The sequence below is a fragment of the Neorhizobium descurainiae genome, assembly GCF_051400715.1.
In the GTDB taxonomy this organism is placed as follows: domain Bacteria; phylum Pseudomonadota; class Alphaproteobacteria; order Rhizobiales; family Rhizobiaceae; genus Neorhizobium.
The window spans coordinates 226,455-283,065 of the sequence record NZ_JBLFFK010000007.1 but is presented as its reverse complement, the minus strand read 5'-3'; the positions used below and the strand labels follow the sequence as shown (position 1 = coordinate 283,065).

At 61.3% G+C, this 56,611-nt stretch carries 54 protein-coding genes and 1 pseudogene (2 of these 55 only partly in view); 24 read left to right on the top strand and 31 right to left on the bottom strand.

The features are described from left to right. From ACMGE0_RS15320 to ACMGE0_RS15270, 11 genes are all read right to left on the bottom strand, one after another. Window positions 1-696, bottom strand: the 5' portion of a protein-coding gene (locus ACMGE0_RS15320; RefSeq protein ID WP_436816721.1) for an ABC transporter permease. It extends 66 nt beyond the left edge of the window; 696 of the gene's 762 nt are visible here — the first part of the coding sequence; the start codon lies at window positions 694-696; the stop codon falls past the left edge of the window. After that, window positions 693-1,490 carry an ABC transporter permease gene (locus tag ACMGE0_RS15315; RefSeq protein WP_436816720.1) on the bottom strand — a complete coding sequence of 266 codons (798 nt, stop codon included), beginning with the start codon at window positions 1,488-1,490 and terminating at the stop codon, window positions 693-695. Before ACMGE0_RS15315 ends, ACMGE0_RS15320 begins: the two co-directional genes overlap by 4 nt. Continuing rightward, a complete protein-coding gene (locus ACMGE0_RS15310; protein ID WP_436816719.1) occupies window positions 1,487-2,512 on the bottom strand; it encodes an ABC transporter substrate-binding protein in 1,026 nt (341 codons plus the stop codon). Before ACMGE0_RS15310 ends, ACMGE0_RS15315 begins: the two co-directional genes overlap by 4 nt. A gap of 44 nt (window positions 2,513-2,556) precedes the next feature. Continuing rightward, window positions 2,557-3,336 (bottom strand): class II aldolase/adducin family protein, encoded by a 780-nt coding sequence (locus ACMGE0_RS15305; RefSeq protein WP_436816718.1) that lies wholly within the window; start codon window positions 3,334-3,336, stop codon window positions 2,557-2,559. A 17-nt stretch (window positions 3,337-3,353) separates the two neighbouring features. Next, entirely contained in the window at window positions 3,354-4,283 is a 930-nt protein-coding gene (locus ACMGE0_RS15300; RefSeq protein ID WP_436816717.1) for an ABC transporter ATP-binding protein, read from the bottom strand. 410 nt (window positions 4,284-4,693) lie between these two features. Next, the gene (locus ACMGE0_RS15295; RefSeq protein WP_436816716.1) at window positions 4,694-5,632 is read right to left on the bottom strand and encodes a nucleoside hydrolase; all 939 of its coding nucleotides are present in this window, start codon (window positions 5,630-5,632) and stop codon (window positions 4,694-4,696) included. Beyond that, window positions 5,632-6,561 (bottom strand): cupin domain-containing protein, encoded by a 930-nt coding sequence (locus ACMGE0_RS15290; RefSeq protein ID WP_436816715.1) that lies wholly within the window; start codon window positions 6,559-6,561, stop codon window positions 5,632-5,634. Before ACMGE0_RS15290 ends, ACMGE0_RS15295 begins: the two co-directional genes overlap by 1 nt. Then, entirely contained in the window at window positions 6,561-7,814 is a 1,254-nt protein-coding gene (locus ACMGE0_RS15285) for a hydantoinase/carbamoylase family amidase (protein ID WP_436816714.1), read from the bottom strand. The genes ACMGE0_RS15290 and ACMGE0_RS15285 overlap by 1 nt, the downstream gene beginning before the upstream one ends. A gap of 5 nt (window positions 7,815-7,819) precedes the next feature. Next, window positions 7,820-8,698: an alpha/beta fold hydrolase gene (locus ACMGE0_RS15280; protein ID WP_436816713.1), complete on the bottom strand. Its 879-nt coding sequence runs from the start codon at window positions 8,696-8,698 to the stop codon at window positions 7,820-7,822. 43 nt (window positions 8,699-8,741) lie between these two features. Then, window positions 8,742-9,872 (bottom strand): pyridoxal phosphate-dependent aminotransferase, encoded by a 1,131-nt coding sequence (locus ACMGE0_RS15275; RefSeq protein WP_436816712.1) that lies wholly within the window; start codon window positions 9,870-9,872, stop codon window positions 8,742-8,744. Window positions 9,873-9,878: 6 nt separating this feature from the next. Further along, window positions 9,879-10,661, bottom strand: a complete 783-nt coding sequence (locus ACMGE0_RS15270) for an SDR family oxidoreductase (protein ID WP_436816711.1) — start codon at window positions 10,659-10,661, stop codon at window positions 9,879-9,881. Between the two features lie 301 nt (window positions 10,662-10,962). Between ACMGE0_RS15270 and ACMGE0_RS15265 the strand changes: the two genes are divergently transcribed. The 6 genes from ACMGE0_RS15265 (at window position 10,963) to ACMGE0_RS15240 (ending at window position 16,839) form a co-directional block, all read left to right on the top strand. After that, window positions 10,963-12,045, top strand: a complete 1,083-nt coding sequence (locus ACMGE0_RS15265; protein ID WP_436816710.1) for an ABC transporter ATP-binding protein — start codon at window positions 10,963-10,965, stop codon at window positions 12,043-12,045. 57 nt (window positions 12,046-12,102) lie between these two features. Beyond that, the gene (locus ACMGE0_RS15260; protein WP_436816709.1) at window positions 12,103-13,404 is read left to right on the top strand and encodes an extracellular solute-binding protein; all 1,302 of its coding nucleotides are present in this window, start codon (window positions 12,103-12,105) and stop codon (window positions 13,402-13,404) included. Window positions 13,405-13,421: 17 nt separating this feature from the next. Beyond that, window positions 13,422-14,366: a carbohydrate ABC transporter permease gene (locus ACMGE0_RS15255; protein WP_436816708.1), complete on the top strand. Its 945-nt coding sequence runs from the start codon at window positions 13,422-13,424 to the stop codon at window positions 14,364-14,366. Between the two features lies 1 nt (window position 14,367). After that, window positions 14,368-15,213, top strand: coding sequence for a carbohydrate ABC transporter permease (locus tag ACMGE0_RS15250; RefSeq protein WP_436816707.1), 846 nt, complete (start codon window positions 14,368-14,370; stop codon window positions 15,211-15,213). Between the two features lie 2 nt (window positions 15,214-15,215). Further along, the gene (locus ACMGE0_RS15245; RefSeq protein ID WP_436816706.1) at window positions 15,216-16,037 is read left to right on the top strand and encodes an alpha/beta fold hydrolase; all 822 of its coding nucleotides are present in this window, start codon (window positions 15,216-15,218) and stop codon (window positions 16,035-16,037) included. Window positions 16,038-16,125: 88 nt separating this feature from the next. Beyond that, the gene (locus ACMGE0_RS15240; RefSeq protein WP_436816705.1) at window positions 16,126-16,839 is read left to right on the top strand and encodes a GntR family transcriptional regulator; all 714 of its coding nucleotides are present in this window, start codon (window positions 16,126-16,128) and stop codon (window positions 16,837-16,839) included. Between the two features lie 211 nt (window positions 16,840-17,050). Here ACMGE0_RS15240 and ACMGE0_RS15235 read toward each other — a convergent pair whose 3' ends face one another. Beyond that, the gene (locus ACMGE0_RS15235) at window positions 17,051-18,454 is read right to left on the bottom strand and encodes an amidase (RefSeq protein ID WP_436816704.1); all 1,404 of its coding nucleotides are present in this window, start codon (window positions 18,452-18,454) and stop codon (window positions 17,051-17,053) included. A 239-nt stretch (window positions 18,455-18,693) separates the two neighbouring features. Here ACMGE0_RS15235 and ACMGE0_RS15230 point away from each other — a divergent pair, with 239 nt between their 5' ends. The 3 genes from ACMGE0_RS15230 to ACMGE0_RS15220 all read left to right on the top strand — a co-directional run bounded on the left by ACMGE0_RS15230 (window position 18,694) and on the right by ACMGE0_RS15220 (window position 21,324). Continuing rightward, complete coding sequence (locus tag ACMGE0_RS15230; protein WP_436816703.1) at window positions 18,694-19,701, top strand: ABC transporter substrate-binding protein; 1,008 nt, start codon at window positions 18,694-18,696, stop codon at window positions 19,699-19,701. A 133-nt stretch (window positions 19,702-19,834) separates the two neighbouring features. After that, window positions 19,835-20,584 carry an ABC transporter permease gene (locus ACMGE0_RS15225; RefSeq protein ID WP_436816702.1) on the top strand — a complete coding sequence of 250 codons (750 nt, stop codon included), beginning with the start codon at window positions 19,835-19,837 and terminating at the stop codon, window positions 20,582-20,584. Continuing rightward, window positions 20,566-21,324, top strand: a complete 759-nt coding sequence (locus ACMGE0_RS15220; RefSeq protein WP_436816701.1) for an ABC transporter permease — start codon at window positions 20,566-20,568, stop codon at window positions 21,322-21,324. Before ACMGE0_RS15225 ends, ACMGE0_RS15220 begins: the two co-directional genes overlap by 19 nt. A gap of 160 nt (window positions 21,325-21,484) precedes the next feature. Here ACMGE0_RS15220 and ACMGE0_RS15215 read toward each other — a convergent pair whose 3' ends face one another. From ACMGE0_RS15215 to ACMGE0_RS15185, 7 genes are read right to left on the bottom strand one after another with little or no spacing between them, the layout of a single operon-like run. Beyond that, the gene (locus tag ACMGE0_RS15215) at window positions 21,485-22,570 is read right to left on the bottom strand and encodes an Ldh family oxidoreductase (protein ID WP_436816700.1); all 1,086 of its coding nucleotides are present in this window, start codon (window positions 22,568-22,570) and stop codon (window positions 21,485-21,487) included. 9 nt (window positions 22,571-22,579) lie between these two features. Then, window positions 22,580-23,644, bottom strand: a complete 1,065-nt coding sequence (locus ACMGE0_RS15210) for an AGE family epimerase/isomerase (protein WP_436816699.1) — start codon at window positions 23,642-23,644, stop codon at window positions 22,580-22,582. Between the two features lie 34 nt (window positions 23,645-23,678). Next, window positions 23,679-24,869, bottom strand: a complete 1,191-nt coding sequence (locus ACMGE0_RS15205; protein WP_436816698.1) for an enolase C-terminal domain-like protein — start codon at window positions 24,867-24,869, stop codon at window positions 23,679-23,681. Beyond that, window positions 24,866-25,630, bottom strand: a complete 765-nt coding sequence (locus ACMGE0_RS15200; protein ID WP_436816697.1) for an RraA family protein — start codon at window positions 25,628-25,630, stop codon at window positions 24,866-24,868. The genes ACMGE0_RS15205 and ACMGE0_RS15200 overlap by 4 nt, the downstream gene beginning before the upstream one ends. Beyond that, on the bottom strand, window positions 25,627-26,658 hold the full coding sequence (locus ACMGE0_RS15195) for an ABC transporter ATP-binding protein (RefSeq protein WP_436816696.1): 1,032 nt from the start codon (window positions 26,656-26,658) through the stop codon (window positions 25,627-25,629). Before ACMGE0_RS15195 ends, ACMGE0_RS15200 begins: the two co-directional genes overlap by 4 nt. Beyond that, window positions 26,645-27,658 (bottom strand): ABC transporter ATP-binding protein, encoded by a 1,014-nt coding sequence (locus ACMGE0_RS15190; RefSeq protein ID WP_436816740.1) that lies wholly within the window; start codon window positions 27,656-27,658, stop codon window positions 26,645-26,647. The genes ACMGE0_RS15195 and ACMGE0_RS15190 overlap by 14 nt, the downstream gene beginning before the upstream one ends. Before the next feature lie 4 nt (window positions 27,659-27,662). Then, complete coding sequence (locus ACMGE0_RS15185; RefSeq protein WP_436816695.1) at window positions 27,663-29,207, bottom strand: ABC transporter substrate-binding protein; 1,545 nt, start codon at window positions 29,205-29,207, stop codon at window positions 27,663-27,665. 113 nt (window positions 29,208-29,320) lie between these two features. Between ACMGE0_RS15185 and ACMGE0_RS15180 the strand changes: the two genes are divergently transcribed. The 4 genes from ACMGE0_RS15180 to ACMGE0_RS15165 are packed head-to-tail and all read left to right on the top strand — an operon-like array spanning window position 29,321 to window position 33,140. Next, window positions 29,321-30,061 carry a FadR/GntR family transcriptional regulator gene (locus ACMGE0_RS15180; protein WP_436816694.1) on the top strand — a complete coding sequence of 247 codons (741 nt, stop codon included), beginning with the start codon at window positions 29,321-29,323 and terminating at the stop codon, window positions 30,059-30,061. A 10-nt stretch (window positions 30,062-30,071) separates the two neighbouring features. Then, a complete protein-coding gene (locus tag ACMGE0_RS15175; protein WP_436816693.1) occupies window positions 30,072-31,013 on the top strand; it encodes an ABC transporter permease in 942 nt (313 codons plus the stop codon). A 3-nt stretch (window positions 31,014-31,016) separates the two neighbouring features. After that, entirely contained in the window at window positions 31,017-31,907 is an 891-nt protein-coding gene (locus tag ACMGE0_RS15170; RefSeq protein WP_436816692.1) for an ABC transporter permease, read from the top strand. Between the two features lie 3 nt (window positions 31,908-31,910). Next, on the top strand, window positions 31,911-33,140 hold the full coding sequence (locus ACMGE0_RS15165; RefSeq protein ID WP_436816691.1) for a mandelate racemase/muconate lactonizing enzyme family protein: 1,230 nt from the start codon (window positions 31,911-31,913) through the stop codon (window positions 33,138-33,140). A 423-nt stretch (window positions 33,141-33,563) separates the two neighbouring features. Here ACMGE0_RS15165 and ACMGE0_RS15160 read toward each other — a convergent pair whose 3' ends face one another. The 6 genes from ACMGE0_RS15160 to groES all read right to left on the bottom strand — a co-directional run bounded on the left by ACMGE0_RS15160 (window position 33,564) and on the right by groES (window position 39,750). Continuing rightward, window positions 33,564-35,774, bottom strand: a complete 2,211-nt coding sequence (locus tag ACMGE0_RS15160; protein ID WP_436816690.1) for an amylo-alpha-1,6-glucosidase — start codon at window positions 35,772-35,774, stop codon at window positions 33,564-33,566. Window positions 35,775-35,789: 15 nt separating this feature from the next. Next, window positions 35,790-36,884 carry a glycosyltransferase family 4 protein gene (locus ACMGE0_RS15155; protein WP_436816689.1) on the bottom strand — a complete coding sequence of 365 codons (1,095 nt, stop codon included), beginning with the start codon at window positions 36,882-36,884 and terminating at the stop codon, window positions 35,790-35,792. 88 nt (window positions 36,885-36,972) lie between these two features. Then, window positions 36,973-37,395, bottom strand: a complete 423-nt coding sequence (locus ACMGE0_RS15150) for a hypothetical protein (RefSeq protein ID WP_436816688.1) — start codon at window positions 37,393-37,395, stop codon at window positions 36,973-36,975. Window positions 37,396-37,454: 59 nt separating this feature from the next. Beyond that, window positions 37,455-37,688: a hypothetical protein gene (locus ACMGE0_RS15145; protein ID WP_436816687.1), complete on the bottom strand. Its 234-nt coding sequence runs from the start codon at window positions 37,686-37,688 to the stop codon at window positions 37,455-37,457. A 63-nt stretch (window positions 37,689-37,751) separates the two neighbouring features. Continuing rightward, a complete protein-coding gene (groL, locus tag ACMGE0_RS15140) occupies window positions 37,752-39,380 on the bottom strand; it encodes a chaperonin GroEL (protein ID WP_436816686.1) in 1,629 nt (542 codons plus the stop codon). A 55-nt stretch (window positions 39,381-39,435) separates the two neighbouring features. Further along, window positions 39,436-39,750 carry a co-chaperone GroES gene (gene groES, locus ACMGE0_RS15135; RefSeq protein WP_436816685.1) on the bottom strand — a complete coding sequence of 105 codons (315 nt, stop codon included), beginning with the start codon at window positions 39,748-39,750 and terminating at the stop codon, window positions 39,436-39,438. A 277-nt stretch (window positions 39,751-40,027) separates the two neighbouring features. On the opposite strand from groES, the pseudogene ACMGE0_RS15130 reads away from it, so the two are divergent. Then, window positions 40,028-40,288: pseudogene (locus ACMGE0_RS15130) on the top strand (usg protein). A 94-nt stretch (window positions 40,289-40,382) separates the two neighbouring features. After that, entirely contained in the window at window positions 40,383-40,673 is a 291-nt protein-coding gene (locus ACMGE0_RS15125; protein ID WP_436816684.1) for a hypothetical protein, read from the top strand. A gap of 243 nt (window positions 40,674-40,916) precedes the next feature. Here the strand turns inward: ACMGE0_RS15125 and ACMGE0_RS15120 are convergent, their stop codons facing one another. Both ACMGE0_RS15120 and ACMGE0_RS15115 read right to left on the bottom strand, forming a co-directional pair. After that, window positions 40,917-42,449, bottom strand: a complete 1,533-nt coding sequence (locus ACMGE0_RS15120) for a tannase/feruloyl esterase family alpha/beta hydrolase (RefSeq protein ID WP_436816683.1) — start codon at window positions 42,447-42,449, stop codon at window positions 40,917-40,919. A gap of 404 nt (window positions 42,450-42,853) precedes the next feature. Further along, window positions 42,854-43,618: an IclR family transcriptional regulator gene (locus tag ACMGE0_RS15115; protein ID WP_436816682.1), complete on the bottom strand. Its 765-nt coding sequence runs from the start codon at window positions 43,616-43,618 to the stop codon at window positions 42,854-42,856. Window positions 43,619-43,805: 187 nt separating this feature from the next. Between ACMGE0_RS15115 and ACMGE0_RS15110 the strand changes: the two genes are divergently transcribed. From ACMGE0_RS15110 to ACMGE0_RS15075, 8 genes are all read left to right on the top strand, one after another. Beyond that, a complete protein-coding gene (locus ACMGE0_RS15110) occupies window positions 43,806-44,891 on the top strand; it encodes an amidohydrolase family protein (RefSeq protein WP_436816681.1) in 1,086 nt (361 codons plus the stop codon). A gap of 15 nt (window positions 44,892-44,906) precedes the next feature. Next, the gene (locus ACMGE0_RS15105; RefSeq protein ID WP_436816680.1) at window positions 44,907-46,010 is read left to right on the top strand and encodes an amidohydrolase family protein; all 1,104 of its coding nucleotides are present in this window, start codon (window positions 44,907-44,909) and stop codon (window positions 46,008-46,010) included. After that, on the top strand, window positions 45,997-46,425 hold the full coding sequence (locus tag ACMGE0_RS15100) for a Rieske (2Fe-2S) protein (RefSeq protein WP_436816679.1): 429 nt from the start codon (window positions 45,997-45,999) through the stop codon (window positions 46,423-46,425). The genes ACMGE0_RS15105 and ACMGE0_RS15100 overlap by 14 nt, the downstream gene beginning before the upstream one ends. Before the next feature lie 84 nt (window positions 46,426-46,509). Next, complete coding sequence (locus ACMGE0_RS15095; RefSeq protein ID WP_436816678.1) at window positions 46,510-47,511, top strand: TRAP transporter substrate-binding protein; 1,002 nt, start codon at window positions 46,510-46,512, stop codon at window positions 47,509-47,511. Between the two features lie 66 nt (window positions 47,512-47,577). Then, window positions 47,578-48,096: a TRAP transporter small permease gene (locus ACMGE0_RS15090; protein ID WP_436816677.1), complete on the top strand. Its 519-nt coding sequence runs from the start codon at window positions 47,578-47,580 to the stop codon at window positions 48,094-48,096. Then, entirely contained in the window at window positions 48,089-49,405 is a 1,317-nt protein-coding gene (locus ACMGE0_RS15085) for a TRAP transporter large permease (protein WP_436816676.1), read from the top strand. The genes ACMGE0_RS15090 and ACMGE0_RS15085 overlap by 8 nt, the downstream gene beginning before the upstream one ends. Before the next feature lie 98 nt (window positions 49,406-49,503). Further along, entirely contained in the window at window positions 49,504-49,827 is a 324-nt protein-coding gene (locus ACMGE0_RS15080; protein ID WP_436816675.1) for a 2Fe-2S iron-sulfur cluster-binding protein, read from the top strand. A 535-nt stretch (window positions 49,828-50,362) separates the two neighbouring features. After that, window positions 50,363-50,632, top strand: coding sequence for a DUF982 domain-containing protein (locus ACMGE0_RS15075; RefSeq protein WP_436816674.1), 270 nt, complete (start codon window positions 50,363-50,365; stop codon window positions 50,630-50,632). A gap of 182 nt (window positions 50,633-50,814) precedes the next feature. Here ACMGE0_RS15075 and ACMGE0_RS15070 read toward each other — a convergent pair whose 3' ends face one another. After that, a complete protein-coding gene (locus ACMGE0_RS15070; protein ID WP_436816673.1) occupies window positions 50,815-52,161 on the bottom strand; it encodes an ATP-binding protein in 1,347 nt (448 codons plus the stop codon). A gap of 276 nt (window positions 52,162-52,437) precedes the next feature. Here ACMGE0_RS15070 and ACMGE0_RS15065 point away from each other — a divergent pair, with 276 nt between their 5' ends. After that, window positions 52,438-53,286, top strand: coding sequence for a MipA/OmpV family protein (locus ACMGE0_RS15065; protein WP_436816672.1), 849 nt, complete (start codon window positions 52,438-52,440; stop codon window positions 53,284-53,286). Window positions 53,287-53,342: 56 nt separating this feature from the next. Here ACMGE0_RS15065 and ACMGE0_RS15060 read toward each other — a convergent pair whose 3' ends face one another. From ACMGE0_RS15060 to ACMGE0_RS15050, 3 genes are all read right to left on the bottom strand, one after another. Further along, window positions 53,343-54,065, bottom strand: a complete 723-nt coding sequence (locus tag ACMGE0_RS15060) for a response regulator transcription factor (protein ID WP_436816671.1) — start codon at window positions 54,063-54,065, stop codon at window positions 53,343-53,345. A gap of 127 nt (window positions 54,066-54,192) precedes the next feature. Then, window positions 54,193-54,810 carry a methyltransferase family protein gene (locus tag ACMGE0_RS15055; protein WP_436816670.1) on the bottom strand — a complete coding sequence of 206 codons (618 nt, stop codon included), beginning with the start codon at window positions 54,808-54,810 and terminating at the stop codon, window positions 54,193-54,195. 171 nt (window positions 54,811-54,981) lie between these two features. After that, a protein-coding gene (locus ACMGE0_RS15050; protein ID WP_436816669.1) for an efflux RND transporter permease subunit crosses the window boundary here: on the bottom strand, window positions 54,982-56,611 show its 3' portion. Its footprint extends 1,451 nt past the window's final position; the window shows 1,630 of its 3,081 coding nt (coding positions 1,452-3,081); its start codon lies beyond the right edge, outside the window; it ends in the stop codon at window positions 54,982-54,984.

The window sequence follows — 56,611 nt, the reverse complement described above, 5'->3', positions numbered from 1 at the left end:
CGAGGCGACGATGATGGCGGCCCAGACTTTCACGAAGTCGATCTGCAGCACGGCCTGGTAGATCACCCAGCCAAGCCCGCCATAGGCACCCAGCATCTCGGTCACGATGGCGACGATCACGCTGCGAACCGTGGAAACGCGCATTCCGGCGATGATGAGCGGCAGCGCGGTGGGCAGGCGCAAACGCCAGAGCACGGCGAGCCGTCCGGCACCGAAGGAGCGGATCAGGTCGACGGACTTGCGATCGACGCGATCGAGCCCGGCAATCGTGCTGAGGAAGATGGTGAAGCTGACGGCGATCGCCACCATCACGATCTTCGAGGCCATGCCAATGCCGAACCACAACAGCACCAGTGGAGAATAGGCGACAACCGGAACGGAATTGACGGCGGTTGCCAGCGGCAGCACGACGCTGCGCGCGCTCGGGATCATCGTTACCAGAATGGCAGCGGCCATGCCGACGAGACAGCCGATCACATAGCCTGCGAAGGACTCCGCCGCCGTAAACCGCGCCGCCTCCACGAGACTGGCGGCGTCTTTCGCCATGCCGGCCAGGATGCTGGTGACGGAGGGCAGGACGTAGGCGGGAAGATTGAGGCCGCGCGCGGAAATTTCCCATACGGCCGCGACCAGAAGGGCGCCGGCAATGCCGCGCCCGATCTGGCGCGCGCTGTCGGATTGGATGAGCGTGGTCATTGCTCGCCTCCCCAGAACACGATCTTGCGCTCGGCAAAGGAGACCAGGCTGTAGAGCCCCATGCCGAGGCAGGCGGAAACCACGATTGTCGCCCAGATGCCGACAACGTTCTCGTTGTACATCGCTTGCAACAGAAGCACGCCGAGGCCTGTCGTGTCGCCGAACCATTCGCCGACGATTGCGCCGACGAGGGCTAGCGACGAGGCGAGTTTCAGCGCCACGAAAAGCTGCGGCAGCGCCGCCGGCAGGTAGAGCCGGCGCAGGATCTGCCTGTCATGGGCGCCGAAGCTGCGCATCAATTGCACTTGGCGGGGATCGACGGAAGAGAAGCCGAGCAATGTGTTTACGGTGACTGGCAGGAAGCTGATGTAGAAGGAGATGACGGCCTTGGCGAATAGGGTATTGCCGAACCAGAGGACGACGACGGCGCCAAAGGCAATCACGGGAATGGTCTGCGAGACGACGAAAAGCGGGAAAAACAGCTCCCTGAGCGCGACCCAGCGATGGAAGATCACGGCCATCAGCACACCGAACAGGCTGCCCGCGACAAAGCCAACCGCCGTTTCGAGGAATGTGCGCCAGAGGCCCGCGAGATAAGCGCCGGGCGTCGCCAGAATACCCGATGCGATCGCGCTGGGGCGCGGCAGATAATAGGGACGGATTTCGAACGCTATCACGAGCACCTCGACGCCCAGCAGGCCGAGCGCCAGCCAGAGAACCGGCTTGAGGGCCGCATAGATCCTGCCCGTCGGTATGACGGGCAGGTTTGCGGCATACGCGCTGCCGCCGCTCATAGGCGCCTTTCCCCGGCGGGGATCTTGTCGATGAAGCTGGGATTGAAGGCCGCATCGAGGTCGACGGGCTTGGAGATGACGCCATACTGGGCGAGCAGGTCGTTGGCGGAGCCGACGGCATCCTTGTCGATGGTGAACAGGCCATCGGTGGACGCCTTGCCGGCCGTCATCAGCGTCTTGATCTCGGACAGCATGAATTCCTGCTGAGCACGATCGAGGGTCGGAGCGATTTTCATGATGATGTCGATCGCTTCCTTCTCGTGGGCGAACGCATCCTTCCAGCCTTTCACGCTGGCGCGCAGAAACTTCTCCACCAGTTCCGGTTTCTCGGCTGCTGTCTGTTCGGAGACGATCAGCGTGTCGCGGGGAAAAGAGACGCCGCTGTCTTCGGGCACGAACAGGTTGAGATTGTCCTTACCGGCGCGCTGGTTGATGACGTAGAGCTCGTTATAGCGGGTGGCGGTGACGACATCGACCTGCCTGTCGACGAACGGTGTGACGGACACCTGCTGCGGCTGGATGTCGGTTTCCTTCGGATCGATGCCGACCTTCGACAGCATGGCGGAAAGCACGTGGTTGGCGCCGGTGAACCAAGTGGTGACCTTCTTGCCCTTGAAGTCGGCGACGGCCTGCACCGGACCATCCTTGTGCGAGACGAAGACGAAGGGTGTGACCTGATGCGCGACACCGATGCAGACGATCGGCATGCCCTTGTCGCGTGCGGCGAAAACGCTGTCGGTCCCGCCGGAGAGACCGAAAGTGTCGGCGCCGGTGGCCACGAGATTTTCCGTAAGGAGGTTCGGCCCGCCCGGATTGATGGTGAGGTTGATGCCCTCCTCCTTGTAGTAGCCCTTTTCGAGCGCGACGTAAAAGCCTGCGAACTGGGCCTGGGTCAGCCACTTGAGGCGCAGGCTGGCATCGACCACGTCCTGAGCGGTTGCAGGAGCTGCGGTCATGGTGAGCCCCTGAAGACCGAGGACGGCCGCTGCAAAGGCAGCGAGTATGTTGCGTCTGTTAAGCATGGAACCTCTCTGTTGGTCTTGATTGTTGTCGACCTCCACCCAACTCATTGCCGGTAGTCGGATCCTTCCCGGTCGAGCTGACGCAGGAAGGCCGGCCACTCCCGTTCACCGGCGATGAGAATGTCGCCCTTGCTCTCCCAGAACTGCCGCGCCGCCTTTTCGCAGACGTCGTCCGGCGGGATCACAAGCTTTGCGCCCGATGCCACTGCCGCCTGGAGATCCAGCTGGATGCGCGCCGCACGTTCGAAGTAGTAGAGCAGCATGAACGCCTCGCCCGGGGTGCGGCCTACGGTCAGTATGCCGTGGTTGCGCATCAGCATGACCCGGTTGCCGCCGAGGTGGCGGATGAGCCGCTCCTGCTCGGCGAGGTCGATCGCCACGCCTTCGTAGGCGTGGAAAGCCTGGCGTCTGTAGAAACGCATGGCGAACTGGCTGAGCGGCAGCAGGCCTTCCTCCTGGCAGGAGACGGCGACGCTGGCATCGGAATGGGTGTGAAGCACGCAGACCGCGTCATGGCTCGACTTGTGGATCGCACCATGGATGACGAACGCCGCCTTGTTCACCGTATAGGGGGTGTCGTCGAGCTTGTTGCCCTGGGTATCGATGCGCACCAGGCTGGTCGCGGTGATTTCCTCAAACAGAAAACCGTAAGGGTTCAGCAAGAACTGGTCTTCATGGCCGGGCACCCGCATGGAAATATGGTTGTAGATCAGGTCGTCCATGCCGAGGCGCGCAACCATGCGATAACAGGCGGCAAGATCCACGCGCGCCTTCCATTCCGCTTCGGGGATATGGGTGGGACGGCCCGAATAATGGTCAGTCATAGTCAATTCCTCGTGTATCAGTGTCCGGCGATCTGGAAGGATTTCATGCTTTCCTCCTCGATCGCCTCGAGAAGAGTTTTCTTGAGCGCAATGAATTCGGTGGAGGTCACGATGTCGGCCCTGCGCGGGCGCGGCAGGTCTACGGTCTGCTCAAGCTTCACGCGGCCGGGGCGCGCGGTCATCACCAGAACCCGGTCGCCGAGGAAGATCGCCTCGTCGACATCGTGCGTTATGAACAGGACCGTACGCTTGTGCTTCTGCCAGACGTCGAGCAGCCAGCGCTGCATCATCGTTCGCGTCAGCGCATCCAAGGCCCCGAACGGCTCGTCCAGCAGCATCAGGTCGCGTTTGAACAGGAAGGTGCGCATGAGCGCCACGCGCTGGCGCATGCCGCCCGATAGCTGGTTCGGATATTGAGCCTCGAAACCGGTCAAACCAAACTCGGGCAACATTTCCATCGCCTGCCTGCGCGCCTGGGCCCGCGGCATGCCCTCGATCTCGAGCGCGAGAATGGCGTTGTCGATCACGTTGCGCCAAGGCAGAAGAAGATCGCGCTGCGGCATGAACGAGACCTTGCCGAGCAGGTCGGACGCTGCCGAGCCTACCCCCTTGAGCCTGAGGATATTGCCGGGATCCGGCTCCTCCAGCCCGGCCAGGATGTTGAAGAGCGTGCTCTTGCCACAGCCGGACGGCCCAACGACCGTCACCAGTTCGCCGGGACGGATGGACACTTCGAGATCCTGCAGGGCTTTTACCGCGCCGAAGGTCTTGGAAACGTTGCGCAGTTCGATGAGCGGCTTGCCGGCATCGACAGGCTCGGTTGCCTCCAGCTTTGCCGGAATCTGCCCCACGGCCCTCCCCTTCGACGACTTCAGCAGGTCGATCAACCCCATCGCGCCGGCAGCGGGGCCGCGAAAATATTCCTCCGTCATCGCCCTTCCTGTCATGCTCGCCACTCCTGTACGTATGCAGTTCTTCGCTACAAGAATACAAGCAAGCTCCATGCCAAGTTCCAATCGGTCGCAGGATCGATGTAGAATTGTCGATTGTTGCGCGTGCAGGTCTAGTTTGAGCGAAAATCCCTCACCGCGCACATCATTATGTGCGAAAGCTATTCGTATATTCAATTTATGTATACAGAAAATTGATTTTCGAGTTCATAAACTCACATTTATTGTGCAGTGGGTGTCTGATTTTTGACCAGCACGGAGAAATGCCCAACGGGTCGGCATGAGGTGCCTAGCAAGGTTCGCAAGGTGGCTTTCATTACGCGGAAATCCAGCGGCCCTCGACGATAAAGGCCGGACACGAAACCCGTACCGGCCCTGTTGCATGAATCTCTCCCGCCGTTTGCCGGCTATGACAGCGCCTGCTTCATCATTCGGAAAAAGCCGTCGTTCGACGCCTGCTCGATGACACGCGCATTGACCTTGTATTCCGGCCAGCGATTGCCGAGCACCGGCGGGTGGATTGCCGAAAAACCTCGGGTGATCTCACCCGCCGTCTCGATCCGCACGACGGCCGCGCGCGCCGACTCGATGAGGGCGGGATCGAGCGCCATCGCACAGGTCAGCGAATCCGGATGCGTGCTCATCGGTCGCCCGTAGCGTGCCTCCGCCGTCTGGCGCGGCACTGCCGAGACCTTGCGATAGAATTCCGAAAGCGGCGTGTTCATAGCGAAGAGCTCTTCGAGTTGATCCGCCTCGAACACGCTCGACCGTAGGGTCAGCGTCCAGGTAGACAGCGTGATATCGAAGCCTGCCTCGAACACGATCTTCGCCGCTTCCGGATCGACGAAAAAGTTGTATTCGGCGCAAGGCGTGATATTGCCGACGGAGTTGTCGGTGCCGCCCATGATCCACAAATGCCGCACCGCCTTGGCGATCCGCGGCTCCTTCATCACGGCGAGTGCGATGTTGGTGAGGGGCGCCTGGGCCAGGATGTCGATCTCGCCGGGCTCTGCCATCACCTTCTCGATGATCGCGTCGACGGCATGCCTGGTTTCCGGCCGCTGGCGGGCGATCGGCAGGTTGGCGCCGCTCATTCCGTCATTGCCGTGCATGGTCGAGGCCTCCCACGGCTTCACCATGGGCCGACGCGCGCCGCAATAGACCGGCACCTTGCCGGAAAAGCCGGCGGCCTCGATCGTCGCCAGCGCATTCTCGACCTGCTGGTCGAAAGGCACGTTGCCGACGCAGATCGTGACCGCCTCCAGCGTCGAGCCCGGCGTCTTCATAGCCAGCAGCAGGGCGTAGGTATCGTCCCCTGCCGTATCGGTGTCGATGATCAGCCGCATCAGTAAAACTCGAAGCCCATGGTGCGTGCGTGATAGTAGAAACCGCCGTCCTGAACGATCAGGAACTCGGCGCGGCCGTTGCCGTCGTTGTGGTGGCTATGCTTGGCCGCCGGTGGCGTGACCAGTGTCGCCCAGGGCGACCAATCGCATTTCTGCTCGGCGACCATGGAATAGGCCGGATCGCCGGCAACGACCAGCGTGATTGCCGCCGAATTGTGCTTGTGCGGCGGCTGTTCGCTCTTGGGCTTCAGCGTGTTGAGCGACAGCGTCATGGTCGGCGTGATGTTGCGGGCAGCTTCCGTCTTTACTGCCGAGAAGATCAGCGCGTGGCCGGACGTGTTGGCATTGGCGTTGGAGCCGTAGACGACGTCGAGCTGGTGGGCGATCTCGCCTGCGGGGTAGTGTACGAATTCGACTGCGGCGTCCTTGCCCGTGACCGGAACGGAAGTGTCGAACTTCAGCTGCGGATCGTTGCCGACCGCCCAGAAGACGCTATCCTCGTCAGCCGTGATCGCGGAAGTCACGCCACCCGGCAGCAGGAAGACGTCGCCCGTGCCGAGCACTGCCGTTTCGTCCCCGACGACGATGCCGGCCTTGCCCTTGATGACATACCAGATCGAGGCCGTATTGATGAGCGTGGTGTCGAGCGTCTCGTCCGCCTTCACCACGGCATATCGCGCCAGCATCAGCGGCGTCGTCGCCGGAAAGGCGCACTGCATCTTGCCGGACTGGTCGCAGTTGATGAAACCGGTCTTCTGCATCGCCATGGCCTTGGCCGGCTCGTCCGTGAAGATATGGCCCGGCACCGGAGGAAGCTTGATGTTGAAGGCGTTGCCCGAGTTGAAGTAGCGGCTGCGCGCTTCGGCTTCGTTTACGGGATTGCGTGGCAGTTGGACCGGCATTTCGGCCATGTCATTGGCTGTGCTCATCATGCATCTCCTTGATTGAACGAAACACCCGCTTCCTGGAGAAGCAGGTCGAGAAGGACGGTGGCGCCGGCGGCAACGTGTGCCGCCTCCGCCCATTCGTCCGGATGGTGGCTGACGCCGCCCCGGCAGGGAATGAAGATCATGGCGCTGCGCGTCAGGGGCGCCATCTGCCGTGCATCGTGGCCGGCAGCGGACAGAAGATCGAGGTGAGCGAAGCCATGCCGCTCGGCCGATGCCCGGATCTGGCCTTTGAGGCCCTCGTCGAAACCGTTCGACGGTGCATCGACCAGGCGGCGGATGGAGACCGCGCAGGAGCCGGCTTCCGTGGACGCGATCTCCTCGATGCGCATGCCGAAAGCGTTCAGCAGGTCATTGTCGGGATGGCGAAGATCAATGCGGAAGGCGACCTTCGCCGGCACGACCGAAGGAGCGTTCGGCTGAACCTCGACCCGGCCGATCGTGAACTTCACGAGGTCGTCGCCGGCCATCGCCGCATGCATTTTCGAGGCCATCGCCGCAAATGCCTTCACGGCATCCTGCCGGCGGTCCATCGGTTCAGTGCCGGCATGCGCCTCGCGTCCCAAGATCGTGATCTCGTAGGTCTTTTTGCCCTGGATGCCGGTGACCACGCCAATGACGGCACCCGTCGTTTCGAGCAGATCGGCCTGTTCGATATGCGGTTCGACATAGGCATGCATGGGAAAACCGAGCGGCCTGCGTTTCACTTCGGGAAAGGCGTCATGCACAGTCTTCAGTGCCTCGCCGACGCTGATGCCGCCGGCATCGCGCACGGCCATCACTTCGTCTACAGTACGGAGGCCGGCAAAGAGTTCCGAACCCATCATGCCGGGCGCGAAACGGCTTCCCTCCTCGTTCATCCAGGCCGCGACCACGATCGGGCGTTCAGGCGTCAGCCCCGCCTCGGCGATCGCCGTCACCGCCTCCAGCGCCGCAAGCGTTCCCCAGGCCCCGTCAAAAAGACCGCCCGTCGGCTGACTGTCGATGTGACTGCCGGCGACGACGGGCGCAAGGCGGGGAGAACGACCTTCAAGTGTTAGAAAGAGATTACCGGCGGCATCGGTCGAAGGGGCGAGTCCTCCCTCGCGCCCCCAGGCGATGATACGGCGCCAAGCCAGGATTTCCTCCGCCGACAGCGCCTGCCGGTTGACACCGCCGTCCGGCAGCGCACCATCCTCGCCAAGCGCCATCAGGCGCGCCCAGAGCCGGTCGGCGGAAATCGCGGGCCTTGCCATGCTCCTTACTCCGTCCGCATGACCTGACCGGGATCGGCACGCGGATCGCGAACCTTCCATGCCCCCTGCTCCACTTGCGCAATGAAATCCGAGATGAGGGCGTTGAATAGCGCCGGTTCCTCCAGGTTCAACGTGTGTCCGGTTTTGGGCAGGATGGCGAGGCCGGAGGCAGGGATCATCTTCTTGAGATAAATCGACGGCTGCAGGCAATGATCGTCCTCGTCGCCGGTCATCACCAGCGTCGGCACCATCATCCGCTTCAGCTCATCTTCGAGGTCCCAGAAGGACGGCCGGCGGCACTGCACTCCGCGCATGGTGTTTGCGGCACCGATCGCCGAATGCCGCGACAGGCGCTCCGCGAAGGCCGCCCAGCCGCGCGGATCCTTGTTCTGAAACTGCACCCGGCTCGCTCCGAGCGAATAAATCCTGGAAAAGGCAACCGGGTCCTTCTCGAAATTCTCCGCCACCTTGAGCGAGGTGTTGCGGAAATAATCGGCAGTCGCCCGTTCCGTTCCATAGCCGGCACCGGCAACCGTCAGCGACAACGCGCGCTCGGGGAAGCGCAAGCCAAAATGCAGCGTCGCAAAGCCCCCCATGGAAAGGCCGACGACATGCGCCTTCTCGATGCCGAGGGCATCCAGCACCGCCACCGCATCCTCGGTCGCGATTGCCTGAGAATATTTCTCGACGTCTGTCGGAATGTCGGAGGGCGCATAGCCTCGTGCCGCATAGGTGATGCAACGATGGCGACGGGCAAAGAAGCCCATCTGCGGCTCCCAGGCGTCGTAGTTCCCACCGAATTCGTGGATGAACAGGATCGGCGTGCCGCCCTCCCCTGCCGTCTCGTAGTAGAGCTTTGTCCCATCGTTGGCGGTCGCGAACATGTGAGAGCCTCTTTGCGTGGTCTGGTCGATGCATTGTCCGGCCCTAGAAGAGGGCCGGTACGTCGTTGAGTGTGCGCGCTGTCTCGATGTAGCGCGGCAGGCCTTCGCAGAAGCGCTCGGCCCAGGCGCTTGGCACCGACGTCGAAACCTTGATGAACCGGTCGCCGAAGGCGGCGGTGTGATAGCGGCCCTGGCGGATCATCACGCCCTCGCGGCGCGCAGCCTCGACGATCGCTTCCGGCGAGACGCCGGTGCCAGCCGTCTCCAGCACGAGGAAGTTGCCGTGCGATACGGGAACCGGGACCGAGAGACCGGCGGCTTCCGCCGCCGCCACGATCATCGCCTTGTTGGCGCGGTCGAGGCGGCGGACTTCCTGCATCCATTCCGGCTTGACCGAAAGACCGGCCATGGCCGCTCGCTGCGCGACGACCGAGGCGCCCAGGACCGAGGTCGAAGCGGCGGAGAACTCGTCGACCAGCTTCGGCTCGGCAACAAGGGCACCGATGCGCATGCCGGCGAGCCCCAGCCATTTGGAGAAGCTGAGCGACACTACCGTACCTTCAGGCGCCACCTGCAGGACGGGCGTGTGGCCATCGGCAAAGTCGCGATAGGTGCAGTCGTGGATCATCAGCGCGCCGACCGATCGGGCGATCTCGGCGAAGGCGGCGATCTCCTCACGTTCGTAACGGATGCCGAGCGGATTGTTCGGGTCAACAATGTAGATGATCGCGCAGCGCTCATCGACCGCGGCACGCAGCGCCTCCGGCGTCAGCTTGAAGCTCGTCGCCGGATCGTAGATCGGGATCTGGACGACTTCGGCACCGGCCTGTTCGGCAAACAGGCAGGGCCATTTCCAGGTCGGATCGGTGGTTACCAGCGTCGTGCCGGGCTTGGCGCGCGCCTTGCAGATCATGGCAAGCGCATTGACGCCGCCCTCGGTCACCAGGGCTTCGGCCGAGCCGGCTCCGAGATCGGCAACGATGGCGCTGCGCAGCGCCTCGAAGCCCATCGGCGGAGCATAGGCATTGAACTCGCCTGCCTCGACCGAGCGGATCATGGCATCCGTGACCGCCGGATGGGCGGGCACGTGATTGGTGTTCTGCCCCATCCACGCCAGGTCCGGCGTGGAGAACAGGTCGTCGAAATAGCGGTTGCGGGTGCGCGCGTCGGCCATGGCGGATCAGATCACCGAACCGCGCGCGGCGATCCCGCCGTCGATGGTAACGATCGTGCCGCTGATATAGCCGGCCTTGGGTGAAGCGAGAAAGGCGCAGAGATCTGCGACCTCTTCGGCCGTCGCCGGGCGCTTGCCCGGATATTTGTCGTAGAGTTCTTCCCAGCGGGCCTCATCGCCCAGCATGTCGATGGCCTTGCGCTTCATGATCTTCAGCATACGCGCGGTATCGACCGGCCCCGGGTTGACGCCGATGACGCGTATGCCCTCGTCCATGCTGCGGCCGCCGAGCGCCTTGGTGAAGCTCATCAGTGCGGCATTGCCCGTGGAGCCTGCAAAATAGGCGGCGTCCCAGTTCTCGCCGGAATTGCCGATAACGTTGATGATGACGCCGCCCTTGCCCTTGCGGCGCTTCCAGAACTGGCGGGAAAGGGTGATGTAGCCGAAGACCTTGAGATCGAAGCCGCGGCGGATCGCCTCGTCGGTCACGTCCTCGATCGAACCGGCGGGAATGTCGCCTGCATTGTTCATGAGGATATCGTAGTCGCCGCATGCCTTATCGAGGGCGATCATGGCTTCGGTCGTGCCGAGATCCGCCTCGTGTACGGTCACGTTGACCGGATACTGCGACAGCTCCTTCTTCAACTCTTCCATCGCGGCGCCATTACGGGCAGCGATGTGAAGATGACATCCTTCCGCCGCCAGCACCTTGGCAATCGCATGGCCGATGCCCTGCGAGGCTCCGGTGATCAGCGCCGTTTTTCCGGCAAGATTGAGTTCCAATTGCATCTCCTAGATGAATACATATTTCTCCTTTCTGCATACTATGATTTAGAACGCTGTCCATGATTTTTTCGATTTTGCCACAGAAATTTATTCCAGACTGGAGGTAAAATTCCCCATCGTACGCAAACTGATTATCTTTTTTGCAAAAACTGGAGGCAGTGTGCCTTAAATTTCAACAAAATCGCAAAATTTAACTGAAATCAATTTTTGTATACGTCATGCTATTGCACGAATACGAAAATGCCATCAATGTTCGCCCAACCCAAAAGGGCCGCACGACAAAAGGATGGCCGGAAGACTCACCATGACAGACGTGTCCCTCAAGAGAGTGGGAAAAGCCTACGAAAACGCCTCGGCCAACACGATCGAGGATCTCAACCTGGATATCCGCAGCGGCGAGTTCGTCGTTCTCGTCGGGCCGTCCGGCTGCGGCAAATCGACCACGCTCAGGATGATCGCGGGTCTCGAGGAGCTTTCGGAAGGACAGATCTGGATCGCCGATCGCCGGGTCGACGAACTGGAGCCGCGCGAGCGCGACATCGCCATGGTCTTCCAGAACTATGCCCTCTATCCCCACATGACGGTGGCGCAGAACATGAGCTTCGGGCTGAGACTCGCCGGCATGGACAAGGCGGAAATCCGTCGGCGTGTCGAGGAGGCAGCTCAGGTGCTGGACATCGCCTCCCTTCTGGAGCGGCGCCCGAAGCAGCTCTCCGGCGGGCAACGCCAGCGCGTGGCCATGGGCCGCGCCATGGTCCGCGATCCCGCCGTCTTTCTGTTCGACGAGCCGCTGTCTAATCTCGATGCCAAGCTGCGTGGCCAGATGCGGGCTGAAATCCGCCGGCTTCACAGGCGGCTGAAGGCGACAACTATCTATGTCACCCACGACCAGGTGGAAGCGATGACGCTCGCCGACCGGGTCGTCGTGCTGAACAAGGGCCGCATCGAGCAGCAGGGTACCCCGCAGGAACTTTATGAACGCCCGGCCACCCGCTTCGTCGCAGGTTTCATCGGCAGCCCGACGATGAATTTCCTGCCCGCGAAAGTCGTGACCGAGAGCACCCGGCCGGCACTCAGGATCGGCGAGGCAACCATTCCGGTTCCGGCACACAAGGCAGAGACGGTGCTGCAGCGGGTCGGACAGGACATCGAAATCGGGTTGCGGCCCGAGCACTTCCTGGCCGACGGGCCCGCCGACCTTAGCGCGACCATAGACATGGCCGAACTGCTGGGCCCCACGACGCTGGTCCACTTCACGCTGGCCGGCGTGACCTGTTCCGCCATGCTGCCGCCGGATCTCGCAGCCCCTGAAGGCGAGGTTCAGTCGCTGCGCATTGCATTTGATCGAATGTCGATTTTCGACCCGAAGACCGGCCACGCACTTTGACGCGGCCGCCCGATGCCCCATGCCGATAACAATCATCAAGAACAAGGAGAACAGCTGATGAATACCCGCAATCTCTTCTTCGCGAGCCTCCTGGGCGCGACTGCCCTCTGGGGCACCGGCGCCTACGCGCAGGACACCACCTGCACCGGCGAAACGGTGACGCTGCGCATCCTGCGCACGCCCGGCAACTACCCCTATCCAGCACCGATGGAAGCCTGGCAGAAACAAAATCCCTGCGTCAAGTTCGAGATCAACGAAGTTCCCTTCGCCCAGCTCGCCGACACCATTTCCGTCCAGGCGGCCAGCTCCAATCCGCCCGACATCATCGTCTATGACGGTCCGAACACGCAGTCCTATGCCGCGACCGGCATTCTGCTGCCGATCACCAAATACCTTCCGAAAGGCTGGGACGAAGACATCCTGCCCGCCACCAAGGCGGAGCATAGCTACGAAGGCGAGGTTTATTCGCCGGGTATAGAGCAGACCACTGTCGCCATGTACTACAACAAGACGCTGGTGGACGCCGCCGGCATCAAGCCGCCACAGACGCTCGACGAGGCATGGACCTGGCCGCAGGCGCTCGAAGCCTTCAAGGCTTGCCAGCAGGGTCCTGCCGGTTCGCCGACAGTCTGGGGTCTCGGCCCGACCCGCTTCGGCAACGGCCAGCCCGGTCTCGTCTACCAGGACCTGATCTACCAGCGCTCGGCGGGCGATCCAAAAGCCGATCCATCAAGTTCCGCTTACAAGACTTTCTGGGCGCTCTCGCCTGACGGCAAATCGGTCGAAGGCTATCTGAACACGCCGGAGGCTGTGGAGGCCCTGACCTTCTACCGTTCACTGTTCAATTCCGAAGGGGTAGCGCCCAAGGTCGGCATCCCGAATGCCTTCTTCGATGGCAAGGCCTGCTTCTACATCGACACGCCTGCCGCCGGAAACGCGCTCCTGAAGGATCCGAAGATCGAGTGGGGCATCACGCCGATCCCGTACTTCAAGACGCCCATCGTCCACACCGGCTCGACGACGATCGGTGCGACCGCGCGCTCCAGGCATCCGGAGATCGCCGCGAAGTTTGTCGTCGACATGTCCTGGGGCGAGTACGCTTACATGAATGTCAGCCAGCGCGGCAACCTGCCGACGCTGAAAAGCCTTTTCCCGCGCTTTGCTGTCTACAACAGCTATCCCATGAAGGTCTTCGTCGACCAGTTGCAGGAATGGGGCCAGCCGCGCCCGCCGGGCCCGAAGTTCGCCCAATACGACAAGCTCGTCACCGATGCTTTGCGCGCCGTCGCCTTTGGTGGTGACCCGGCCGAGCTGATGGCTGACGCGGAGAAGAAAGTTCAGCGGGTCCTCGACCGCTAACAGCGATGGACGCAAGAATGTCGGTCACGAATACCCTCTCCCAGGCTTCGGCCAAGACGAAATCGAAGACGCGGAAGCCCGCCACCCGCCGGCAGAAGCGAGACTGGATGTTCGCGGCCGGCTTCCTTGCACCGTTCATGATCCTGCTGCTGGTCTTCCAGTACGTGCCTCTGCTGCTGATGGCCCGCAACAGCGTCTATGACTACAGCCTGCTCAACCCGGCGGCGGCCAAATTCGTCGGGTTGCGCAACTTCACGGACATGATCGAATACGAGGATGCCGCCGTCAGCTTCGGCGTCACCTTCCTCTTTGCGCTCGGGGTGGTGCTGTTCGTCATCCCGGTCGCCTTCTCGCTGGCTCTGTTCCTCAACTCGAAACTGCCGGCCCGCGGGCTCGTCCGTACGATGATCATGCTTCCGGTCGTGACCTCCTCGGTGGTCGTCGCGACGATGTGGTCCTTCCTGCTCGATCCCTCGAACGGTCTCATCAACGGCGTCCTGAACGTCGCCGGCATCGGCAATCAGCCGTTTCTCACCTCCACCAGCCAGGCCCTTCCCGCGCTTATTGCGATGACGCTATGGCAACAGGTCGGTTTTGGCGCCATCCTCTTCCTTGCAGGCCTCCAGGGCCTGCCGGCGGAGTTGACAGAAGCTGCCCGCATCGACGGCGCCACCCGCCGCCAGGTCCTTTGGAATATCACCGTCCCGCTTCTGTCGCGCACGACGCTCTTCGTCGTCGTGATCATGACCGTGTTCTCGCTGCAGGCCTTCGCGCCGGCTTTCCTGATGACGCAAGGCGGACCGCAGGAAAGCACCAACCTGATCGTCTACCATATCTACAATACCGCCTTCATCATGCAGCAGGCCGGTTATGCCTCCGCCCTTTCCGTCGTCCTGCTGCTCGTCGTGCTGGGCATTTCCATGGCCCAGATGGCGCTGTTGCGCTCTCGCTGGAACTATTGACATGAAGAAGCATCACATGCGGCGCGCATTCTTCGTCACCCTCGTCATTGCCCTGATCCTGTGCTGCTTCCTCGCGCCCTATGCCTGGATCGTGGCCTCGTCCTTCAAGAACCAGCTCACCCTGTTCAACGACGTGACGCCGCTGTCGTGGAAAGCCTTCTTGCCTGTCGGAGGCACGATCGAGAACTACCAATCGTTGTTTGAGCGAACCAATGTCCTGACGGCACTCGCCAACACAGCCATAGTCGCAGGCGGACAGGTGGCGCTCACCCTCCTCCTCTGTTCCATGGCCGCCTATTCGCTGACGCGCGTCAGCTTTCCCGGCGCAAAAATCGTCTTCGTCCTGATTCTGGTCACGTTCCTGCTGCCGATCGAAGCATTGATGGTGCCGCTCTATCAGGTCGTTTCCGGTCTCGGCCTTTCCAACACCCTCCTGGGTGTCATGATTCCCTGGGTTGCCAGCCCCTTCGGTCTTTTCCTGTTGAAGCAGGCCTTCGAGGAACTGCCGGTGGAGCTGGAGGATGCCGCGCGCATCGATGGCGCCGGGCATGTGCGTATCTTCTTCTCGATCGTGCTGCCGAACGTGAAGGTGCCGATGCTGACCCTCGGCCTCATCACCTTCCTCTTCTCCTGGAACAGCTTCCTCTGGCCGCTGGTGATCGTGCAGGATCCGGCCAATCAGGTGATCCAGGTGGCGATCGCCCAGCAGGGTTCGCCGACGCAGCTTCCGAATTGGGGCGAGACCTTCGCCGGCGCGACCGTCGCGACACTGCCGCTCATCCTGCTTTTCCTGCTGCTGCAGAAGTATTTCACGCAGGGCATGACGACCAGCGGCATCAAGGGATAGCGATGACGAAGACCGTTGAAAACCTCGCTCCGCTCGCCACGCTTGACGCGCCGATGGGCGGACAGATCGGCTACCGCACCTTCGGCACCATCGGAGATTGGCTGGTGCTCATCCACGGCTGGTGCGGCAATGCCGACCAGTGGAACCCGATCATTCCCGATCTCGCGCGCCGCTTCCGCATTCTCGCAGTCTCCCATCCGGGCTTCGGCGGAATGCCCGCCCCGCCCCGCCCCGGCCAGACGATCGGCGCAATGGGCGCGGCGGTCGCCCGTCTGTTGGATCACCTGGAGATCGGCAGCGCCACGCTTGTCGGCCACTCCATGGGCGGGCCGATCATGACAGAAGTGGCGATCCTGGCGCCTGGCCGGGTGAAGGCACTGCTCGGCCTGGACACCCTAACCGACCGGGATTACTACGGCCGCCTGCCGGACGACGAGATCCGGCGGCGTCATCAGGAATTTGCGGCCGACTATGGCGGCAGGATGCGCGCCATGATCGACAACATCGTCCATCCATCCACCGGTAACATCATCCGGCAAATGATCTTCGACGACATGATTGCCTCGGCTCCGGCCGATTTCGCGCTGGACATCAAGGACGATCTTTTCGCCTGGAACGCCGAGGACCGCTGGCCGCTGGTCCGCTGCCCGGCCTTGATGCTCAACTCCGCCTGGGTCGCCCGCCTTGCACATCCAGATCCCATGCGCTGCTTCGAAGGCATTGAGGTCGTCCCCTACGATTCAGGTCATTTTCCGATGGTCGAGGCTCCCGCGATGATTGTGGAAAAGCTCAAAACTTGCATAACGCGGCTGGTATACCAATAATCCGCGCATTGAATGCACCGGTGAAAGAAAAGTATAAATGGCGCCAGCAAAGTCTCGATTGGCCGTTTCGCGAAACGCGAGAGGAGTAATGGATTTGGATCAGGATGAAAGGCGTCCGCCGGAAGCAGCAAACGGGCGGGCGCCGACGCGTTCCGGCGAACTGCGCGAACAGCTGGAGCAGATGATTTTGGACGGCCGACTCGCTCCGGGCGAGAGGCTTGACGAGATGGAGCTCGCCCGGCGCTTTGGCTTGTCTCGCACGCCCGTCCGCGAGGCCATCAAGGCGCTTCTGGCCATCGGCCTCGTCGAAACGCGCGGCCGCCAGGGCACCCACGTCGCCGTGCTCTCCATTCCGGCCCTCATCGAGATGTTCGACGTCATGGCGGCGCTCGAAGGGCTCTGTGCCCGTTTGGCGGCGCGCCGCGCCACGCCGGCCGAGCGCGCCGCGATGCGCCAGGTCCACGAGGAACTGGTGCAGGCCCATGAAGGGGGCGATCCTGTCACGTTCTACAAGATCAACCAGAAGTTCCACGACCTGCTGTACGAGGCGGCCCACACGCACTTCATCGCCGACCAGGCGCTGCAGCTTCGCCGGCGCATTGGCGCTTACCGCATGCGGGCGACCTACCAGCCCGGGCGCATGTTAAGTACCCTGAGCGAGCATGTCCGCATCATGGACGCAATCGACGCCGGTGACCCGGAGGCCGCGCGCAAGGCCGCCAGCGATCACGTTCAACTTCTGGGCGACCAGCTGACCGACTTCATCTCCTCGCTTCCCGCCAATCTGAGCCGCGCCCAATAGGCGGCGCGAACTCGCCGGCAACCGCCAAAGAAGGCCGCAGCCGACCATCCGCTCTATCGCATGGCGAACGTGTGGCAGCCCGCGCATCTCCTGGAGCGGAGGCAACGGAAACGAAGCATTCAAGCATAGGTTTCTGGCCAGTCTCGACGGCCAGCCCTTTGTTACATGGTCGGTCCCGTCAACGGCTACTGATCGCCCTCGCCTGCCCGTCCTAGAGTGCGGGACGCCTTAGATGGAACGAGATCTTCTTCTGGTAGGCGCCGCCTGCCCTGCACAAAAGCGCCTCCGCGAACGGACGGCCGACGAACTGGAAGCCGATCGGGATGCCTTGGGTACTCTGTCCGCATGGTAGCGTGATCGTCGGATAGCCGCATACGTCGAACGGCGCCGTAAAGGGACCGATCGCGAGAATGGCGGCCGGATCCTCGCCCAGCGATGCCATGAAGTTCAGCGAAGGGCCGGCGACGGGCAGCCCCGGCACCAGCAAGAGATCGATTTCGGCGAACATTCGCGCGATCCGGCCGTTGAAGTCGCGGCGGTCCTGCAGCGCAACCGCCATGTCGCGGGCCGTATGAGCGCGCCCGCGCTCCAGCATGGCCGAAAGACGCTCGCCGTACTCCGCCTTGCGGGCTGGATAGGTAGCCTCGTGCGCCAGCGCACACTCGACGGCGCATTGCACGGCCCAGCCGCGAAGGGCCGCGTCAGGATCCGGAAAACTCACATCGACGAAACGGACACCCAGTCCGCTCATGATCTCGACAACCGCCTCGATGGAAGCCTGCACTTCGTCCGTCGCACGCGAGGCGATAAAGGAGCGATCGATGCCGATCGTCAGGCCGTCCGCATCGGCCGTCAGGGCCGCCGCCAGATAATCGTCCACCGGAACGCTGGCCGCAGTGGGGTCGGCCGGGTCGGGACCGGCAATGGCTGCGAGAAGGGCCGCCGCATCGGCGACGCTGCGCGCCATCGGTCCCACATGATCGAGGGATTCGGCGAGCGGAAACACGCCTCGGCGGCTGACCCGACCCCAGGTGGGCTTGATTCCGACGACACCGCAGCAGGACGACGGCAGCCGGATCGAACCGCCGGTGTCCGTCCCGAGCGTGGCATAGGCAAGCCCTGCCGTGACCGCGACACCCGATCCAGACGACGATGTACCCGTCCAGTGCGCGGCCCCGAACGGATTGACGGGAGGCGTTATGGCAGGGTGATGGTCGGCATAGACCCCTTCGGTCAGCGTCAGCTTCCCCAGCATGACCGCGCCGGCCTCCCTGAGACGGGCGGTTGCCGTCGATTCCTCCGCGATCGTCCGCCCGGTGAAGACGGGGCTGCCGAAACCTGTCGGGATGTCGACGGTGGCGAACGCGTCTTTGACCGCCAGCGGGATTCCGTGCAGCGGTCCCCGCCACTTGCCTTCGGCAATCTCCGCATCCGCCGCACGGGCAGAAGCACGCGCGGCTTCCGGCGCCACGGCGGCATAGGAATGCAATTTCCCATCGTGAGCCGCAATACGCTCCAGCATCAGTTCCGTCAGATCGACCGAGGTCAGCGAGCCGAAGCGGATCGCATCGGAAAGTCGGGTGAACTCGGCGGACCACAGCGGCACTTCAGTCATTCGTCATCCTCTCGATATCCGTTGCTCCGCCAGATGCACTATCCAATTCAGCCTGAAAAACCAGTTTTGTCAAAAACGAATACATTTTAGGCAGAAAGTGCATCCATAATGGAATGCGCTGAAATTATAGCGCGTTCCGGAGCTAAAGTCCCAGATAATCAAGCATTCGGAATGCGAAATTCGCCTGGCACGTATATTGCATCCCTATTTAATGCATACATAAACAGGGGAACACGATAATGAACCTCCCGCTCAAGAAAAGTATTGCTGCCCTCGCGTTCGCGGTCGCCGCCATCGGCACTTCGCTGCCAGCCAAGGCTGCGGAGACCGTTTCCATCAGGCTGAAATGGGTTGCGCAGGCGCAGTTCGCCGGCATCTATGTCGCCAAGGCCAAGGGCTTCTACGAAGAGGCGGGCCTGGACGCGACGATCAGTCCCGGCGGCCCCAACATCAATGTCGAGACGCTGGTCGCCTCGGGGGCCGACACCTTCGGCATTGCCAGCGGCACGGAAGGCGTTCTCTACGCCCGCGAGAAGGGCCTGCCGCTGATCTGCATTGGCATGTCCCAGCAGATGACGCCCTTTGCCTATGTTGCCTACGACAACTCCGGCATCAATTCCGTCAGGGATTTCAAGGGAAAGACGGTCGCTACCTGGATGACCGGACCACAGTTCACGCTCTACTCCGTGCTCGCGCATGAGGGCCTGTCGCAGAGCGAGGTGAATGTCGTCTCCCAGCCTTTCTCCATGCAGCCATTCATCGACAAACAGTACGACGTCGCGACGGTCACGCTTTACAACGAGCTCAACACGCTGAAAGAACAAGGCATCAATAACATCAAAACCTTCCTCCCCGACGACTCCGGTGTGACGACCCAGCAGGATTCGATCGTCACGTCCGAAAGGATGATCAAGGAAAAGCCGGAAGTGGTGCAGGCCTTCCTGAGCGCCACGCTGAAGGGCTGGAAATACGCCTTCGAAAACAAGGCCGAAGCCATCGACATTGTCATGGCGGCCGGCTCGGGCCTCGAGCGCAAACACCAGGAACTGATGCTTGATGAGATCGAGAAGCTGATGCGCGCGAACCTCGGCGGCAGCGAGGGGCTCGGCGCCATCGACATGGCCTCGATCAAGGCCGTGCACGACAGCCTGATCGAGTACAAAGCCCTGAAGACGCCGGTCAACCTGGATGCCGCCTTCAACCAGACCTTCTGGAAAAAGGTACCGGCCCCCAGCAAGTCCATGTGAACCGAAGCGGCGAGGCCGGGAATTCGGCCTCGCCAGGAGGATGTCGCGATGGACCGCCAGCTCCAGCCACGATGCCTGCGTGCCCCCCTTTTCAGCGCCTGGCCCTCGATGTCCGCCCCCTTACGGAGTTTCCATGAAGCTACGCCCGGCCCTTGAAAATCCTACCGCTGCCCTGGCGCTCGCCGCCGTGGCTTGGCTGGTCCTGGTTCCGCTTCTCGGCGTTCCCTGGCGCTATCTTCCGCCGCTCGACCGCGTGCTGGCCGACGCCGTTTCGGTCTGGCCCGAACTCTGGGCCAGCTTTCTGCGGACCCTGCTGGAAGCAGCCCTCGGCTTTGTCGCCGGAACGGCGCTCGGCATCGGTTTCGGCATAGCCTTCGCCTGGAGCAGGATTCTGGAACGGTCGGTACTGCCGCTTTTCGTTGCCTTGCAAAGCGTGCCGGTCATCGCTTTCGGCGCGATCGTCGTCATATGGTTCGGCAACAGCATCCTCGCCAAGGTCGTGATCGCTCTCTACCTCACCTTTTTCCCGGTGGCCGTCGCGACGCTGAGAGGCTTGCAAATGGTGGACGAGAAGCGCGAGGCATTGTTTTTGAGCTTTGGTGCAACACGTGCGCAAATCTTCTGGCGCCTCGCTCTACCCACCGCACTGCCTTCTCTCTTCATCGGTCTCAAGCTCGGCATGTCGCTGAGCCTGGTCGGCGCCATCGTCGGCGAGTGGTTCGGCGACAATGTCGGCCTCGGCGTCATGCTGCTGCAGGCGCTCTATTTCGAGCAGGTGGAGCGCGTCTGGGTGCTCATCGTCGTGTGCGGGCTTCTCGGCATGCTGCTCTATGGTCTGCTCGCGTTCATCGAGAGGAAATATGTATGGTGGCGCACCGCATGAAAGCGCTGGCTGCGTGCCTGCCTGTCCCGCTTGCCCTCGTCGTTCTGCTGGCCGCCTGGGAGGCCGCAGTCGGCGCCGGCGGAATTCCGCAATACGTGCTGCCGGCACCGAGCGGCATAGCCGCGGCCGCGGTCCAGCGCTTTCCGCTGCTCGCCGATGCGCTGTGGCTGACGACGTTCGAGGCGCTGTCCGGCTTTGCAATCGGCGCTCTGATCGGCCTGGCGGCGGCCTGCCTTTTCTCGCTGCTGCCGCTTGCGAGGGCCTTGCTGTTGCCACTCGTGATAGCCCTCAACACGGTGCCATCCATCGCCTTCGTACCCTTGGCGTTGCTGTGGTTTGGCATGGGCCCGGCCTCGAAGATCGCCATTGCGGCGCTGGCGGTAAGCTTCGCGGTCCTGCTCGGCGCGATCGAAGGCTTTTCGCGCACGGAAGACGGACAGGTCAATCTGCTTCGCAGCTTCGGGGCAAGCCGGTTCGCCATACTCCGGCGCTTGCGCCTGCCGGCCGCCCTGCCCGCGATCGTCACCGGGCTGCGCATCGGCCTCGCCCGAAGCACGATTGCTGTAATCGTGGCCGAGATGCTCGGAGCCTACAAGGGCATCGGCCAGGTCGTCTATCGCGCAACAGCCGAGATGGACTCGCTCACCGTATGGGCGGCCATCCTCGTGTCGTCGCTCACGAGCCTGGCTCTCTACGGCCTGCTCGTCCTGATCGACCGTCGGCTGGTCTGGTGGTCTTGAAGCGCAGGTGTTGAGATCCCATCAGGATGGATAGCGACCTGGACAATGGCAGAGTGAGGCTGATGGCTGCATCCGTTGCCGTGCCGCGCCGTCATCGCCGCGCGAAGAGGGATCGCATCGACGGAAATCGCTCGCGATCTTTCTGACGGAAGCGCCGTCGTCATTGCATCCGATCGTTTCCTAAAATCCGCCACCCGTCGAGTATTTGAGTTCCCACCCCCGACTGCAGCGCCGCGTCGCGAAGGGTTCTGATGAGGATCGAGGACGCACTGATCGACCCTTTTCTGGACGCCTCTGCGCGCCGGAGGCGCGCGCGGTCGCCGGGCACGGTGACGATACCGCCTTCGGCCCTCGCGGCAGCCGAGCGGATCTCGTCCGCAAATGCATAGGCCGCGTCCTGAAACCCCGTACGCGTCCCGTCGGCATGGATATAGATCGAGAACATGCTGTTCGTATTCAGGCTCGGTTCCCCTCGGCGGGGCAGGAGCGATCCCAGGAGTTCCGCGAATACGGCGATCCCATACCCCTTGTAGCCTCCGAAAGCGGCAATCGCCCCCTCCCCTTTGACGAAGACGGCCGGATCGTCGGTGCTGCTTCCGTCGCGCCGGATGATGCTGTCGCGATCGAGCCGGCGGCCTTCCTCGTAGGCAAGCTGCACCGAATTGCCGGAAAGCTCCGCGACGGAGAAATCGAGGATGACGTGCTCGCCCCCGCTTGCCGGCGCGCCCATCGCCACTGGACAGGAACGCAGACGGGGTTCGGCGGCGCCATAGGGTACGACATTGGGTTTTCCGCCCGTGCCATGGGCGAAATGCAGTGAGATGACGTCCAAATCGGCGGCGATCTCGGCCCATCGACCATTCCGCCCGAGGTGGCCGGAATTGTCGAGCGCCACGGCACAAATTCCCTCCACGCCGGCACGCTCGGCGCCAAGACGCGCACAGAACTCCCCCGCCACCTGGCCAAAAGCCCGGTTGCCATTCACGAAGACGATGTTCCCGCTGTCTTGGACGACAGCCGGAGCGGCGGTGCCGGAAACCTCCCCCTGGGCCAGGCGCCGCAGATACATGGGCAAGAGCCGGAGACCGTGAGAGGAATGGCCGGTCATCTCAGCCTCCACCAGATGCTCCGCAACAATTGCCGCATGCTCGGCTGAAGCCCCGGCGGCAGCGAGAATGGAGCGCGCCAGATCGCGCGCCTGGTCGAGAGGAACGAGCCATTCCGGCTCAAGACGTTCGTCGGCCATGGTTTTTCCTTATGCCATCGCAGCATCGGCTGTGCAGGTGACGATGTGGTACAGGACACGCGAAGGCACGCTCCGCACAAGCGGCTTTCCTGATCGATCGATCTGATTGTACCACAGAGGCCCGCCGCTCATGGCGAACCAGGCAAGAATGGTGCCGGCAAGACGGTTTGCCCGCGCCGCGGCTTCTTCGTCTCCCATACGTGCGCGCCGCGCATGATACCGTATGGCCTCGGTCTGGGGCCACAACAGCTTGCTGGCGATTTTTACCCTACCGTCCGGCGTTACTTCTTCGAAGAGCCCATGAGGATACGATGGATCTCGCTCGATCCCGTAATGCCAGCCAAACGACGCAAGACGGTGTGACAGCGAAGAATGTGCTTCGTGAACGTCGAGCAGCCAGGCCCATTCGAACTGATGCCCCGGCTGCCGCACATCTCTTTCGTGGGGAGGAAGGCTCCAATCCGTCAGAAAATACTCCCCCATCGCACCATCCCGGTTGGCGAGCGCGGAAAAGAGGACGACAATCTCCATTGCGCGATCCCGCGCATCGCCTGCCCAGCCTGCCTGCTCCAAAGCCAGAAAGGCTTCGAGGAGATGCATGTGGGGGTTCTGCCGCCGGAATCGGTTGGCGGCATCGACCGGTGCTAGTTCGTGGTATCCGCCATGCCTGGTATCCTTGAGCCGCCGGTCGAGTGCTTCCAGTGTCCTTTCGATCCACAGGTCCGCATCCGCCATCCCGAGGCGCCGCAGATAGGCCAGCGCGAGCAGCGCAAATGCCTGATCATAGGCATCGCATCGTTCATCCATCACTTCGCCGCCGGCCGTGGCCGCATGCATCCATCCTCCGGCGGAACGGCTCCAGAGACGGCTCGCCATCCATTCGAAACCGGCAAGTGCGATCTCGGCGTAGCGTCTTTCCCCTACCAGAAGAGCGCAATGGGCAAAGACGTAGATTTGTCGCGCCTGTACGCGGGTGTGGAACATCTCGTTCGGCAGAGGACGCCCGCCAAGATCGAACTCCTCCACAAAGGCGCCGCAGGAAGACAAGCCTTTTTCCACGAAGAATGGCAGCAATAGGTCGAGCGTCCAGCGGCGGAGGCGCCGGATGTCACCGCCCACCGATGACAGGGTGCCAGTCCGGGCGTCTCGGATCGGTACGGAACCGTGCATAGTAATCGCCCTTCTCCTCGAAATACCGCTCGTACTTGTCCATTTTTTCGGGGTCGAGCTCGACGCCGAGGCCGGGTCCCGTGGGCACGCCAATAGCGCCGTCGACATAGCGCAGGGGGCCGCCTGCGATGATGTCGTCGGTCAGATAGTGATAGTGAGCATCGCCCGCATAGATCATCTCCGGCACCGTCGCCGCAGTATGGATCATGGCGGCCAGTTCGATGCCGAATTCCGAGCCGCTGTGCATCGCAACGCCTATGCCGAAGCTGCGGCACACTGCGCACAGATCCTTCACACCGCGCGGTCCTTCCCAGTAGTGCAGGTCAGTGAGGATCACGTCCGCTGCACCGAGCCGGATACCGGGTCCAAGATCGTCGAAGCGGGCCGGATACATGTTGGTCGCAATGGGCACCCGCACGCGCGAGCGCACGGCGGCATTGCCTTCGATGCCCCAGGACGGATCCTCGAAATATTCGATATCGAGGCTTTCCAGGCGCTTGCCGATCTGCACGGCGGTCGCGATCGACCAGGTGCCGTTCGGATCGATACGAAGGCCGAATTCGGGTCCGAGGCGGTCGCGGCAAAGTTCCAGCACACGCGCCTCCTCCCGCGGCTCCATAACGCCCGCCTTGAGTTTCATGGCGCGGACGCCGAGCGTCTCTGCGAGTTCCTCGCAGTGTTCGGCCACGTGTTCGGCCCTATCGTCGTCTCCGCCGCCCGGCTTGTCGTAGCGCCAGAACAGATAACCGATGAAGGAGACGCTGTCGCGGATGCGCCCGCCGAGAAGATCGTGCATCGGGCGGCCAAGCGCCTTGCCCTGAATGTCGAGGCAGGCGATCTCGATGGCCGCATATATACGCGCGTTCGACTGGAAATAGGTGTTGCGCAGGATTTTCGCCTTGATGAGTTCCGTGTGGAAGGGGTCGAGGCCAATCAGACGGCTTTTCAGCTTTTCGAGAGCCCCGCGCTGGTCGCCGCCGCCCACTTCGCCCAAGCCGACTATGCCCTCGTCCGTGATGAGTTCTAGCACCGTCCGCATGAAATAGCCGGGATGAACGCCGGTGTTGCTGCGCAGTTGCGCGGATAGCGGTATCGCCACACAGCGGGCTCGGAGATCGACGATCTTCATGCTTGCATCCTCTCCACGGCGTTGGTCTTGCGCCCGTTGCGTACCCATTCGGCATGTCGCTCCAGAAGAGGCGGCGTGGGCGGGTAGATATCGTTGATCGGTTCACCGGCGAGAACGCACAGGGCGATGAATTCCTCAACGTCCTCTTTCTTGACCGCCTCGTCGGCAATCTCGGCAGCCAGCGCCCGGGGAATCACCACCACGCCCTCCTGATCGCCGACGACAATGTCACCTGGAAACACAGTGAGGCCGCCGCATGCGATCGCGCAATTGGCCTCGACGGGATGGTGCCTTACCATGATTGGAGGTGCCGCCGGCATTTTCTGGTAAGTGGGAATATCGAGCATGCCTATGCTCGGGCTGTCGCGAAATCCGCCGTCCGTGACGATGCCTTCCACGCCGCGCACCATCATGCGCATGACGAGAATCTCCCCACAGGACGCGGCACCGGCATCGCCTCGGGAGTCGATGACCAGCACATGACCTTCCGGCATCGTCTCGACAGTGACGCGCTGGATGTCGCGCCGATTGTCGCGGCTGAAGATATTGCCGAGGTCTTCCCGATAGGGCACCAGCCGCAGCGTATAGGCCTCGCCCACCATCTGACGTTTCCCGGCTGCTACCGGGCGGACCTCCTTCATGAAGGTGTTCGTGAAACCACGCCGCAGCAGCAGGGTCGTGAGCGTTGCCGTGGTGACATTGCGAAGTTTGTCGCGGACTTCCTCGGTCAAGGGCGTATCGGATGGAGTTGTCGAGTTCATTGCAAACCTCTGGCTGTATGGAGAACATCGTCCCGAATGCAGGCTTTCTGACGTGTCGGTCCGACTTGACGCAGGGTCGGTATGGTCTCGGCACAGGCTGGAAGCACGTGGGGACAACGGGTACGGAAGACGCATCCGGAGGGTGGCTTGACCGGGGACGGAATATCGCCCTTCAGGAGGAGCCGGTCCTTGCGCAGGCCGCGACGCGGATCTGGAGCGGCGGCGAGCAGCGCGTCCGTGTAGGGATGCAGTGGCTTCTCGAAGATCTCCGCAGCAGGCCCGATTTCCATGAGACGTCCGAGATAGAGCACCGCCACCCGGTCGGCGATGTGGCGCACCACGCCGAGATCATGGGAAATGAACATGACGGTCAGGCCGAGGCTGTCTTTCAGATCCTGCAGCAGATTGACGACTTGCGCCTGGATCGAAACGTCGAGCGCCGACACCGGCTCGTCGGCGACGATGAAATCAGGCTCTACCGCGAGAGCCCGCGCGATCCCGATGCGCTGCCTCTGTCCTCCCGAAAACTCATGCGGAAACCGCTGCGCCGCCGCCGGGCGGAGGCCCACCTGTTCGAGCAATGCGGAAATGCGCTCCCGCCGCTCGCCCGCATTTCGCCCGATCCCCTGAACCGAAAGAACCTCCTGCAGCGCATCACCGATGCGCATATGCGGGTTGAGCGACGAGAACGGATCCTGAAATATGATCTGCATGCGCCGGCGGAACGCTCGCAGTTCGGCATGCCTGAGCTGCATGAGATCGACACCGGCGAGCCTCACCTCGCCTTCGGTCGGCTCGAGAAGACGCAGGATCAGTCGGCCCAGCGTGGATTTGCCCGAGCCGCTTTCGCCGACCACGGCCAGAACCTCGCCGCGGCGAATGGAGAACGAGACGTCCTCGACCGCCTTCACATAGCCTGTGACGCGCTGAAGCACCCCTTCCCGAATCGGGAACCATTTGCGCAGATGCCGCGCCTCAACCAAGAGGTCGGAAGATGAGGTCGTCGCAGCCGGTTCAGCCAAGGACATCGATGGGCTCCAAGTCATGCCAGCGGATGCAGCGAACCGCTCGATCCTTTAGGAATTCCAATGCCGGATCCTGACACCCGCGGCACTCCGCTATGGCGTAGCGGCAACGGGGTGCGAAACGGCAGCCGGTTGGAAGCTGCGCGAGATCGGGCACCATCCCCGGAATTGCTTCCAGCCTCCGCGCCGATCCATTGACGGACGGCACGGAGCGGAGCAGACCCTGCGTATAGGGATGGGCCGGTCGGGCGAGGATATCCGCGACCGGACCGCTTTCCACGATCCGGCCGGCATAGATGACCGACATGCGGTCGGCGATCTCCGCGACCACGCCAAGGTCATGGGTGATGAACAGCATGGACATGTCAAGCTCCGCCTGAAGACGGCGAAGCAGGTCCAGGATCTGCGCCTGGATCGTGACGTCAAGCGCGGTGGTCGGCTCGTCGGCGATCAGCAGGGCGGGCCGGCAGGCCAGAGCCATGGCGATCATGACGCGCTGCCGCTGGCCTCCCGACATTTCATGAGGCCAGCGGTTGATCTGATGGGCAGGTTCCGGCAGACCCACCAGTTCAAGAAGGGATTGCGCAAGCTGCCGTGCCTCGGCACGGGAGGCGTGGCGATGGAGGCGGATCGCCTCCATGATCTGCTGTCCTACCGAATGCAGGGGATTGAGCGATGCCATCGGTTCCTGGAAGATCATGGCGATCTCATTGCCCCGGATGCCCCGCATGGCGCGGGCGCTGAGCCGCGTCAGATCCTGTGTCCTATCGCCATTTCGCCATAGAACCTTGCCGGTGATTTCGGCATGGGGCGGCAGCAGCCCCATGATCGCCAGGCTGGTCACCGACTTTCCAGATCCCGATTCCCCAACCATGGCGATCGTCTCGCCATGGCCAATGCTGAAACTCACCCCGTCCACCGGCCGGACATGACCGCCCGGCTGGGGAAAGGCTACCGTCAGATCCTGCACGTCGAGCAGCGGAGGCGACTTGTCGGACGACAGCACGTCAATCTGCCTTTTCGAGCCAGGCCTGGGTGAAGAACCATTGCCCGCTGAAATCGCGACCGACATCGTGCACTTCGGTGCGGATGATGTCGACGTTGCTCCGGAAAAAGAAGTAGGTCTGGTAGTAGTTATCGAGCAGCATGCGCTGGATATCGCTGTAGACCTTCGCCCGCTCCTTCTGGTCGTTCATCGAACGGGCCTTGTCGACCGCGTTGAAGATCGCCTCGTCGCGCACGCCCGGGTAATTCGATCCGGCATTGCGGCTGTAATAGGTGCTGAAGCTCATGTCGGGATCGACACGCGGCGTGTTCGCCCGCTGCAAGGCCATGTCGTAATTGTAGCTCAGGACCTTGTCGAGCCAAGCCTGGCGCTCGAGCGTCTCGATGTTGAGCTTGATGCCGACTTCGGCGAGCTGCGACTGGATGATCTGCGCAATGCGGGTATCGGGGTCACGCTGGATGACACTGAGCGTGATCGCGCCTTTATGCCCGGAGGCTGCGTAATGCTTCCGGGCGAGTTCCGGATTATAGGCGTGAGGCTTCAGGTTCGGATCGCTGGCCCATGACGAGGGAGGCTCGAACGTCGCCGTCACGACCCCCGTTCCACCCGTCACGACGCGCGAAATCACCTCGCGGTTGATGCCGTAGGCGACAGCCTTACGCAACTCGATGTTGTTGAACGGAGGACGGGTGAGATTGAAGGAGCTGAATTGCGCCGTACCGACATGGTTCGGAAAGACGTCGACGTTGGGATCGCTTTCGATTTGCGCATAGTCCTTGTCGAGGATCGTGTCCCCGAGCTGAACGTTGCCGGAGCGGACCTCGACGATCTTGACCGCCGAGTTGGCGATGAAGCGGGTCACGACGCCATCGAGATAAGGCAGCTGATCGCCATCCGGCGCCTTGCCCCAATAATCCTTGAAGCGCTCGACGGTGATCCGGTCGCCGCCGCGCCAGCTGACGAAGCGGAACGGTCCCGTGCCGACCGGATTGCGTGCAAAACCATCCGGATTTGCCTGAAGCGCCGTCGGAGAAACGATCATTCCGGCTTCGTTCGCCAGACCAGCAAGCACGGCACCGGAAGGCGCCCGGAAATTGACGCGCACGGTGGAGTCATCGATGATATCCGTGGACACCATATCGACGACGAATTGGCGTGCCCGCGCCTTCACGTCGGGGTTGACGATCCTGTCGAAGTTGAACTTCACCGCCTTCGCGTCGAATGGCGTTCCGTCGTGAAAGGTAATGCCCTTCCGCAATTTGAAGACGATGGACTTGCCGTCTTCCGCCAGCACCCAGCTTTCGGCCAGTTGGGGCGTCAGTGTCCCATCTGCCGCCTGATAGTACAGATTCTCGAAAATCTGCATGTAGACGGAGCGATCCTTGCCGGGCGCATTGCCGAAGGCGGGATCCAGCGTCGCCGGCTCGAGATCCATCGCGGCAGTCAGAACCCCTCCCCTGTGCGGTTTTTGTTGTGCGGCAACGCCACTTGCCGAAGACATGAGCGCCGCGGCCACGCCGAGCGCGATTACGAACTTGCCGAGCATGCTTTTCCTCCCCTGAGCAAACCGACTTCCGATGCCAATAAACGCTGTTTGGATAAATGTCAACTTGACACCAGATATCAACTGATCGAATATGTTTGCGACAAGGAGAAAACATGTTTGACGTCAAGGTTGAAAATCTCGCGCGCCCTCGCCTGTCGGACGCCGTCGTGCAGCATATGGCGGAGTGGATATGCAACGGCAGCCTGAAGCCGGGCGACGAGCTGCCGGCCGAGGCAGAACTCGCCCGCCGCTTTGCCGTCAGCAAGGCTGTCGTCCGTGAGGCCCTGCAACGGCTCGGCGAGATGGGCGTGGTCGACATACGGCACGGCAAATCGACCACCATCCGCGAGCAGGGATCCGAACCGCTGGCACAATACTTCCAGTTTGCCGTGCGAACCTCCGCCAACGGATTGCGCGAGGTCGTGGAGCTGCGTCGGGCCCTGGAAACCCACACAGTTTCTCTCGCGGCGCGCCATATCACCGAGACGGAGCTGGACGACCTTCGCCGGCAGGTTGATATCCTCAGCGAAAACCGCAGGAATTCGGAAGTCTGGATCCCTGCGAACGCCGCCTTTCACATGATACTCGTGAAAGCGAGCCGCAACGTGCTGATGACGCGGCTCTTCGAGGCATTGGGAGGACCGATCGAGGAAAGCATGCGCCGCCTCCACGCTCAGCGTCACGTACGCGATCCCGACGAGACCTTCCGCCGCCACGTCGACATCATGACCGCCGTCACCGCCCGCGACCCCGAAGCGGCCTTCGCCGCCATGCAGCGCCATTTCGACGCCACCGAGCCGGCGATCGTCGCGGTCCTCAGTCGGGAAGCCGGCGAAGCGCGCGACGCCGGATAGGAAACCTACGATGATATCGTTTCTTATCCGCCGACTTCTGCAGCTCGTTCCGGTTCTTCTGGTCATGAGTGTCGTGGTGTTCTCTACGTCGATGATGCTGCCCGGCGATCCGACGACGGCAATCCTCGGAGAGGATGCGAGCCCGCAGGATCGCGCCGCGCTGCGGGTCGAGCTCGGACTGGATCAGCCCGTTCTGATCCAGTACGGCCGCTGGCTCGTTCGCGCCTCTTCAGGCGATCTCGGACGGTCGCTCCGCACCCGCGAACCAGTGGCAGAAATGCTTGCCTCGCGCGTGCCGGTGACGCTGGAGCTCGGTCTTCTCGCCGTTGTTCTTTCGCTGGTGCTCGGCATTCCGCTCGGCATCGTCGCGGCTCTGAAGAGAAATTCCTGGATCGACAGCCTGGTCAGCGCACTCTCCCTGTCCAGCATGGCCATCCCCTATTTCTGGGTGGGCATCCTTCTGATCATGATCCTTTCGATCCATCTCAGATGGCTTCCGCCATCCGGCTACGTCCCCTTCTTTTCGGATCCGGTCATGAACCTAAAGCTGATGATCATGCCGGTCATCACCATCGGGACGGCCCAGGCGGCTCTCGTCATGCGGCAGACCCGCACCGCGATGCTTCAGGTGCTGTCGCAGGATTATGTCCGTACGGCGCGCGCAAAGGGTGCGGGCGAAGTCCGGGTGATCCTCGGCCATGCCCTGCGCAATTCACTCATTCCCGTCATCACGGTCGTAGGCCTGCAGATGGGCGCGCTGATCGGTGGTGCGGTGGTGACTGAGACGGTGTTTTCGCTCCCGGGTCTCGGCCGCATGATCGTGGACGGCATTTTCGAGCGCGACTTTCCGGTGGTCCAGGGAGCCATTCTCGTCGTGGTGCTCGGCGTTCTGCTCGTCAATCTCGTCACTGACTTGAGCTATACCCTCGTCGACCGGCGCGTGAGGCTTTGACAGATGCAGATTGAAACCTCTTCCTCGGCGGCATTTCAGGCTCCGCCCGCCCGTGAGCGCAGCCCCGCCGGGATTGCCCTGGCCAAGATCTGGCGCCATTCATTGGGCCGCGCCGGCATCATCGTCCTCGGCATCTTCCTGCTTGCCGCCCTTGCCGCACCCTGGATCAGCCCTTACAGTCCGACGACGATCGACTACGACGCCATCCTTCAGCCGCCAAATTTCCAGTATTGGCTCGGCACGGATGAGCTGGGTCGCGACATTCTCTCCCGGATCATCTTTGGGGCGAATGCTTCGCTGCAGGTCATGGCCATCTCGATCATCATCGCCTTATCGCTCGGCGTCACCATCGGGCTGATCACGGGCTACTACGGCGGCTGGCTGGACGACGTCGTCATGCGCATCATGGATGGCCTGCTTGCCTTCCCGATGCTGGTACTGGCCCTGGCGATCGTTGCGACCCTCGGGCCTGATCTCAGCAACGCGATCATCGCGATTGCCATCGTCAATGTCCCCGGCTTCGCCCGATTGGTGCGCGGCCAGGTGCTCACGTTGCGCGGCGTGGAATTCGTTCAGGCCGCCCGCGCCAGCGGTCTTTCCGATGCACGCATTATCTGGCGGCATATCTGGCCAAGCGTTCGCGGCAACGTGATCGTCTATGCTTCCTTGAAGGCTTCGACCGCGCTCATCACCGAAAGCGCGCTCTCCTTCCTTGGTCTGGGGGTCCAACCACCCACTCCCACCTGGGGATCAATGCTGTCCGTCTCGATGCAATATTGGGATGCATGGTGGATGGGCGTCTTCCCCGGCGCCGCGATTTTCCTGACCGTCCTAGCGTTGAATTTCTTGGGTGACGCCCTCCGTGACTCTCTCGATAGCCGCCTTAAGGATTGACACGTGAAGATCACTGCTGTCGAAACCGTCCAGATCCCGCCGTTTTACAATCTGTGCTGGGTACGGCTTCACACCGACGCGGGCCTGATCGGTCTCGGCGAGACCTTCCGGAATGCCGCAGGCGTGGCCGCTTACACTCACGATGCCTTGGCGCCGCTGCTGCTGGGCCGCGATCCGCTGGCCATCAACGGACTGGCCTCGGACATGCGCACGCGACTCGACAACCGCATGCAGGGATTTCCGACGCGCTCGATCGAATTGCAGTCCGTTTCCGCGGTCGACATCGCGCTCTGGGACATCATGGGAAAAGCGCTTGGGCAACCGCTCTACCAGCTTCTCGGAGGAGCGTGCCGGGACCGCGTGCCAGTCTACAACACCTGTATTCGGCCCGGTCGCGACAGCGTGGCGCGCCGCCTGATGCACTACGTGCCCGGAGCCGAGGGCACGGCTAACATTCAAGGCGGCAGCAACGGGGTGAAAGGCGACAATCTCGAAGAGCCCGGAGAGCTTGCTGAGGAACTGCTGGCGGAAGGCTTTACGGCGATGAAATATTCGCCCTTCGACCCATTCGCCGATAAAACCCGCGGCTATGACATTTCCCTGGCGGACCTCAATCAGGGCGTGAAATCAGTCGAGAAGATCCGCAAGGCGGTCGGCAATCGCATAGACATCTACGTGGACTACCACACCCGGTGGCAGTTGTCCGGGGCTCTCAAGATCGCCGGGGCGCTCAACGACCTAGACGTGGCATGGCATGAAGACGCCGTGCAGATGCACAATCTCGGTGATCTCGAAACCTTCCGAGAACATGTTCGGGGGCATGTGGTCGGAGCGGAAGCCTACGCGACTGTAGACTGGCTCCGCGAGATGTTGCCGCGCCGGGCCCTCGACATCGTCATGTTCGATGCCGGCTGGATCGGCGGCATCAGCGAAACGAGGGATATCGCCGCTCTCTGCCGAAGCTTCGGCCGGCCATTCTCCCCGCACGATGCGACCGGACCGGTTGTCCTCCTGGCCGGCATCCATCAGGCTATCGCTTCTCCCCTTGCCCTGAAACAGGAGGTCGTCCGCATTTTTCTCGGAGGGTATTACCGGAACCTGGTGACGGAATTGCCCCGGATGGAAAACGGCTACATTTATCCGGCGGAAGGCTTAGGGCTTGGGACCGAGCTTCAACCCGCGCTCCTTCGAAAGGACGGTGCGCAATGCCGCACGACGACCATCAACGACTAGTGTTACCGGGAGCATGCTGCCGTGCGCAAGCGTACCATCAGGATAGCCCTCGCCCGCTGCTAAGTCACACCGGGCGTCAGGAGCGACCGCGTCTCCCGGACTTTCCGATCCCATAGGGGGACGGATGAATGCGTTCAAGACAGGGAGACGACCGAACATGCTCACGACTTTCGCAGGAGGTCGCCGCCGACCTGCCCCCTTTGACGAAACGCTCGTGGCCGAAGTGATCGCAACAGGCGCGACACAGGCTGAACTTGCAGAGGCATGCGCCTGGACCAACAACGACGGGGCTTTCATGCCCAAAGGGCGGCATCCGCCGACCGGCCGGTTGGGCGGCATCGTCGACTTGCCGTCCTCCGACAAGGAGAGTAGGACGAATAGCCAGAGCTGGTGGTGGCCCTGCCTCAGCAGGGCAGGCGCACGCTACGCGGTCGTGAGAACGCGGATATCGCCCTTGCGATCTATGACGTCGACCACGAACTGGCGGCCGGAGCGGCGTATGGCAATGTCGGCCGAGCCGGCGCCGATCAGCAGGTGCCGTAAGATGACCTCGTCGAGGAATGAGGGAAGCTGCGGTTCGTTGAAGCTGATCTGCAACCCAGTTGGATCGAAATCGAAGCCAAGGCATGCCTGTAGCAACGAGAGCGGCGCCGCCGCGGCCCAGGCCTGCGGAGAACAGGCGACCGGGTAGAAGGTTGGCCCTTGTGCGCGCTGGCGCGGGAGGCCGCAGAAGAGCTCGGGAAGCCGCCGCAGGTCGATATAGGTGGAAGCCGCAAAGAGCCCTTCGAAGATTCGCGCCGCTTCCGCGCGAAAGCCGTATCGCGCAAGGCCGCTGGCGATCAGCGCATTGTCATGCGGCCAGACCGAACCGTTATGGTAACTCATCGGATTGTAGCGCGCCTCCGTCGACGCGATGGTGCGGATGCCCCAGCCGCAGAAGGACGGTGCGCTCATCAGCGTACGAACGACCCGTTTCGCCCTGTCGGGATAGGCAATGCCGGTGAAGAGCGCATGGCCAGCATTCGAGGAGCGGACCCGGCAAGGCCGCTTGTCGCCGTCCAGAGCCAGTATGTAAGTGCCGAGTTCCTCGTCGAAAAAGGCCGCATCGAACGCGCGGCGCAAGCCTTCCGCCTTCGTCAGCACTTTAGCGGCCCGTTCCGGCCGGTCGAGGCGCCGGAATATCTCCGCCGCGGCCTGCCAAGCGCCATAGACATAGGCCTGCACCTCGGCAATGGCGATGGGTCCTCTGGCCAATGTTCCGTCGCCATGGAAGACAGAGTCGTGGCTGTCCTTCCATGCCTGGTTGGCCAATCCCTCTTCCGTCAGCCGTCCATATTCGACGAAGCCGTCGCCGTCGCGGTCGCCATATTCGTCGATCCACGTCAGTCCCGCCTCAATATGTGGCAGAAGACGGTCGATGGTCGCAAGATCGCCAGTCCGTCTCAGATATTCGCCGGCCAGCATCAAGAAGAGCGGAGTGGAATCGATGCTGCCGTAGTAGCGCCGGAAGGGAACTTCGCCGAGTTCGGCCATTTCTCCGTAACGGACCTCGTGCAGGATTTTCCCGGGCTCCGCATCCGACGTGGGGTCCACCTCCGCCGCCTGGTTGGCTGCGAGATGGCCGAGAACTCCGCGGGCGATCTCCGGATCGAGCCAGAGGGTCTGCAAGGCGGTGATGATGGCGTCGCGGCCGAACACTGTGCTGAACCAGGGAATGCCCGCATAGGGATAGGGACCTTCCGGCTTGTCGGTCATCAGCATGTAGAGATCAGAGACACTGCGCCGGGCAGCTTCGTTGAAGATCTCGTTGGAGGTAACGATGGAAGTCGCGCGCGAGGACGAGGCCCGTAGCGCGTGACGAGCGTCGCGCAAAGCGAGGAAGAAGGCGCGATGGCTCGGTTTTGTGGCCTCGGCATGATCGCAGCCGATCCCGATGAATAGCGATCGGGTTTCGTGCGGCACCAGATGGAGATCATAAATGACATGATCGCTGCCGAGCTCGTCCGGCTGTGGGTCGAGGGAAAGACGCGTCGACCGTTTCCGGTTATCCAGACCGATATAGGAGAGGAGGATGGAATCCTGCTCGATGACGGCAGGAAGATGGCGTCCTTTCCTTGTCCTGGCAGTGCCGCGAACCTCGAACAGATCGGCGAAATCGGCTTCGAATGCGATCTCAATGCGAATGTGCCGCGGTCGGTCATCATAATTTTTAATGGTCAGCCGCTCATGACAGGTTGCCTTCCACAGAAAACGGGTCCTGCGCAGGTGGATCAGGTCATGTTCCAGAATAAGCTTTCCCTTGTCGTCGAAGAGATCGGGATTGGTGAGATCGCAGGTGAGCGTCGCGTTATCGTCGCGCAGCGTCGACGACAAAAGCATCGGCCGCTTCCCGTTGATGGTCAGGTAAAGATGGGAGAGGTATCGTGTATCCCTATGAAAAAGGCCTTCCGGGCTACCCGGCCCGGAAAGCGCATCGCCATTGTGATCGAAGACGGCGAAGGTGTCGCCGTGCTTCAGGGTGCGCGGCCGCCGCTCCTGCAGCGATGCGGCGGCTGGAATGAAGAACTGCGCTATCGGTACGTCCGGACCTGCCGGCACCGAAACCGGGTTGCTATCCGCAGAAGCGATCGACATGGCTGCTCCTCAAGATTAGGCGACCACCTGGAGGTCGAGCGCCTGGCCGTTCGACCGGCGGATCCGAGCCGCCTTGGTGCGGGTACCCGGCAGGTTGCGATAGACGTCGAGATAGTCCCGTGCCATCCGTTCCGCGGTAAAGCGTTTCTCGAACGTGGCGCGCACCTTGCGCCGGTCAAGCCGAAACGCCCATTCGACATTTTCGACCGCCTCGGCAACGCTTTCGACCAGGATGCCGGAAACGCCGCTGTCGATCACCTCCGGTACGGACCCACAACGGAAGGCGATGACGGGTGTGCCGCAAGCCATCGCCTCGATCATCACCAGTCCGAACGGTTCCGGCCAATCGATCGGAAACAGCAGAGCGCCGGCATTGCCCAGGAAGTCCGCCTTCTGGTGCTCGTTGATCTCGCCGATGAATTCGACATTAGGATGGCTCTTCACCATTGGTCCGATCACCGTCTCCCAATAGGCCTTGTCAGCGCTATCGATCTTAGCGGCCATCTTCAAAGGTATGCCGACCTTCGCCGCGATCTCGATCGCGCGGTCCGGACGTTTTTCAGGCGAAATGCGCCCGAGGAAGGCAAGATAGTTGCCTTTCGGCTTCGCCGTGAAGGGGAGGATATCTCTTGGCAGGCCATGATAGACGGTCCCCGACCAGTTGACCGGCGGCATCGGTCGGCGCTGGTCGTTGGAGATCGAGACCAGCGGAATGTCCAGGAAGGCCTGGTAGAAGGGATGCAGGTCCGGCAGGTCGAGGCGGCCGTGCAATGTCGTTACTGTGCGATCGGCAAAATCGCGAACGAGCGGGAAGTGCAGGAGATCGATATGGAAATGCAGGACATCGAACTCATGCGCCCGCCGGCGGATTTCCTCCAGCATCACGACCTGGTGCGGCAGATGGTCCCTGACGGCGGGATTGAGCCTCAGGGCGACGTCGGAGCATGGCACCAACCTGGCGTCGGTGACGGAATCGCCGCTGGCAAAGAGCGTCACGTCATGGCCCTGGGCGACAAGTTCTTCGGTGAGATAGGAAACAATGCGTTCGGTTCCTCCATAGAGCTTCGGCGGAACGCTTTCGGCTAGCGGTGCGATCTGGGCGATCTTCATCGGCAAAACCTCCTCGAATGAGCAAAGAGTCGTCGGTAAAAATCAGGTCCGCGTCCTCGAGAGGCACGCGGCGGCTCGGATGGGAAACCTAGATTTCGAACTGGCGTCTGTGGCGCTCTCCTTTCCAGCGGCCGCACAGGCCGAAGCCGCCGATGCGACGTGCTTGCGACCTGCGCCGACGGGTTCTCTGGGCATTCGGCAATGCGTTGAGATTCCGCGCCGGCGCAGATTGGCTGTCGCCGTCCAGCGCCTTCACAGCTGCAAGGATCTCGTCACAGGAAACGGCGTGTTCCATCCCGGGAAACTGCCGAAGGGCCGGCATGGATTCGATCGCCGATATATCGGAGGCCCATGAGGCCAGGATCGCCCGCTTTTCCTCCTTGCCGATGTGTTCGACCATCAGCACGTCGCGCGGGTGATCGAAATGTGACGTCGGGTGCAACAGATGTCCTGCGCTGATCGCCGAGGTCGCTTGCTCCGGTAACAAATTGCTGTCGCTTTCCTTTCCCATTTCCTGGCTCCATTGATCGTATGTCAACGGGCGCAACCAAAACCGCCCGGAATCACTTCTTAGTGCGGCTTGTCGAACAGGCCGCGTGCCACTTCCACCATAGTCTTCAGGTGGACCGGATCGCGCACCCCTTGCTGATAGAGCTCGACCGTGATCGTGGCGATACGCTCAGCCTCCTCGCAATTCTTGGCAATGTTCGTTTGCGCCCTGACTTCGTCAAAAACCATCTGACATATCTGAAGATCACGGTTGTCGAGCGGCGCTTCCGATTTCTTGATCATTGTTTGATCCATCGTCACCCCCATGCAAGAAGACCCGCCCCGCGAAAACAGGACGGGCCTCCGGCAATGATCGCCTTAGAAGTCCATGCCGGCGCCGGCGGGCATGGCCGGAGCGGTCTCCTTCCTGGGCTTCTCGGCAATCATGGCTTCGGTCGTTACCAGAAGACCGGCGACGGAGGCCGCATCCTGGAGCGCGGTGCGCACGACCTTGGCCGGATCGATAACGCCCTGGGCATAAAGGTCGCCGAACTCGCCCGTCTGGGCATTCCAACCGTAGGAGAAATCTGCCTTCTCCCGCAGCTTGCCGACGATGACAGAGCCTTCAGCGCCGGCATTCTCAGCGATCTGACGAACCGGAGCTTCGATCGCCCGGCGCACGATCTCGATGCCGACCTTCTGGTCCTGGTTGGCGGCGGCGAGATTGTCGAGAGCCTTCACAGCCCGCAGCAGCGCGACGCCACCGCCCGGCAGAATGCCTTCCTCCACCGCCGCACGGGTCGCATGCAGCGCATCGTCAACGCGGTCCTTCTTCTCCTTCACTTCGACTTCCGTCGAGCCGCCGACGCGGATGACGGCAACGCCGCCGGCGAGCTTGGCCAGGCGCTCCTGCAGCTTTTCGCGGTCGTAGTCGGAAGTGGTCTCCTCGATCTGGGCGCGGATCTGGGCCGTGCGGCCATCGATCTCGGCCTTGGAGCCGACGCCGTCGATGATGGTCGTGTTCTCCTTCTCAATCGCCACCTTCTTGGCACGACCGAGCATGTTCAGCGTGACGTTTTCGAGCTTGATGCCGAGGTCTTCGGAGATGACCGTGCCGCCCGTCAGAATGGCGATGTCTTCGAGCATGGCCTTGCGGCGGTCGCCGAAGCCCGGAGCCTTGACGGCAGCGATCTTGAGGCCGCCGCGCAGCTTGTTGACGACGAGCGTGGCAAGAGCCTCGCCTTCGACATCCTCCGCGATGATGAGGAGCGGCTTGCCGGACTGAACGACGGCTTCGAGCACCGGCAGCATCGCCTGCAGGTTCGAGAGCTTCTTCTCGTGGATCAGGATATAGGGCTCATCGAGCTCGACCCGCATCTTGTCCTGATTGGTGACGAAGTAGGGCGAGAGATAGCCGCGGTCGAATTGCATGCCTTCAACGACTTCGAGTTCGGTCTCGGCGGTCTTGGCTTCCTCGACGGTGATCACGCCTTCATTGCCGACCTTTTCCATCGCCTCCGCCAGATAACGGCCGATCTCGGTGTCGCCATTGGCGGAAATGGTGCCGACCTGGGCGATTTCGGAATTGCTGGTGATCTTGCGGGCGTTGGTCTTCAGTTCCTTGACGACTTCGGCGACGGCGAGGTCGATGCCGCGCTTCAGGTCCATCGGGTTCATGCCGGAGGCGACGGCTTTCGCGCCTTCCTTGATGATGGCCTGAGCAAGAACCGTCGCTGTCGTGGTGCCGTCGCCGGCGAGATCGTTGGTCTTCGATGCCACTTCGCGCAGCATCTGGGCGCCCATGTTCTCGAACTTGTCGTCCAGTTCGATTTCCTTGGCGACCGATACGCCGTCCTTGGTGATGCGCGGAGCGCCGAAGGACTTGTCGATCACGACGTTGCGACCCTTGGGGCCGAGGGTGACCTTTACCGCATTGGCCAGCACATCGACCCCTCGCAGCATGCGTTCACGGGCATCGGTGTGGAACTTGACTTCTTTCGCAGCCATTTCTTTAACTCCTCAATAGGCAGCTATCTGACTGATGGTTCGTGGCGTTGATTGCTCAGGCAGCCTTTTTCTGCTCGGCCTGGGCTTCGATGATGCCCATGACGTCGCTTTCCTTCATGATCAGCAGGTCTTCGCCATCGATCTTGATCTCCGTGCCTGACCATTTGCCGAACAGGATGCGATCGCCGACCTTGACGTCGAGCGCCTGGATCTGGCCGGCGTCGTTGCGCGCGCCGGGACCGACGGCGATGACCTCGCCTTCCTGCGGCTTTTCCTTGGCGGTGTCGGGGATGATGATACCGCCTTTGGTCTTTTCTTCGGATTCGACCCGGCGGACGAGAATGCGATCATGAAGCGGTCGGAACGACATGTTTTCCTCCAATGGACAAACAATGATGACGTTGTTCCCCCTCACCGGACCGGATGACCAGTCCGGGCGGGTGCAAAACCTCTCTTCGAGCATTTTGCGCGAATGATCTGGTTTGGCTATTTTTCGATTTCAAGAGAGCGAAACGAAAAAATTAGCACTCGCCCATGGCGACTGCTAAAAGGCTGTAACGGAGCAACAAACCGATCTTCACCGTTCAGACTTCATTGATGGTCGCAGGACTTGCGCCAACCACGCAGTCATAGAACGGAGATGAAGCGTGCGGTGTTCGTCGGATCTGGAACGTCAACTCAGCGGCTATGGCCTCACGACCGCCCATATCCTCTACCGTATCCCCGACTTTTCAGGCCGATGTCTGGCAAGACTACGATCTGGCTCCCGCATTTCCTGCGATGCACAGGTTCCTCGATTTCTGGCAGACGAGCCTCGACGGGCCGCTGCATTCCGTCCGCTGTACCCACCACCGTCTCATCGGCCGAGCAAATGGCGCCGCGTCGAGGGCGAGTTCAAGCTGCACTGAAACTTGAATCCGGATTTTTCCCTTCCTAGCTCTTGGGTGACCGAGGCTTGAACAGCTCGGTCACTATCGCACGTCTGTTGAGAGTGAGATCGATATGGAAGAGCAAATCGACAGCATCAAAGACCTCAGCATCGAGGAACGGGAAGAGGTCTTCGTCGACATCGCCCGCATCCTTGAGGGTACGGCACGTGAGGCCTTTGTCGAAGGCAACAGGCACTTTGCCGCACTTTCAGCCAATATGGCAGAAGCGATCCGCATCAATGCCGACGAACTTGCCCGCGACGATCCCAGAAATGCCGAGCGCGTTCTGCAACAGGCAAGCGCGATGATCTCGCAGTTCAAGGCTGTGCATCCCTACCCCTTGGTGAGCATGGCTGTCCACTGATCAGGCCGCTCGTCTCGCTTCCTTCGCCAATCGTTTGATCGCCTGTTCCAGCAAGCGCTGGCCGCTGCGCTAGGCCGTCCGAGGCCGACGTTTTTTCCAGCCCCGCCGGCACGGGCGGGATCCTGATCGCTTCAGATCGAGATCGAACTTCAGCTGTGTCCAGCTCCATGGCACGGATACGGTCGCGCCTGGCAGACCCCGTGGCGACAGGGCCCCGGCGCGAGCCTTGCCCCCGCGCCCAGATTATGGGCGGCACTCAAAGTTAACCCCGTCATCCGGGTCACCGTTGCCCTTGTAATGCGCATGTGACGGATAAGGGCAAAGCCGCCTTGTTCGTCCCGGAAACGCCGCTCCCGCAGCAACCACATGATCCGGTGCCTTCCCATTCTCCACCCAGTCGACGAGCTTGCTCAATAGGTCGAACTGATCGAGTGCCGCAGGCCCACCCCGGCAATGTGCCATGCCAGGGACAAGATACAGCTTTGACCAGTCATCCGGCCGAAGCTTGGTCTTGGTGGCCTTTTTCATGCGCTCAAAGAAATCGACCGTGTCGTTTGCCGAAAACCATGGGTCACTCATCCCATGAAAGAAGATGATCTTGCGGCCTTCGGAAGCAAACGAGCTGAGATCGGTCCACTGGTCGACATTGATCAACCGTTGCTGAGGATCGTCGATGTCCGCCTTTTGAATCGCATCGTCCACGTCGAAGTTGGTTGCGCGATTGTTGAACTGGCGATTGCGTTTGTCATCGAAGCGCATCAGTCCGGGGATGGCATCGGTGACACTCATCACGCCGGTATCGTAAGGGAATGCCGGATAGGCGGGCCGACCAGACGCATCATTGGTTGGAGAAAAGGTTTCGATGACGACGCGAACCTGATCCGGCCTCAAGCAGCCGCTGGTTTTGCTGCCGTTACAGACCAGTGTTGACGGATCGAACGTACAGGCGACGGGATTGCCGATCATTCCGTCCTCTATCCCGTCGAGCGCGTCACACGCTTTCAGGAGGCCGCTGAGAATGAGGTTTCTGTCCGTGTCCGTGAATGCCAGCGAGCGGTCGGGCGAGCCCTCTTTGCCGACCGGTGAGATCCGGTTCATGGCGACGTTCTTTGCAGCAAGCGACATGTTCGACCGGCCGGTTCGCATGGCGGGAGCGCCGGCTATGACGCCGTCGAACATGAGCGGAAATCTCTGAGCGGATGCCATCGCCTCACGACCGCCCGTGGAGCAGCCCGCGAAGTAGGAGTGATGGGGGGCTTTGCCGTAATAATGGGCGACGAGTGCTTTCCCGACCGCGGTGACCTTTTCGACAGACCAACCTGCAAAGTTGAGAGTGGCGATCTGGTCCGCCTTAAAGGAACTGTCCCAGGCTTCGCCCTTATGGCCGCTATCATGGGAAATGACCGCGAAGCCCCGGGACAGCGCGTTTCCAGCACCGGCTGCGATGTTGCCGACAGGCGGCAGCACGACACCGTTGAGGCCGCCTCCCCCTTGGACGAGGAGTTGCCCGGTCCAGGCGTCGGGTAAAGCAATGGAAAAGCCGATCGAATACGGTTTGCCATCAGCGCCGGTTCGACGCTCGAAATCCCCTTCTGCGAGACAGTACGCCGGCAGTTGACGAATATATTCGGTGCTACTGATCTTCAGATCTGATCCCGGCAACTGTGTGCCTCGCAAGCCAGCACATCCGACTTCAGATCCCTGCGCAGATGCAGATGTGCTCTGTCCGAACAAGATCGGCAGGATCAAAACGGATGTTGCGAAAAACGCTTTCATTCTACTTCCTCCCGGCCCGTCTCTCTCCACGCGGAACGTGATCGCATCAAAGATCAGGCTCCCTGTCAATCACCATCTTCCGCTTCAGGGTCACCCGTCACCACCTGCCAACATCGGCGTTGCTGGTAGGGGCTGGCGATCGCTGATGTGGTTGCTGGAAGCAAAATGCGCGCTTAGGCTAGGCTGCACTCATCGCAGCCATTCCACTGCTCTGTTCCGTCATAGGTCAAACCGCGCGAGCAGCACCGCCGATTGCCGGACGACGTGAGCCGGGACAGCCGCTTGTCTCTACGCAGTTTTCCCTTTGAGCGAGAGCACCACCGTCATGGTGTCGCTGTCTTGGTCGATAAGGCTGCGTGCCTGGAACGGCTCTTATTCGGACCTCTCAATGATGGCGTGAACAGTTAGGGCCATTTGTGCAGCGGCTTACCCGTATAGCCGAGTTGGGCCGAAATCTCCGCGGCCGTTTTCACCAGGAAAGGCGCGATCTCGGCAGCCTCCTTTGCCGACATGCGCATCGATGGCGCGCGTATGGCGATGCTGCCGGTCACGCATCCCGCGCTGTTCCAGATGGGAGCGCCGAGGCCGGAGACGCCGAGTGAGTATTCCTCGTTCTCGAAGCCCCAGCCGCGCTGCCGGATTGCCGCCAGCTCTGCCTTGAGCCCTTCCAGATTACCAATCGTATTGGGGGTATAGGTCTTGAGGCCCCCATCGAAAAGCCGCTCGAGCAGCGAAGGGTGGTCGAAGGCGAGCAGCGTCTTTCCCGCAGCGCCGGCATAGAGCGGAATCCTTCTGCCGACTTCGGACACCACCCGGACTTCCCGCGTGCATTCCTTCACAAGTTCGACGACGTTGAAGAGGTCGTGGCGGGCGGAGAGAAGCACCGTTTCATTGACCTGCCTGGCGAGATCTTCAAGGTGCGGTTCGGCGACCTGCAGCACTTCGAGGCGGGAATACCGCAGGCCGGCGATATCCCTCAGGGCAGGGCCAAGGCTATAGAGCTTTGAGGCGAGGTTCTGCTCTACCCATTGGGCGCGCATCAGCGTCTTCAAGATGCGGTGGGTCATCGCCTTGTCCATACCGGTTGCACGGGCGAGATCGGACACGCCCCATTCCGGCTGCTCCTCGAATTTGTGGACGAGCTTGACGGCATTTTCCACGGCGCGCATGACTCTGCCTCTCCGATATAGAATGTTTCTATATAAACAACAAATGCATAATAATTGCAAGAGAATGGTGAGAAATACAGTTGACGATGGCAATTCCTCTGCTAATTTTTTTGGAGACATGCCAATAAAATGAAGCTGTTGACTATATAGATACACCATGGGCAACCAATCAGGAAGGAGGAGTCTGTTGGACGCAGCTTGCGAAAAGGCAAAATTGGTCGGCATCGGGGCCCTCGTCGGCGCGATCGATTGCGACGTGCATCCCCGCGCGCCCTATACGCGCGAACTGATGCCCTATTTCGACGCGCACTGGGCCGATACGGCCAAGCATCGCGACATCCTGATGCGGGAGCTGACGTCCTTTCCGCCGAATGCGCCGCTGATGCGCCGGCCCGATTGGGGCGTGAAGGGCGAGTCCGGTGCTTCGCTCGAAACCGTGCAGGCACAGGTTCTCGACCGCTGGAGGCTGAAGGCCGCGATCCTCACCCCCGTCTTCTCGGGCAGCATGATGCACGACCCATTTCTCGGCGAGGCGCTTTGCCGGGCGCATAACGACTGGATCCGAGAGGCGTGGCTCCAAAAGGATGAGCGGCTGCGCGCCTCGATCGTCGTCAATCTGGGGCGTCCGGAAGCGGCTGCGGCCGAGATCGATCGTGTGGCTGCGGATCGTCGTTTCGTACAGATCATCATTCCCGTCCAGACGGAAATTCCAATTGGCCGGGCGGTCCATAAGCCGATTTTCACAGCGGCGGTGCGCCACGGCCTGCCAATTGGCCTGCATGCCGGCAGCATGTTCCGCAATCCGCCCTCGCAGAGCGGTTTCTATTCCACTTTTTCGGAGGATTATGCGGCCCATATCTCCGCCTTCACCGCGCAAGTCGCGAACCTCATTTCGGAAGGCGTTTTCGCTGAATATCCGGAATTGAAAGTGGTACTGATCGAGTCCGGTGTGAGCTGGATGCCGCCCTTCATGTGGCGGTTCTCGAAGGACTGGCGCGGCGTGCGCAACGAGGTGCCGTGGGTCGACCGCAGCCCGGCCGAGATGATGCGCGATCACGTGCGTCTGACGACGCAGCCATTCGATGCTCCGCCGGAGGCGGTCGCCAAGGTCGTCCAGCAATTCGGCTCGTCCGACATGCTGCTCTTCTCTTCAGATTACCCACATTGGAATTTCGACGGAGACGCGGTGGTCCCCGACGGCATGCCGCAAGAGCAGCTGAAAAAGATGCTGGTCGACAACGTGCTCGCAACCTATCCCCGCCTGAAGGCGTGACATCGGGAGGTCGAAATGAACGAGGCCGTAAAGATATTCGCAACCAGTCCCCGCGCGGAGACGCGCGTGGAACTGATCGATTGCGACATTCATCCCTATCCGAGGACCAGAGCCGACCTTTACCAGTTCCTCCCGAAGGAATGGCGGGAGCATGTCGAGACTTATGGAGCTCGCGGTTCCCAGCCATTCCTGGGAATGATGCATATCCCGCGCGTCCAGCAGAACCGGCTGGATTCCATGCCGGAGACTGGACCGGCCGGCTCAGATCTCAAGCTGATGCAGGAGCAGCTCCTGGATTTCTATGGCATCCGGTACGGCATTCTGCAGCCCTTCGGGCCGGGCGGCGGTGGCAACCTGTTGCATCCGGGCCTCGCGAACGCCGTCTGTTCGGCGGTCAACGAATGGCAGATCGCCTACTGGCTCGATCCCGAACCGCGGCTCAAGGGTTCCGTACTTTTGCCACAGGAGGATGCGGTCGCATCGGTGGTGGAGATCGAGCGCTATGCGGGCAATCCGCAGTTTGCGCAGATCGCCCTGCACGCACGCTCCGCCGAACCGCTCGGCAGGCCGAGATACTGGCCGATCTATGAGGCGGCGGAGCGAATCGGCATGCCCGTCACCATCCATTCCTCCGGTTATGGACAATATACGCCCTCGGGCGCCGGCTGGATGTCCTTCTATATCGAGGAGCATCATTCCTACGCTCACACGATGCAGACGGCGATCATCAGCATGATCATGGAAGGCGTCTTCGAGCACTTCCCGAAGCTGAAATTCGCGGTCGTTGAAGGCGGCTTCGCCTGGGCGCCGCCGCTTGGTTGGCGGCTCGACAAGATCTGGGCGAAGAATCGCAGCGAAGTGCCGCATGTGAAGCGCCCACCGTCCGAATACATGCGCTCGAACGTCTGGTACGCAACCCAGCCGGTAGAGGAACCGGAGGTCGCCAGCCAGGTCGGCGATATCATCGACTGGATCGGCGCCGAGCGGCTGCTCTTTGCGACCGACTACCCGCATTGGGACATGGACGATCCGCGTTACGCCTTCAAGTTCCCGCTCGACAAGGAAACCCAGCGCCGCATCTTCTCGGCCAATGCGAAGGAGTTCTATGGCTTTGCGTGAGCGGGAACGGCATGTGGTCGCCAGGGTGGAAGAGGTCCAGCCCGGCAAGCCTTTGGTCCGGCAGGTGAAGGGCCGGCAGATCGGCATTTTCAACGTCGATGGCGAATTTTACGCGTTGCACAACCGCTGCCCCCATCAGGGCGCGGAACTCTGTCGCGGCCGCATCACCCATCTCGTGCAGGCAAAGCTCGCGGGCGAGATCGAGACGAGCCGTCACGGTGAAATCCTCAAATGTCCCTGGCATGGCTGGGAATTCGACATTCGCACCGGCCAGTCCTGGTGCGATCCCGGCTCCATGTATGTGCGCCAGTTCGGCGTGAAGGTGGAGCCGGGCGCGACGCTGGTGAAGGGGCCTTACGTGGCGGAGACGTTTCCCGTGACCGTGGAGGAAAATTACATCGTCGTGGAGATGTAACGGTTCGGCAACCGCCGAGAGGAGGCGATGCTGGATGCTGCGGGATAGAGCCCCGCTTCAATCGATGAGACAAGGGAGGAAATCATGTCTCGTTACTGGGTGAGGAGTGCATTGGGCGCCGCGACCGCGGCGATTATTTCCCTATCGATCTGCAATGCCGCGCAGGAGACTGAAACGCTGCGCATGCTGATGCCCTGGAACCAGACGAGCGCCGGTAATATCGCCGTTGGCAATCTTCTGATGAAGATCATCGAGGATGATACGGGCGGGGAGGTTAAGGTCCAAAAGTTCGACAACGGCGTCGTGCCGCCCTTCGAACAGCTCGAGCCAGTGATGAGCGGCGTCTTCGACCTACACTACACCAATCCGTCCTATCATGCCGGCGACACGGTGATCGGCCAGATCATGGACACGGTCGTGGCGGATGCGACGAGGCGTCACTCCTCCGGTCTCTGGGATATGATCGACAAGGCCTATCAGAAGCGGAACCTGAAGCTCATCGCGGCAGGCCCCTCAACAGGCTTCCAGTTCTTGGTGCGCAGCGATGTCAGCGCCGAAGGCACGCTTTCCGGCATGAAGATCCGCAGCAATCCCGCCTATGACGGAACGATCCGTGCGCTTGGCGGCGCGCCGGTGCAGCTTCCGGTGAACGAAGTCTATACCGCGATGGAAAAGGGCCTGATCGATGGTACTGCCTTTCCCGTCCATGGCGTCGTTTCGGCCAAGATCGGCGAAGTGTCGAAGTTCCAGATCCGCCCGACTTTTGGTCAGGGCACGGCACTGGTGGTGATGAACCTCGACAAGTGGAATGCTCTGTCGCCCGAGCTTCAGCAGAAGATGCTCGCCGCCGGCCGCCGCTTCGAGGATGAATGTTACAAAGTGGTTGCCGATATTGCCGCTGCCGACGAGGCGGAATTGGTCAAGGAAGGTGTGCCGACCAAGCGCCTCGGCGAAAAGGCCGCTGCCGAGATCAACCAGTATTACAATCAGGGTCTCTGGGATCAAGCCACCAAGAACGGCGGTGAGGAAGCCGCAGCCCTCATCAAATTCGTAAAGGACAACGACCTCGTTTTCAACGGGTTCTGACATTTCCATCGCCGCAGCGGCCACCCCGCTGCGGCGTGTCTTTTCTGAAAACAGCGAGGGGATACCATGTCCGTATTGTCGCAGTTGGCCAAGCTGCACGACCGAGTGACCCATATCGGCGCGGTGATCTCGGCGATCTTCATCGCGGCGATCAGCCTTCTTTATTGCAGCGAAGTGGTCACCCGCTATTTCCTGCATACCCCGAGCAGTTGGACCGCCGCCGTCGCCATCTATCTGATGCTGGGTGCAGTCCTCCTGATGATGCCTTATTTGGTTATGGCCGAGGATCACGTCTCCATCACCATCGGCAACTATCTGCCGCCGCGGGCTGCGCATGTCCTCGCCATCGGGGTTCTTGCCATCTGCGTCATCGTCTGCGGTATTTCCACCTTCATTTCCGCCGAGGAGGCGCTGCGTGCCTTCCGGCGCGGAGTGCGGACGACGGACACGCTGTTCATCCCCAAGTGGTGGCTGCTGGCGCCGATCGTTTACGGACTGGGCAGTTCAACCATCCATTTCGCCCGCCATTTCGTGCGGCTTGTTTCAACCAAGACAGCGCCGAGCGCCGAGGTCTTCCTTGCTTAGTCTACCCTGGTACATGACGCTCGGCGGCATTTTCGGCTCGGTCATCGCGCTGACCTTCGCCGGGCTTCCGGTTTTCGTCGTCTTCCTATTGATCAATGTGGCGGGGATTGTTTTCGTCCTCGGCCCGTCTGCTTTCGGCATGTTCGCCAACAGCCTTGTGGCCACGCTGACGAGCGAGGCTTTCATCGCCGTTCCGCTCTTCCTGCTGATGGGAGAGATGCTGTCCCGCTCCAGGGCGATCGATGAGCTCTACGAAGCTTTCGATTCCATCCTCGGCCAGATGCGTATCCGGCTCTATGCCCTGTGCACGCTGGTCGCGACGGCGATGGGGACGGTTTCGGGATCGGCCATGGCGGATGCGGCCATGCTCGGCCGTTCCATCTATCCCGGCATGGTCGCGCGGGGCTATGACAAGAAGATGTCGACAGGACTGATCCTCGCGGGATCGACCATCGCACCGATCATTCCGCCGAGTGTCCTGACGGTGGTGTTGGCGACGCTCGCCAATGCCTCGATCGCCGAGATGCTGATTGCCGGCATTCTGCCGGGCCTGCTGCTTGCGGCCCTTTACATCGCCTATGCCTATATCCGTGTTCTGATCGACCCTTCCAAGGCGCCGCCCTTGGACACGACGATCCATCGGACAATCGGCGACCGGATACGTGGGCTGATGCGGATGTTCCCGTTCGTCTTCGTGATGTTTGCCGTGATCGGCCTGATGTTGGCAGGTATTGCAAGCCCGACTGAGTCGGCCGCGATGGGGGTGCTCGCTACGGTTCTCGTGTCGCTTTGGTTGCGCACCTTCAGCTGGCGGATGATCTGGGTCTCGATGATGGGAGCAGCAAAGATCTCCGGTTCCGTCTTTGTCATCATCATGAGCGCCAACCTGTTTGGACAGCTTCTTTCCTTCACTGGCGCAACCGAGCAGATGGTGACGATCGTCGAGGGCTGGGACGTAGCACCCTGGCTTGTCTTCCTCATGCTGATGGCAATCACACTGCTTGCCGGCATGTTCCTCGGCGCAACGGAATGGATGCTGATCTCGGTTCCGGTCTTCACGCCGATCATCGCATCGGTCGGCTTCGATCCGATCTGGTTCTGGACGCTTTACCTGATCAACGTCGTGACCGGCGGCATGACCCCGCCGTTCGGCATGACGATGTTCGTCTTCAAGGCGGCGGTGCCGGGCAGCAATATCATCGATATCTACAACTCGACCTGGCCGTTCGTGGCTGTGATCTTTTTCGGCATCCTGATTATGGCGGTCTTTCCCGAGATCGTACTGATCCTGCCGCAACTGATGCGATGAAGGCGACGAATAGGCGACCGCCGTCCGGCGGCGGGACAGCGAGAGCGGATGTGCCGTATCTGAAGCGAGCGCGTCGGGTGCAACTTGGAGAGCATGGAATGGCAAGGATCACTTACATCGAATTCGGCGGCAAGGAACACGTGATCGACGTGCCGGACGGTGCGACTGTGATGGAGGGAGCGCGCGACAACGGCATTCAGGGCATCCGCGCCGATTGCGGCGGCGCCTGCGCCTGTTCGACATGCCATGTCTATGTCGATCCGAGCTGGATGGACCGCCTGCCGCCGCCGGGGGCAATGGAAGAGGATATGCTGGATTTTGCTTATGAGCCGGACCCTGCCCGCTCGCGCCTGACATGCCAGCTGCGGGTCTCGAACGCGCTTGATGGTCTCGTGGTGCAGATGCCGGAAATGCAGAGCTGAAAATCACCCGGAGTTGAAAGAAAGGCCGACGCAATCGTCCAGAACACCGAAACGCAAATTCAAAAGAGCTTGGCGCCGTCTCTTGCCGCGCGGCTTCAGGTAATGTTTCCATCTGGACAGATCGCCGCTCGTATGGTGGCTATGCCGAGATGGCCAGCTGTGTGAGCATTCGAATGCTTGCCCTTCCGACCGGAAGCATTTTTCGGCTTGGGGCCGGCGGCGGAACCTTGCTCCCCCGGGTCGGCAGGTCGTTGTGCTCTGTATCACTGCACCGCCTCCGGTGCGGGCGAGCGGTATCAAACCGAACGCCGTGTCGACGGTCGAACGTCTCCCCGATGGCTGGACTGCGGACAGAGCAGCATGCTGCTCGACCGCAAGGACCGCGCCATTGCTATCGTCATGCCAGCATCCGCAACAAACACGCGCCCGCCGATCCTCCTTCTACAACTTTCGAGGAGCGATTCAGGGGCTGGTTCCGGCTCGTCAATCGTGCGAGAAGGGGCAACGGCGATATGGTCAAGGGAGGATATTGACCATGAGAAGCAGCAGCGTTCCGACCTTTAATGACAGAACCTGGGCCTTGCCGGTCGTGATCAGGTACGGATACGGTAAACCGGAAGAAGTGCATGGGCCACGGGAGGCTATGGAATGCCTTGATGCCTGGCCTTGCGAAGAAGGCGAATATTTCGTGATCGCGCGGCGCACATGCATCGCTGCAATGCGGCGCAGGAGTGCGCTCGACGAAGCGAGGGAGACGTTCGTCTCCGCGGCAATCGAGGCGGATATTCTCGCACATACTCATTGAAATATCTCTTCTCGCATCGGTTCGGAGCTCGTCCATACGTGCGGACAATTGTTCGCGCCGAAGTGGGAGGCATTTCAAAATGAACCTGCAAATCAGAACCGGCCAAGCACGCTGACCCACGCCCGTTTAAGTGCACCGGGTATGGATACCGGAAATGGTCCGGGCGATAGTTCGATCGCTGTTTACAAGCTCACAGCGGTCTCATTCTGCTCATAAGGGATCGCCAGCCTGGCGATCAGCCCTTGGGGATGCCGATCTATCAGTTCCAGTTTCCCGTGATGCGCCTGCACGATCTCGGCGACGATGGACAGTCCCAGGCCGAAGCCGCCATCCGTCCCTCCTCGAGCCGCATTGACCTTGTAGAAGGGCTCAAGCACCCGCTCGCGATGCTCGGCGGGAATGCCCGGCCCATCATCCGCGACATCGATGATGGCTTCGCCAGCCGTCGCGCGGAGTTCCACCTTGACGCGATTTGCGAATTTCGTCGCATTGTCGCACAGGTTCGTCACTGCGCGTGTAACCGCAAGCGGCTTAAAGCTCGCAATCAATCGCGCAGGCCCGCGATACGTGACATCATGGCCCATGTCGGCGAACTCGTCGCAGACCGTCTGCAGAATCGATGTAAGGTCGGCGCGCTGGAATGCTTCACGCTGGTGATTGTCCCGCAGATAACTGAGGCTTTCCTTCAAGAGCCGGTCTATTCGCTCGATGTCCGTGAGCAGGGCTTCCCTGACTCCGTCTTCGTTCACTCTATCCGCACGAAGCCTCAATCGCGTCAGCGGCGTTCTGAGATCGTGGCTGATGCCGCGGAGCATTCGGGTGCGTGCATCGACCATCGTCGAGATGCGGCGCTGCATCCCGTTGAGCGCACGCGCAAGTGCGACGATCTCGACGCTTCCACGCTCCTCGAAGAGTGCCGGTCCGAGGGAGATATCCGCCTTCATCGCCGCAGAGGCAATCCGGCGCAGCGGGCGGGTGATCGCCCAGACGGCAAAAATGGAGAACAGGATGATCAGCGTAACCGTCGCCACCAGGTAGTTCGAGCCAAATCGCAGGGCATCGTTGCGAACAAAGCTTTCGGGCAGCAGTTCCATGACGAGCAGCGTTTCGTCGTCGATCTTGGCGGCGAGAACGCGCTTACCGCCGACGAAGGTTCTCCAGCCTCCGAATGGTATGGGCTGGTCTTCGGGAGGCAGGAGCCGATCGATCACAACCTGGATGAAAGGCTCGTCCGGCGACGTAGTGGTGAAATCGTCAAAATATGAGAGCGGACGCAGGACAAAACTCTGCCCGCCGCGATTGGCCGCCGCCAAGACCGAGCTTCTCTCCTCGGGCGTAGCCGTTGCCAAGACCGAGGCAATCGCCGAAATGCGAGCAGACATACCTTCCAGATCAGGGGCGTTGTATTCGTCCCGCACCCAGGCTTCAAGTGCCGATCCCATGACGAAGCCAATGATCAGGCAGACGAAAATGACGGCGATGATCTGGCCATGAATGGTCGAGATCAACCGGGAGATCCGAAATCCCAAAACGCCTCCTTCGGTTCGATGCCTGCTGGTGACCTGAAACGGTCCTTATCGCAGACCGGATGCCGCGGAGAATAGGGCCTCCCGCGGAAACCGAAGATTAAGTTTTGTGTCGATCCGCGGCAAATGTGCCGGGAACCGCGCCTCGGCAGGCCTGGCCGCAACAAAGCGTAACACAAAGACATGCTGAGCAGGATTGAGCCATGGCAGGAGGACGGTGTTGCAAGCACGGTCCTCGGCGGGTGCCGATGGCTTCCTTGTCAAATCACTGGAGCACCCATGTCTTTTATCCAACTGACCGATCGGCGACTTCGATCAAGCGCCCTATGCCTCACCTTCGTGCTCGCCGGCACGGCTTCGAGCGTACTCGCCGCCGACGCGACCCTTGGGGCACAAACCCCGGAACCGCCATTCGATCAGGAGCGGTTCAACAATGAGAAGCCGCAGCGAAACTGGAGCCTCATTGTTGGCGGCGGCGCGATCTACGAACCGGAATATGAAGGCGGCGACAAGTTTGAAGTGCAGCCCATACCGGTGATCGTCTTCACTTACGGCGGATGGCTGGAGATCGATCCAGGAGGCGTGACGATCACCCCCCTCCGGCACGACGGGTTCACGCTTGCCGCCAAGGTCGGCTACGAAGGCGGACGGGACGAGGACGACGCGGACCGTCTCGATGGACTGGGCGACATCGATTTTGCCGCAAGAATCGGCGCCAAGGCCTCCTATAGCTGGAAAGGCTTCGAGTTCTATGCCAGCGTCGACCAGACGATCGATGGAAGCGAGAGTCTGATCGGAACCTTCGGTGCAGAATATCAGGCGCCCGTCACCGAGCGCCTGATCCTCGGCGCCGGTGTCGAGGCTGTCGTCGCGAATGACAAGCATATGGAGGCCTATTTTGGCGTCAACGCAGCCCAGTCGGCGGCATCCGGCCTTCCCGAGTACAAGCCGAATGCTGGCCTCAAGCGTGTCAACGTCTCAGCCTCCGCCGCCTATATGCTGAGCGAGAACTGGTTGATCCGCGGTCAAGCGAGCCTTGGCATCCTGACGGGCGATGCCGCCGACAGCCCAATCGTGGAGGAGAAGCTGCAGCCCTCTACATCGGTGTTTGTCGGTTACAAGTTCTGAACTAGAAGAATGCGACAACGAGCCGGGCAACACACCCGGCTTTTTTGTTGCGACGGTCAGCCCTGCTCGACCTTCGCCGTGAACATGTAGCCGCCGAGCCGGACCGTTTGCAGCAGGACCGGGTTCCTGGGATCCGCCTCGATCTTCTGCCGCAGACGGCTGATATGGACATCGACGCTGCGTTCGATCGGGCCGGCAAGGCCGGTATGCGTGAGGGAAAGAAGTTCTTCCCGGGTGATGACACGCCCCGGATTGCGGCAAAATGCCAGCAGCAAGTCGAACTCCGTCGTCGTCAGCGCAACGCGGGCATTGCTGGGGTCGTGCAATTGCCGGCGCAGCGGATCGATCTGCCACCCTTCGAAGCGCAGCTTGCGCTGGGCGGAGCTATTCACCAATCCGTAGGACGCCCGCCTCAGGAGGCTGCGGATACGGGCAACGACCTCCCGGGGGCTGAAAGGCTTGGTCACGTAGTCATCGGCACCCACTTCCAGTCCAACGATGCGGTCGACTTCCTCCCCAAGCGCAGTCAACAGGATGATGGGCGTGGTCTTCTCCGAGCGAATACGCCGGCAGATGCTCAGGCCGTCTTCTCCGGGAAGCATGACGTCCAGGATGATGAGGTCGAAATCATTGTTGCGCAGCAGAGATTGCATCACATGGCCGTCTTCGGCGACAGTGGGCATCATCCCGCTTTCCTGCACGGTGAGCGCGAGAAGATTGCCGATCTCCGGATCGTCTTCGACGATCAGAATTTTCGCGTTCGCGGAACTCGATTGCATGCCGCCTTCCTTGCTTGAACTCGCGCACAAATGCATGCGACGTACACTGCAAATATTTCGCTTTATTAAGTTTTGTTGCGGCGATTGGAAAGGCGGTGCAAGCCCGGACCGCATATCGGTGCAATCGCTAGATCGGCAGAGTCCATAGCACCGGCAAAAAGCCCGCGGATTGTGCGAGCTTGATGAGCTCTATGCCGATCCAAGCGGCAAGGAAGACCATCCCGTCTTTCAAACTGCCGAGGGCGCTCGCCGAGCGAAGGGGCGTATCCTCGCATTCCCGCCACAGGGAAAGATCCGGCCAAAGTCTCGGAATGGCCTGCCGGTATTCCTCAAAACGTTGACCATATCGGCTGGCAAGGTAGGCCTCCTCGCCCCGCATGGCCATGTCGAATGCCAGATAAGCCGTCAGCGTGATCGCGCCCATGGACAATAGGCTGCCGGTTTGCGCGGCGACCCCGACGATGCCGATCAAGCTGAAGAAATACAGCGGGTTGCGCATCATCGAATAGGGCCCCGAGGTGACGAGCTCGGAATTCTTGCGTCCGCCGATGTAGAACAAGGACCAGCCTCGGCCCGCGATGGCGATTAGGATCGCAAATGCCCCGGTGATCTCGAAAATTGCGCTTACCAGCGGGAGGGTGGGTGGTGTCGATGTGACTGCCAGCAGGCAAAGCGCGAGGCCGCCCGCGGCCCGAAGCGCGTTGATGCGATAGCGCTGCAAGAAAGGAGTTTGGACATCCGTCATATGTCGTTCGAGGCCTCTTGGGAATTCGATTGTTTTCTTCCCACGGACGCTCTCGCTTTCGCTTAACGATATGTTTCCCACTGTTAAGGGTTGTTGAGAAACGTGACAGGGGGGATCAGCCGGGCTGATCCCCCCTGTCAGTGCACACCGTCGAGATAGACGGTGCGATCTTCAGCGTTCCTTGAGACCGGCTTCAGCCGACTGGAGGAGAGGTCTGAAAAGCCGGCCCAAGCGGTCGTCGAGATCCGACAGAATGAGGTGCGACGAAGGGATTACGATCAGCGACAGCGCCGTGGACATGAGAAGCCCGCCGATGACGGCGATCGCCATGGGAGCTCGGAATTCACCGCCGTCTCCGACGCCAAAGGCAGACGGCAACATGCCGCCGGTCATCGCCAAAGTCGTCATGATGATCGGACGAACTCGTTCAAGACACGCCCCCACGGTGGCCTCCACCCGGGGCAGGCCGTCCGCTTCCCGTTCCAGGGCAAAGTCGATCAGCATGATGGCATTCTTAGTCACGATGCCCATCAGCATCAGTATGCCGATCACAACGGGAAGCGATATCGCGTTCCCGCTCAGCAGAAGCCCCGCGGCAACGCCGCCGATCGACAGTGGAAGAGAGGCTAGAATGGTCCAGGGCGCCAGAACGCTGCCGAACAGCAGGATCAGCACGACCAGAACGAGCATAACGCCTGCCCCCATGGCGACTGCAAAACTTTCGAACACTTCGCCTTCAGTGTCGGAATCGCCGGTGGCCTGTATCCGCACCCCATCGGGAAGGTTCTTCACGCTTTCCAGCTGAAGCAAGCGATCGCGGCCCTGGCCCGATGTCAGGCCCTCGACCATGTCCGCACCGATTTCAATCCGGCGCTGACGGTCGAAACGGTCGATCGCTGCAACGGTTTCGTCAAAGCTGATTTCCGCAACCGCGGACAACGGTACCTGGCTTCCGTTTGTCGAGGGTACGCTCAACGTTTGAAAGATCGGCAGCTGGCCGCGTGCAGCACGGTCGAGAACGACCCGTATCGGGATCTGACGCGACACGTCGATGAAGTTCGCCAGCCTGCTGTCGACGTCGCCGATCGTGGATATCCGAATTGTGCTGGCAATGGCTGCGGCAGAAACCCGGAGCGTTGCCGCCTTGTCGGTCAGCACCGTCATCCTTAGTTCCGGTCGCATGGCGATATTGTCGCTCGCCGGATTGACGAAGCTCTTGTCGTTCGACATTTCGCGCAGGAGCGCATCGGCGGCATTCTGCACGGCCTCACCGTCGCTCCCCAATACGGCGAATGACAGGTCACGCTCTCCGCGATTATTGAGAAATCTGAGGCGAGCGTCGGGAATGGAAGCGAGCATCCTTTCGATATCCGCTTCGACGGAAAAAGATGACCGCGACCGCTCTGTCTTGTGCAGGAGGTCGATCGAGATGACGGTGTAGCGCACGTCCTGCTGACCGCCCATGCTCGATCCCGCGCGCGCAAGGACGCCCTCCACCTCCTCGAACTTGGTGACACGGGCCGCAATCTCATCCGTTACCGTCCGGGTTTCTTCAAGAGTTGTGCCCGGCGGCAGCTCGACAGTGAGCGTCAGCCGTCCCATGTCTTCGTCCGGCAGGAAGGTGGTCGGCATCGACGTCAAGGCGATAATCGAAACCGCGAAAAGGCCGAAAGCAGATCCGACGGTCAGCCATTTCCAGCGAAGGCTCATCCTCAGCAGGGCTTCATAGGCGAATGTCAGCCGGCTCTTCTCTTCTCCCGCTGCCGCACGATTGGTCATGAAGTAGGCCACCATGATCGGC

Bases quoted from the DNA above. Each gene is read 5' to 3' on its own strand.
- ACMGE0_RS15220 (WP_436816701.1), top strand. From the start codon at position 20,566: ATGGTGGCGCACCGCATGAAAGCGCTGGCTGCGTGCCTGCCTGTCCCG.
- ACMGE0_RS15090 (WP_436816677.1), top strand. From the start codon at position 47,578: ATGTCCGTATTGTCGCAGTTGGCCAAGCTGCACGACCGAGTGACCCAT.
- ACMGE0_RS15245 (WP_436816706.1), top strand. From the start codon at position 15,216: ATGACGAAGACCGTTGAAAACCTCGCTCCGCTCGCCACGCTTGACGCG.
- ACMGE0_RS15125 (WP_436816684.1), top strand. From the start codon at position 40,383: ATGGAAGAGCAAATCGACAGCATCAAAGACCTCAGCATCGAGGAACGG.
- ACMGE0_RS15300 (WP_436816717.1), bottom strand. From the start codon at position 4,283: ATGACAGGAAGGGCGATGACGGAGGAATATTTTCGCGGCCCCGCTGCC.
- ACMGE0_RS15170 (WP_436816692.1), top strand. From the start codon at position 31,017: ATGCAGATTGAAACCTCTTCCTCGGCGGCATTTCAGGCTCCGCCCGCC.
- ACMGE0_RS15080 (WP_436816675.1), top strand. From the start codon at position 49,504: ATGGCAAGGATCACTTACATCGAATTCGGCGGCAAGGAACACGTGATC.
- ACMGE0_RS15280 (WP_436816713.1), bottom strand. From the start codon at position 8,698: ATGTTCGCGACCGCCAACGATGGGACAAAGCTCTACTACGAGACGGCA.
- ACMGE0_RS15275 (WP_436816712.1), bottom strand. From the start codon at position 9,872: ATGGCCGACGCGCGCACCCGCAACCGCTATTTCGACGACCTGTTCTCC.
- ACMGE0_RS15105 (WP_436816680.1), top strand. From the start codon at position 44,907: ATGAACGAGGCCGTAAAGATATTCGCAACCAGTCCCCGCGCGGAGACG.
- ACMGE0_RS15055 (WP_436816670.1), bottom strand. From the start codon at position 54,810: ATGACGGATGTCCAAACTCCTTTCTTGCAGCGCTATCGCATCAACGCG.
- ACMGE0_RS15315 (WP_436816720.1), bottom strand. From the start codon at position 1,490: ATGAGCGGCGGCAGCGCGTATGCCGCAAACCTGCCCGTCATACCGACG.
- ACMGE0_RS15195 (WP_436816696.1), bottom strand. From the start codon at position 26,658: ATGTCCTTGGCTGAACCGGCTGCGACGACCTCATCTTCCGACCTCTTG.
- ACMGE0_RS15205 (WP_436816698.1), bottom strand. From the start codon at position 24,869: ATGAAGATCGTCGATCTCCGAGCCCGCTGTGTGGCGATACCGCTATCC.
- groL (WP_436816686.1), bottom strand. From the start codon at position 39,380: ATGGCTGCGAAAGAAGTCAAGTTCCACACCGATGCCCGTGAACGCATG.
- ACMGE0_RS15270 (WP_436816711.1), bottom strand. From the start codon at position 10,661: ATGCAATTGGAACTCAATCTTGCCGGAAAAACGGCGCTGATCACCGGA.
- ACMGE0_RS15180 (WP_436816694.1), top strand. From the start codon at position 29,321: ATGTTTGACGTCAAGGTTGAAAATCTCGCGCGCCCTCGCCTGTCGGAC.
- ACMGE0_RS15235 (WP_436816704.1), bottom strand. From the start codon at position 18,454: ATGACTGAAGTGCCGCTGTGGTCCGCCGAGTTCACCCGACTTTCCGAT.
- ACMGE0_RS15160 (WP_436816690.1), bottom strand. From the start codon at position 35,774: ATGTCGATCGCTTCTGCGGATAGCAACCCGGTTTCGGTGCCGGCAGGT.
- ACMGE0_RS15145 (WP_436816687.1), bottom strand. From the start codon at position 37,688: ATGGATCAAACAATGATCAAGAAATCGGAAGCGCCGCTCGACAACCGT.
- ACMGE0_RS15240 (WP_436816705.1), top strand. From the start codon at position 16,126: ATGGATTTGGATCAGGATGAAAGGCGTCCGCCGGAAGCAGCAAACGGG.
- groES (WP_436816685.1), bottom strand. From the start codon at position 39,750: ATGTCGTTCCGACCGCTTCATGATCGCATTCTCGTCCGCCGGGTCGAA.
- ACMGE0_RS15255 (WP_436816708.1), top strand. From the start codon at position 13,422: ATGTCGGTCACGAATACCCTCTCCCAGGCTTCGGCCAAGACGAAATCG.
- ACMGE0_RS15175 (WP_436816693.1), top strand. From the start codon at position 30,072: ATGATATCGTTTCTTATCCGCCGACTTCTGCAGCTCGTTCCGGTTCTT.
- ACMGE0_RS15060 (WP_436816671.1), bottom strand. From the start codon at position 54,065: ATGCAATCGAGTTCCGCGAACGCGAAAATTCTGATCGTCGAAGACGAT.
- ACMGE0_RS15065 (WP_436816672.1), top strand. From the start codon at position 52,438: ATGTCTTTTATCCAACTGACCGATCGGCGACTTCGATCAAGCGCCCTA.
- ACMGE0_RS15155 (WP_436816689.1), bottom strand. From the start codon at position 36,884: ATGAAGATCGCCCAGATCGCACCGCTAGCCGAAAGCGTTCCGCCGAAG.
- ACMGE0_RS15265 (WP_436816710.1), top strand. From the start codon at position 10,963: ATGACAGACGTGTCCCTCAAGAGAGTGGGAAAAGCCTACGAAAACGCC.
- ACMGE0_RS15225 (WP_436816702.1), top strand. From the start codon at position 19,835: ATGAAGCTACGCCCGGCCCTTGAAAATCCTACCGCTGCCCTGGCGCTC.
- ACMGE0_RS15310 (WP_436816719.1), bottom strand. From the start codon at position 2,512: ATGCTTAACAGACGCAACATACTCGCTGCCTTTGCAGCGGCCGTCCTC.
- ACMGE0_RS15185 (WP_436816695.1), bottom strand. From the start codon at position 29,207: ATGCTCGGCAAGTTCGTAATCGCGCTCGGCGTGGCCGCGGCGCTCATG.
- ACMGE0_RS15285 (WP_436816714.1), bottom strand. From the start codon at position 7,814: ATGGCAAGGCCCGCGATTTCCGCCGACCGGCTCTGGGCGCGCCTGATG.
- ACMGE0_RS15150 (WP_436816688.1), bottom strand. From the start codon at position 37,395: ATGGGAAAGGAAAGCGACAGCAATTTGTTACCGGAGCAAGCGACCTCG.
- ACMGE0_RS15115 (WP_436816682.1), bottom strand. From the start codon at position 43,618: ATGCGCGCCGTGGAAAATGCCGTCAAGCTCGTCCACAAATTCGAGGAG.
- ACMGE0_RS15075 (WP_436816674.1), top strand. From the start codon at position 50,363: ATGAGAAGCAGCAGCGTTCCGACCTTTAATGACAGAACCTGGGCCTTG.
- ACMGE0_RS15215 (WP_436816700.1), bottom strand. From the start codon at position 22,570: ATGGCCGACGAACGTCTTGAGCCGGAATGGCTCGTTCCTCTCGACCAG.
- ACMGE0_RS15200 (WP_436816697.1), bottom strand. From the start codon at position 25,630: ATGAACTCGACAACTCCATCCGATACGCCCTTGACCGAGGAAGTCCGC.
- ACMGE0_RS15250 (WP_436816707.1), top strand. From the start codon at position 14,368: ATGAAGAAGCATCACATGCGGCGCGCATTCTTCGTCACCCTCGTCATT.
- ACMGE0_RS15295 (WP_436816716.1), bottom strand. From the start codon at position 5,632: ATGCGGCTGATCATCGACACCGATACGGCAGGGGACGATACCTACGCC.
- ACMGE0_RS15120 (WP_436816683.1), bottom strand. From the start codon at position 42,449: ATGAAAGCGTTTTTCGCAACATCCGTTTTGATCCTGCCGATCTTGTTC.
- ACMGE0_RS15260 (WP_436816709.1), top strand. From the start codon at position 12,103: ATGAATACCCGCAATCTCTTCTTCGCGAGCCTCCTGGGCGCGACTGCC.
- ACMGE0_RS15095 (WP_436816678.1), top strand. From the start codon at position 46,510: ATGTCTCGTTACTGGGTGAGGAGTGCATTGGGCGCCGCGACCGCGGCG.
- ACMGE0_RS15305 (WP_436816718.1), bottom strand. From the start codon at position 3,336: ATGACTGACCATTATTCGGGCCGTCCCACCCATATCCCCGAAGCGGAA.
- ACMGE0_RS15230 (WP_436816703.1), top strand. From the start codon at position 18,694: ATGAACCTCCCGCTCAAGAAAAGTATTGCTGCCCTCGCGTTCGCGGTC.
- ACMGE0_RS15290 (WP_436816715.1), bottom strand. From the start codon at position 6,561: ATGAGCACAGCCAATGACATGGCCGAAATGCCGGTCCAACTGCCACGC.
- ACMGE0_RS15100 (WP_436816679.1), top strand. From the start codon at position 45,997: ATGGCTTTGCGTGAGCGGGAACGGCATGTGGTCGCCAGGGTGGAAGAG.